This window comes from Pontibacter saemangeumensis (assembly GCF_039541895.1).
Lineage (GTDB): Bacteria > Bacteroidota > Bacteroidia > Cytophagales > Hymenobacteraceae > Pontibacter > Pontibacter saemangeumensis.
Genome location: NZ_BAABHC010000029.1, coordinates 864,557 through 922,227, shown reverse-complemented (window position 1 = coordinate 922,227; position 57,671 = coordinate 864,557). Strand labels below are relative to the sequence as shown.

At 53.7% G+C, this 57,671-nt stretch carries 33 protein-coding genes (2 of these 33 running past the window's edge); 30 read left to right on the top strand and 3 right to left on the bottom strand.

Annotated features, from left to right (window positions below; all coding sequences use genetic code 11):
• The 17 genes from ABD920_RS22005 to ABD920_RS21925 all read left to right on the top strand — a co-directional run.
• A protein-coding gene (locus ABD920_RS22005; RefSeq protein ID WP_345162355.1) for a SusC/RagA family TonB-linked outer membrane protein crosses the window boundary here: on the top strand, window positions 1-621 show its final stretch. 2,634 nt of this gene lie to the left of the window's left edge; 621 of the gene's 3,255 nt are visible here — the last part of the coding sequence; its start codon lies beyond the left edge, outside the window; its stop codon occupies window positions 619-621.
• Between the two features lie 33 nt (window positions 622-654).
• On the top strand, window positions 655-2,490 hold the full coding sequence (locus tag ABD920_RS22000) for a RagB/SusD family nutrient uptake outer membrane protein (protein WP_345162353.1): 1,836 nt from the start codon (window positions 655-657) through the stop codon (window positions 2,488-2,490).
• A gap of 100 nt (window positions 2,491-2,590) precedes the next feature.
• Entirely contained in the window at window positions 2,591-4,183 is a 1,593-nt protein-coding gene (locus ABD920_RS21995; protein ID WP_345162351.1) for a DUF5123 domain-containing protein, read from the top strand.
• Between the two features lie 173 nt (window positions 4,184-4,356).
• Window positions 4,357-4,482, top strand: coding sequence for a hypothetical protein (locus ABD920_RS21990; RefSeq protein ID WP_345162349.1), 126 nt, complete (start codon window positions 4,357-4,359; stop codon window positions 4,480-4,482).
• Between the two features lie 147 nt (window positions 4,483-4,629).
• Entirely contained in the window at window positions 4,630-5,919 is a 1,290-nt protein-coding gene (locus ABD920_RS21985; protein ID WP_345162347.1) for a DUF4861 domain-containing protein, read from the top strand.
• 41 nt (window positions 5,920-5,960) lie between these two features.
• Window positions 5,961-7,361 carry a pectate lyase family protein gene (locus tag ABD920_RS21980; RefSeq protein WP_345162345.1) on the top strand — a complete coding sequence of 467 codons (1,401 nt, stop codon included), beginning with the start codon at window positions 5,961-5,963 and terminating at the stop codon, window positions 7,359-7,361.
• Between the two features lie 770 nt (window positions 7,362-8,131).
• Window positions 8,132-11,215: a SusC/RagA family TonB-linked outer membrane protein gene (locus ABD920_RS21975; RefSeq protein WP_345162343.1), complete on the top strand. Its 3,084-nt coding sequence runs from the start codon at window positions 8,132-8,134 to the stop codon at window positions 11,213-11,215.
• A gap of 9 nt (window positions 11,216-11,224) precedes the next feature.
• A complete protein-coding gene (locus tag ABD920_RS21970) occupies window positions 11,225-12,883 on the top strand; it encodes a RagB/SusD family nutrient uptake outer membrane protein (protein WP_345162341.1) in 1,659 nt (552 codons plus the stop codon).
• Window positions 12,884-13,088: 205 nt separating this feature from the next.
• The gene (locus ABD920_RS21965; RefSeq protein WP_425568671.1) at window positions 13,089-14,321 is read left to right on the top strand and encodes a glycoside hydrolase family 88/105 protein; all 1,233 of its coding nucleotides are present in this window, start codon (window positions 13,089-13,091) and stop codon (window positions 14,319-14,321) included.
• A gap of 12 nt (window positions 14,322-14,333) precedes the next feature.
• A complete protein-coding gene (locus ABD920_RS21960; RefSeq protein ID WP_345162337.1) occupies window positions 14,334-15,320 on the top strand; it encodes a pectinesterase family protein in 987 nt (328 codons plus the stop codon).
• 44 nt (window positions 15,321-15,364) lie between these two features.
• The gene (locus ABD920_RS21955; RefSeq protein ID WP_345162335.1) at window positions 15,365-17,110 is read left to right on the top strand and encodes a glycoside hydrolase family 43 protein; all 1,746 of its coding nucleotides are present in this window, start codon (window positions 15,365-15,367) and stop codon (window positions 17,108-17,110) included.
• Window positions 17,111-17,122: 12 nt separating this feature from the next.
• Window positions 17,123-18,901 (top strand): glycoside hydrolase family 28 protein, encoded by a 1,779-nt coding sequence (locus ABD920_RS21950; RefSeq protein WP_345162333.1) that lies wholly within the window; start codon window positions 17,123-17,125, stop codon window positions 18,899-18,901.
• A gap of 123 nt (window positions 18,902-19,024) precedes the next feature.
• Window positions 19,025-20,257 carry a pectate lyase gene (gene pelA, locus ABD920_RS21945; RefSeq protein WP_345162330.1) on the top strand — a complete coding sequence of 411 codons (1,233 nt, stop codon included), beginning with the start codon at window positions 19,025-19,027 and terminating at the stop codon, window positions 20,255-20,257.
• A 171-nt stretch (window positions 20,258-20,428) separates the two neighbouring features.
• The gene (locus tag ABD920_RS21940) at window positions 20,429-21,178 is read left to right on the top strand and encodes a rhamnogalacturonan acetylesterase (RefSeq protein WP_345162328.1); all 750 of its coding nucleotides are present in this window, start codon (window positions 20,429-20,431) and stop codon (window positions 21,176-21,178) included.
• Between the two features lie 104 nt (window positions 21,179-21,282).
• The gene (locus tag ABD920_RS21935; RefSeq protein ID WP_345162326.1) at window positions 21,283-22,113 is read left to right on the top strand and encodes a rhamnogalacturonan acetylesterase; all 831 of its coding nucleotides are present in this window, start codon (window positions 21,283-21,285) and stop codon (window positions 22,111-22,113) included.
• A 58-nt stretch (window positions 22,114-22,171) separates the two neighbouring features.
• Complete coding sequence (locus ABD920_RS21930) at window positions 22,172-23,401, top strand: dienelactone hydrolase family protein (RefSeq protein WP_345162324.1); 1,230 nt, start codon at window positions 22,172-22,174, stop codon at window positions 23,399-23,401.
• A 239-nt stretch (window positions 23,402-23,640) separates the two neighbouring features.
• Window positions 23,641-25,008, top strand: a complete 1,368-nt coding sequence (locus ABD920_RS21925; protein ID WP_345162322.1) for a glycoside hydrolase family 28 protein — start codon at window positions 23,641-23,643, stop codon at window positions 25,006-25,008.
• Between the two features lie 210 nt (window positions 25,009-25,218).
• On the opposite strand, the gene fbp is transcribed toward ABD920_RS21925, so the two are convergent.
• Both fbp and ABD920_RS21915 read right to left on the bottom strand, forming a co-directional pair.
• The gene (gene fbp / locus ABD920_RS21920) at window positions 25,219-26,229 is read right to left on the bottom strand and encodes a class 1 fructose-bisphosphatase (RefSeq protein ID WP_345162320.1); all 1,011 of its coding nucleotides are present in this window, start codon (window positions 26,227-26,229) and stop codon (window positions 25,219-25,221) included.
• A gap of 305 nt (window positions 26,230-26,534) precedes the next feature.
• The gene (locus ABD920_RS21915; protein WP_345162318.1) at window positions 26,535-28,181 is read right to left on the bottom strand and encodes a UxaA family hydrolase; all 1,647 of its coding nucleotides are present in this window, start codon (window positions 28,179-28,181) and stop codon (window positions 26,535-26,537) included.
• Window positions 28,182-29,371: 1,190 nt separating this feature from the next.
• Between ABD920_RS21915 and ABD920_RS21910 the strand changes: the two genes are divergently transcribed.
• The 12 genes from ABD920_RS21910 (at window position 29,372) to ABD920_RS21855 (ending at window position 54,372) form a co-directional block, all read left to right on the top strand.
• Entirely contained in the window at window positions 29,372-30,052 is a 681-nt protein-coding gene (locus tag ABD920_RS21910; RefSeq protein ID WP_345162316.1) for an RNA polymerase sigma-70 factor, read from the top strand.
• 260 nt (window positions 30,053-30,312) lie between these two features.
• Window positions 30,313-31,341, top strand: coding sequence for a FecR family protein (locus ABD920_RS21905; protein WP_345162314.1), 1,029 nt, complete (start codon window positions 30,313-30,315; stop codon window positions 31,339-31,341).
• A 295-nt stretch (window positions 31,342-31,636) separates the two neighbouring features.
• Window positions 31,637-34,960, top strand: coding sequence for a SusC/RagA family TonB-linked outer membrane protein (locus tag ABD920_RS21900; RefSeq protein ID WP_345162312.1), 3,324 nt, complete (start codon window positions 31,637-31,639; stop codon window positions 34,958-34,960).
• A gap of 26 nt (window positions 34,961-34,986) precedes the next feature.
• Window positions 34,987-36,504 carry a RagB/SusD family nutrient uptake outer membrane protein gene (locus ABD920_RS21895; RefSeq protein WP_345162311.1) on the top strand — a complete coding sequence of 506 codons (1,518 nt, stop codon included), beginning with the start codon at window positions 34,987-34,989 and terminating at the stop codon, window positions 36,502-36,504.
• A 429-nt stretch (window positions 36,505-36,933) separates the two neighbouring features.
• A complete protein-coding gene (locus ABD920_RS21890; RefSeq protein WP_345162310.1) occupies window positions 36,934-37,986 on the top strand; it encodes a pectinesterase family protein in 1,053 nt (350 codons plus the stop codon).
• A gap of 59 nt (window positions 37,987-38,045) precedes the next feature.
• Complete coding sequence (locus ABD920_RS21885) at window positions 38,046-39,356, top strand: acetylxylan esterase (RefSeq protein WP_345162309.1); 1,311 nt, start codon at window positions 38,046-38,048, stop codon at window positions 39,354-39,356.
• Window positions 39,357-40,514: 1,158 nt separating this feature from the next.
• Window positions 40,515-44,093 (top strand): PVC-type heme-binding CxxCH protein, encoded by a 3,579-nt coding sequence (locus ABD920_RS21880; RefSeq protein ID WP_425568674.1) that lies wholly within the window; start codon window positions 40,515-40,517, stop codon window positions 44,091-44,093.
• Between the two features lie 23 nt (window positions 44,094-44,116).
• Entirely contained in the window at window positions 44,117-45,055 is a 939-nt protein-coding gene (locus tag ABD920_RS21875; protein WP_345162307.1) for a sugar phosphate isomerase/epimerase family protein, read from the top strand.
• Between the two features lie 52 nt (window positions 45,056-45,107).
• Entirely contained in the window at window positions 45,108-46,244 is a 1,137-nt protein-coding gene (locus ABD920_RS21870) for a Gfo/Idh/MocA family protein (RefSeq protein ID WP_345162387.1), read from the top strand.
• Window positions 46,245-47,211: 967 nt separating this feature from the next.
• A complete protein-coding gene (locus ABD920_RS21865) occupies window positions 47,212-50,214 on the top strand; it encodes a SusC/RagA family TonB-linked outer membrane protein (protein ID WP_345162305.1) in 3,003 nt (1,000 codons plus the stop codon).
• 19 nt (window positions 50,215-50,233) lie between these two features.
• Window positions 50,234-51,826 (top strand): RagB/SusD family nutrient uptake outer membrane protein, encoded by a 1,593-nt coding sequence (locus ABD920_RS21860; RefSeq protein WP_345162302.1) that lies wholly within the window; start codon window positions 50,234-50,236, stop codon window positions 51,824-51,826.
• A 290-nt stretch (window positions 51,827-52,116) separates the two neighbouring features.
• Window positions 52,117-54,372: a S9 family peptidase gene (locus ABD920_RS21855; protein WP_345162300.1), complete on the top strand. Its 2,256-nt coding sequence runs from the start codon at window positions 52,117-52,119 to the stop codon at window positions 54,370-54,372.
• 401 nt (window positions 54,373-54,773) lie between these two features.
• Here the strand turns inward: ABD920_RS21855 and ABD920_RS21850 are convergent, their stop codons facing one another.
• Complete coding sequence (locus ABD920_RS21850; protein ID WP_345162298.1) at window positions 54,774-55,667, bottom strand: AraC family transcriptional regulator; 894 nt, start codon at window positions 55,665-55,667, stop codon at window positions 54,774-54,776.
• A gap of 293 nt (window positions 55,668-55,960) precedes the next feature.
• On the opposite strand from ABD920_RS21850, the gene ABD920_RS21845 reads away from it, so the two are divergent.
• Window positions 55,961-57,671, top strand: the 5' portion of a protein-coding gene (locus ABD920_RS21845; RefSeq protein ID WP_345162296.1) for a glycoside hydrolase family 127 protein. Its footprint extends 254 nt past the window's final position; only the first 1,711 of its 1,965 coding nucleotides appear in the window; it begins with the start codon at window positions 55,961-55,963; the stop codon falls past the right edge of the window.

Sequence of the window (57,671 nt, the reverse complement as noted above, 5' to 3'; positions counted from 1 at the left end):
GGCGATGGCACTATCACTGCGGACAATGACCGCCAGATCATCGGGAACGCCACCTCCAAGCATAGCGGCGGCTTTGGCCTGAACGCTACTTTCAAAGGGTTTGACTTCTCTACCTTCTTGAACTGGGTATATGGCAACGACGTGTACAACACCGGCAAGATATCCTTCAACATGCTGCACAGGACAACCTATGGCAACATGCTGAACACGATGAACTCCGACAACAGGTTTACCTATATAGATGAGGCAGGCCAGCTGGTGACAGACCTGGAGGAACTGCGCGCCCTGAATGCGGATGCAACCATATGGTCGCCATTCTCCATGGGCAATGCCTCGCCGGTGATGAACTCGTGGGCGGTAGAGGATGGTTCGTTCCTGCGCCTGAGCAATGTCACGCTGGGGTACTCTTTGCCCAACGCCCTGACGTCTAAAGTTGGCATGAAGCAGCTGCGGGTGTATGGCACTGTTTACAACGCATGGCTGTGGACCAACTACTCAGGGTATGACCCGGAGGTGAGCGCCACCAGAAGCAGCTCCTATGCAGCCCTGACGCCCGGTGTGGATTATTCAGCCTACCCAAAGAGCCGCACCTTCACCGTTGGTGTCAATGTCAACTTCTAATTCCAATCATCAGGTATATAAATTGTTCATGCGATGAAAAAGATAATCTTATATAGTGCTGCAGTGGTTGCGCTGCTCTTTACCTCTTGCGATGACTACCTGGAAACAGATTCCCCGTCGTCTTTCACCCAGGATTACATTTTTAGCAACGAGGCAGACGCGGCCAAAGCTGTTTACGGAATCTATGCGCTCTTCAACCAGGATGCCTATACCTCCAGGCTTTCCAGCAACTTCATGGGGAACACCGACACCGAGATGGGGGGCGTAAGCGCCTCCCCCGACAACAACCGCCGGGATATATGGTCTTTTGAGGCGACAGCGGGAAACCCAGATGTGCGGGTTGTCTGGAACAATGCCTTCAACGCCATCAACAGGGCAAACGAAGCCATCGAAGGGATTGAGAACAGTGAGCTCTACAAGCAGGGAAATCCCATGATGAAGCATCTGCGGGGGGAGGCGCTTGCCTTGCGGGCCCACTGGTATTATTACCTTGTGAACCTGTGGGGAGATGTGCCGCTTAAACTCACACCAACCAAGGCAGGGGATGAGTTCTACCTGCCCAAAACAGACAGGAACGAGATTCTGACGCAGCTTATAACAGATTTGAGAGAGGCGGAGCCTGATATGATGTGGGCCGACCAGCTGGATTATGGCATAGAGCGCGTGAACAGGGAGTTTGTGATGGGTTTGATCGCCCGCCTGTCGCTAACCCGTGGAGGCTATGCGCTTTACCCGGATATGTCTGCGAAGAGAAGCGCCGATTACCTGGAGTACTACGGGATTGCCAATGAATATGCGAAGAAGCTCATCAGCCTGAAACCGCATACGCTGACGCCTGATTTTGGAAAGGTGTTCCGCAACCAGGTCGAGTATATATCACCTGAGAACGAGGATGTGCTCTTCGAAGTCGCTTTTCACCCGGGTTTTGGCGATGTCGCCTGGAACAACGGCGTCAGAGTGGATGCCGGAACCCACCCCTATGGTTCAGGCTCTAACTATGTGAGCATCCCGGCCAGCTATTACTATTCCTTCGACACGCTGGATACACGGCAGGCTGTAACTGGCTCTTTGGTTGCCTATGATAAAGAACTGTTAGAGCAGCCGGTAAACGTGGCCTCGATAGCCCCGGGCAAATGGAACCGCCTGTGGCTGCAAACGCCTCCGGGGGCGGCAAGTGCCAAAGGCACAGGGGTAAACTGGCCGGTGATGCGGTACGCGGACGTGCTGCTGATGCTTGCCGAAACGGAGAACGAGCTGAACGGGCCAGCAGGCGTGGCGGCGGATGCCCTGAAGCAAGTGCGGCAACGCGCTTTCAGGCAGGAGAACTGGACAGAGAAAGTGGATGAGTATATAAGCCGGGTGTCTGGCAGCAAAGAGGCATTTTTCCAGGCTATCGTAGACGAGCGAGCCTGGGAGTTCGGCGCAGAGGGGATCCGCAAGTATGACCTGATCCGCTGGAACCTGTACGGGCAGAAGGTAGCTGAGACAAGACAAACCCTTACCGAAATGGGGCTCGACACCTACAACAACGCAGGTGAGTATGCCAACCTGCCGGGCGTACTGTACTACAAGCGCAACGCCGACGGCTCCATCACCTACCTGAATAAGTTCAGAAGCGTTGACCCTGCCACCATTCCGGTGGTGGACTCGCCCAACAAGGGAGACAACCCGAACGGCTACTACAGCCACACCTGGCTGCGAGGAAACATCAATACGACCACCATGGAGCCTGCAGACTATATAAGCAGGAACTGGAGAGGCTACCGTGACGAGACAGGGGCATCGGCAGTACGGTATATCCTGCCTATCCCGAGTGAGACTGTTACCGGGAGCCTGGGCGTATTGGCAAACGACGGGTATGGCTTCTAATCAGGCACCGCGTGATGTAACTGTCGAGTGCGTTAAAGCCAAGGCTCCGGGGCGTCGGAGGCGTAATCAAAATTTTCCCAGCTACTTAAAGATATTGTTGATGAACTATACATACAGTACGATGAAAAATGTGTTTTTCGGGTTGTTTGCAGCACTGCTGTTGCTTACCGCCTGTGAGAAAGACGAAGAATTAGTAGGCCCTGACCGGCTTTTCAGGCCGGTGCAGAAAGGGCTGATGGAGTCGCAGGGAAACTGGATAATGGCCTCCTGGCAAAAGGATAAAGAAGCCATTGCCTACAAGGTGGAGCTGAGCCGTGATACCTTTAAAACAATTGCCCTTACGCTGGAGGTTGATACAAACCAGGTCTTGTTGGAGGACCTGGAGTGGGATCAGCTGTACCAGATACAGGTGCAGGCACTGGCCCAGGATCCGGCTAAGAGCTCCGGCATGGCTTTTCTCGGCGAAATGAAAACCGCCAAGTTCCCGACCATCCTCATCTCCCCTACGGCGAACGATGTGACAGATGTCGCCGCCCTGGTGCGTTGGACGAACAGCGGGGAAGCGGCCACTGCCCTTAAAGTGCTAAGAGCGGATGACCAGTCGCTGGTAAAGGAAGTGGAGCTGACAGCGGAGGATCTGGAGAAACAGAGCAAAGTAGTGAACGGACTGGCAGGCGCTACAGAGTATGTTATATATGCATATAGCGGCGAGACAGTGAGAGGATGGGAGAAATATACGACAAAAGCGGCCCAGGAATACCCGGGGAGTAACATCATTGACCTGCGGGGCATTGAAGACAACCCCAGTATACTGCAGGAGACGCTGCAGGGCGATGTGCCGGCCGGGAGTGTCGTCATCCTGCAGAGAGGGCTGACCTATACCATCTCTTCTACCACGTTATTGAAAGGTGCCCTTACCATCGTGAGCGGGCTTGGCTTTGACCCTGTCGCAAAAATCAAGTTCAGCGGCAATTTTGATTTTGAGGCTGGCAGTACGATCGACTCTATCAGGTTCAGTTCTCTCTCCATGAGCGGCGACTTCGGAGGTGGCTACGTGATGAATGTCGACAAGCAAGCCACTGTAGGCAAGGTGATATTCAATGCCTGTGAGATCAAAAGCTTCCGGGGCGTCGTTAGGATCAAGTCCTCCTCTCCGGTGCTTATCTCCGACTTCACCATCAACAACAGTGTGATCGATAGCATCAACGGCTATGGTGTCCTGAACGTGGACAACACAGCGGCCAGAGTGGAGAACGTGAAAATACTGAACAGCACCATCTATAAGGCGCAGCAGGTGTTGGTGAGCAAGTCTGGCTCCAACTCAGTCCTGATCCAGAATGTCACCTTTAACGAAGCCCCCCTGAGCGGCAACTACCTGGTTAACTACAACAGCAACGATGTGGCGGGCAACATCAAAATCCATAATAGCCTGCTAGGCATCGGCTGGGCTAAAATCGGAGAAACAGCTACAGCCGTAAGAGGCGTGAAAGCGGGTGCTGGCACCAGTGTCGATGTGATGGGGACATATAGCACGTCAGACTACACCGCGACTTCAAACGAGCTGCCCAACATCATCTCGTACAGCAGGGAGCACAGCTACCTGTTTAAAGATCCGGCAAACGGGGACTTTACGCTTATGGACAGAACGTTTAGCGGGTACAACAGCGCAGGGGACCCCCGCTGGAGGCCATAGTTTAAATCATGACACGGTGCCGCCTGAACTGCTGCACCGTGTTATTTTACTCCTGATACAACATGCGATCTCCTTCCTAAAGTACAGCCTCCCTGTGATAGGAACAGCGCTGTCTTTTACTTTGATGAGTTGAGCGCGCTGCCCCTGCACCGCTGGATACAGACAGCGATGGCATGCCCGACGCTTGGGAGAAAGCACATCAACTGGACCCGGCCAAGGCCAACGCCAATGGCAAAAGCCTGATCGAAGTATATATAAACAGCCTGGTGAAGGACATTGTGGAGGCGCAGGTAAAATAAAGGTGCTTCCAGAGGAAGAGACTGGGGCTTTACCAAGCACCAGCATAAACAGAAACACGGCCTCGTAGCGTGCGCAGCCCCTGCAAGCGTCTGAGTCAGGAACTAACGGTTCCAGCAGAATTAATATGTAGAAAAAACATAGATATAATGATGCACAAAATGAAAGTATCGCTCTTAAGCCTGGCGCTGGTCCTGCTAAGCGAAGGTAGCCTCTTGGCACAGAACCTGAAAAAGGAGTTTCCAAAATCCTTCACCGTTACCGTCACCAACCCACTGAATCAGCAGCGGGAGGACGTGATGGTGCTGGTGGAGGGAGAGGAAATAAAAAAGCGCATCGCTTCTTTCAACCCAAAGGCGTTTGTGGTGCTGGACGGTAAAAATGAAATCGCCAGCCAGTATAACCTGAGGGACAGCGAAAACAGGGGAATCGTGGTGGTGCTCGACCAGCTCGCCCCTAAAGCCACCCGCAACCTGACCATCCGCTATAACGAAAAGGGCTCCTCTGTCCGCACTTACCCCAGGCGCACACAGGCAGAAGTCTCGCACAAAGTGGGCGGTGAATTTCAGAACCGGAAATACATTGGCGGGCAGTTTGTAAATGTTGATTCGTTGCGGGTGCCCTCCGAGCATACCGACCACTCGAACTATATCCGATACGAAGGGCCCGGCTGGGAATCAGACAAAGTAGGTTACAGGTTTTACCTTGACTGGCGCAACGGCACAGATGTCTTCGGCAAGAAGACGAAAGAGATGGTGTTGCAGCAGGTGGGGCAGGACGGCTTCGACTCTTACCACGAAACACAGCCCTGGGGGATGGATGTGCTGAAGGTAGGCAAAACGCTGGGGGTTGGCACGCTGGCGATGTTCCACGAGGGGAAGGCGAACCGCCTAGCCGAAACAGACAGCATGATCAGCGTGATCGCTGAAAACGGAGCCGTGTACTCCTCCATCAGAACGAACTACTACGGCTGGAAGGTGGCAGGCCATCTACTGGATGTGACTTCCCTTCTGAGCATACCGGCAGGCAGCCGCCTGACGCACCACCAGGTGAAAGTATCGGGAGGCGACCCGCAGAACCTGAGTACGGGTATCATCAAGGATCAACGGGCAAAACTGCATACCAGCCGCGGAACAGAAAACGCCTGGGGATATATAGCCAGCTACGGGAAGCAAAGCCTGAACGGGGAAGGAGACAACCTGGGCATCGCGGTGCTTTTCCGGCCAACGGATTTGCTGGAGATCACGGAGGACGAGCACAGCCATGTGGTGGTGTTGAACCCTTCCGAAAATGAAGTGGAATATTACTTTCTGGCAGCCTGGGAACTGGAGCCGGAGGGAATTAAGACAGAAGAGCAGTTTTTGAAGTACCTGAAGCAAACCGCACAGGAGCTCGCGAACCCGGTACAGGTACAGTTTGGCTCCAAGCCCAAGCTGTAACACACAGTTTTCCACTGTTTAAAACGATTTGGAAAGACACCATGCATAAAAAGAATATCATTACAGGGATTGGCACGGTTTGCCTGGCGCTGCAGCTGGCAGGTATATCCGCCTGCTCACAACAGCCGGGGCGTACAGCTGTTTCCGCCGTGGAGCCGCCTGAAACAACACAGGAACTGGCATTTCCGGGAGCCGAAGGCTTCGGGAAGCATGCCACAGGCGGGCGCGGTGGCGCGGTGGTGGTCGTAACCAACCTGCATGATGAGGGCCCTGGGAGTCTACGAGAAGCTATCCGCAGAAAGGGACCGCGCACGGTGGTGTTTGCCGTGTCAGGCTATATCGATTTAGAGTCGCCGCTGGACATCAACAACGGAGATCTTACCATTGCCGGCCAGTCAGCACCCGGCGACGGAGTAACGCTGCGCTACCACCCCATGCACATCAAGGCGGATAACGTGATCGTGCGGTATATGCGTTTTCGACTAGGTGATGCGAAGAATGTGCAGGCAGACGCAGTAGGGGCAAACAAAGGGAAGAGCGACATCATCGTAGACCATTGCTCCATGAGTTGGGCCACGGATGAGAGCGCTTCTTTTTACCGGAACAAGAACTTTACCCTACAGTGGTGCATCATTTCAGAAAGCCTGAACCAGTCTGTGCACGCCAAAGGAGACCATGGCTATGGTGGCATATGGGGAGGCGAAGGAGCATCCTTTCACCACAACCTCATCGCCAGCCACATGAGCCGCATGCCGCGCTTCAGCGGTTCTAAGACCACAGCAAATTCCGTGGATGAATTAGTAGACTTCCGGAACAACGTGATCTACAACTGGGGCGGGAATAATGTATATGGCGGAGAAAAGGGGCGCTACAACATGGTCAATAACTACTATAAGCCAGGCCCTGCCACACCAAAATCAAAGAAAGACAGACTGCTGGAGCCATATGCGCCTTACGGCCAGTTTTACATAGCAGGAAACGTGATGGAGGGAAACCCGGAGGTGACACAGTATAATGCCCTGGGGGTAAGTATGGAGCATCCTGACTCTGCTCTTGTCGCAGAAGATTTCGAGGTAGACGCTGTGGGAGAGCAGTCAGCTAAAGAGGCGTACGAGTCGGTGCTTCTGCACGCCGGCGCAAGCTATATGCGCGACCAGGTGGATGAGCGCACTGTGCAGGAGGTGCGGAGGAACAATCCGGCAAACGGGAAGAACAGGAACGGGATCATTGACTCGCAGCAGGATGTGGGGGGATGGCCGGCGTTACAGCCTGCATCCGCCCCGGCCGATACAGACCAGGATGGCATGCCGGATACCTGGGAAAGAGGGCACAAGCTCAATCCCGGAAAGCCAGCGGATGCCGCCGCCTATACCTTAGACAAGCAGTACACCAACATCGAGGTATACCTGAACAGCCTGGTGAACAGGAAAGCAAAAATATAAGGCTGATTCCCATGCTGCTTTTCTTCCTGGCCGTTTGTTGCGGCTCAGGCACAGCACCCCCGCTGGTAGTGGCGCAGGATGGCAGCGGTGATTATGCTTCTATATAGGCCGCCGTGGATGCCGTCCGGGCTTTCCCGTTCGAATGCGTCCAAGTTTTCATCAGGGACGGCGTGTGTAGGGGGCAGGATGCAGTGTCTTCCTGGAAAATGAGTTTCACTGTCGGGAACGCTCAGATAGTTGCGTTGCATGTTGAGGCCATCGCTGGGTGTTTAAGGATGGTTGTATCATCGGCCAGCAGGACACGCTAGCTACCACCCTTGGTAGGTGCATTAAGCCTGAAGGCTGGCATAACCGGGATAAACCGGAGACAGAGCATCGGCTTTTTTGCCGGATATCCATTGAAAGGCTTATTAGGGACATCTCCTGCTACCAGGGGCGGTTGGTCGAAGCGGCTAAAGCTTAAGGAAGTTCGAATATGTAAGGCTGAGCAGCTACTATGGGGTGGTAACAGGGGGCAGATAAATGGTGAGTGAGTAGTGAATTAAAATTTTATTGCCTATATTGTGCAATCGATTGCCCAGTATACGGCTATGGAATAAAGGACATAAATGCCTGTACAGCAATGGCAGCGCGAATGATTTAAACAAGACAATCCGGCACGTGACTTAAGGGTGGTGAAGCAGTAGGCGGCATCTTTTAGGTAGAGTTCAGAACAGGTTACATAGGAAAACTCAACTTTCATTAATTCGCACACTATTATGAATCAGTTTATGGATCGAGCATTACTTAGAAGAGGGAGGTATTTGCTAAGCCTCCTGCTTATCGTTCTTTCTGCTGCCGCAGCCCTCGCGCAGAATGTCTCCGTGAGCGGAAAGGTTACGGATGAGAAAGGCGAGGGCCTCCCGGGCGTAACCGTACTAGTCAAAGGCACCTCTAACGGTACGGCCACCGGGGTGGACGGCAACTATACCTTGCCGGTTACCACGCCGAATGCCACGCTCGTGTTTTCCTTTATAGGTTACCAGACACAGGAGGTGGCGATCAATAACCGGGCGACGGTCAATGTGACGATGGCGCCCGACGCAAAAGCCCTGGAGGAGGTGGTGGTGACCGGGTACGGCACGCAGAACAAAGCCGACGTGTCGGTGGCGGTGGGTAGCGTAACCGGGGAGGCCATCGCGGAGCGCGGCACCGTGAACCCCCTGCAGGGGGTGCAGGGGCAGGTCGCTGGCGTGGACATCTCCACCGGCACGGGCCGGGCAGGCTCCAACTTCAACATCCAGATACGCGGGCAAAACTCCCTGGCGAACGCGCAGCCACTCTTCGTGGTGGACGGTGTGATCGTGCCAGACATTAACTTCCTCAACCCGCAGGATATAGCCAAGATGGACGTGCTGAAGGACGCGGCCTCAACCGCTATCTACGGTTCGCGCGGCTCAAACGGCGTTGTGATCGTCACCACCAAGCAGGGCAGCGGTGTGAAAGGCGGCACCACCGTGTCGTACGACGGCTACACCGGTGTCCGCAAGGTGGCCCGCATGCCCGATTTTATGGACGGTGACCAGTGGTGGCAATTCCGGCAGAACGCCTATATCGTGCCGGAGCTCATAGCAGGAAACGATGATTACACAAGCACGATCGCCGGGGCGGACAACCCGGAGGTGGCCAGGCGCATCGCAGAGAAGGACTTCACCAACTGGCGCGACCAGGTGCTTCAGACGGGCACGCAGAACAACCACTGGTTAACGATTTCGGGCCTGAGCGGCGATAACATGCAGTATGTGATCGGGGCCGGGTATCAGAACGAGAAGGGCAACTTTACCAACGACTACTTCGAGCGCTATAACTTTAAAGCCAGTGTGGACCACAAGATCAGCGAAAAATGGTCGGCGGGTGCCAACTTCAACTTCTCGCTTTCTGAGAGCGAGCGCGGCAGCGACCTTGCTGTCATCAACGCTTTCCGGATGGCCCCCATCTTCAAGCCCTACGATGAGAACGGGGAGCTGATCTTCAGGCCGGGCCAGATACCGGTGCCGGGCACGAACAGCGTAACCAGTATGACCAGCTCCGTGAACCCGCTGCTGGATAACGCCAACTCCGAGAACAACACGAGGCGCTACTTCGGCGTGGGCAACCTGTACCTGCAGTTCTCCCCGGTTAGCTGGCTGGACCTGCGTTCCACGTTCTCGCCGCGCGTTACCTTCCAGCGGAACGGCCGCTACTGGGGCTCCCAGACCGAGTCAAGGGGAGGGTCGCAGCCTGCCGCCGAAATGATGAAGCAGGAGTCCTTCTCCTATATCCTCGACAACGTGGTGACCGCCAGGAAAGAGATCGGCGAGCACAGCTTTACCTTCACCGGGTTGCACAGCATGCAGCAGGACCGGGACGAATCCTTGTTCAGCCGTGTTACCAACCTGCCGTTCAACTCGTCTTTCTACAACTTAGAGACCGCCTCTACACGGGAGCGCACCGCCAGCAGTTATTCTGAGTTTTCTATCCTGTCTTTCATGACGAGGTTGAACTACTCTTTCAAAGACAGGTATCTGCTCACGCTGGCTTCCAGGTGGGACGGTTCCTCCAAGCTTTCCCCCGGAAACAAGTGGGCCTCTTTCCCTTCAATTGCCTTGGGCTGGAGAATGTCTGAGGAAGCCTTCATGCGGGATTTAAGCTTCGTGTCTGAGTTGAAAGCCAGGGTAAGTTTGGGCTATTCGGGCAACAACAACAACGTAACCCCTTACGGTACCCAAATGAACCTCAGCAGCCCTTCCTTCTATGATTGGAACGGTGCGCTGGCCCTGGGCTATAGCCCCAACAGGCTGCCTAACGCAAACCTTACCTGGGAGGAAACCCGCGAGTACAATGCCGGCCTGGATTATGGGCTGTGGGGCAACAGGGTTTCCGGTACGATCGATGTCTACAACAAGCTGTCGGAGGGGCTGATACTCGCTCGTGAGGTGCCTATTGAGAATGGCTGGCAGTCTGTGGTCGATAACGTTGCCTCGGTACGGAACAGGGGCGTGGAGCTTTCGCTGCGCACCGTGAACGTCGCCACCAACAACCTCACCTGGAGCACCACCTTCAACTTCTCCAGAAACAAAAACGAGATCGTGGAGCTCATCAACGGCAAGGAGGATATGCCCGGCAACGCGTGGTTTATCGGGCAGCCCATCAACGTGAACTACACCTATGTGTTTGACGGCATCTGGCAGGAGGATGAAGTGGACCGTGCGCAGGTATACAAGCAGCTCCCCGGCCAGGCAAAAGTGAAGGACCTGGATGGCAATGACCTGATCAACAACAACGACCGGGCGATCATCGGCCAGAAAGACCCGAAATGGATCGGCGGCTTCTCCACGCAGCTCAACTTCCTGAACTTCGATTTGTCTGCCGCGCTGTTTGCAAGGCAGGGCCAGCAGGTGTATAGCCCTTTCCACGCTGAGTTCACCAACATGGGCGACCGGGGCAGGTCCAAGCTGGATGTAAACTATTATATGCCGCCCAACAACGTGACGCCCACGCGCGTGTCAAACGAATACCCCATGCCGGGTCGCCCCGGGGACTACTGGTCGCAGGTGGGCTATTATAAGGATGCCTCTTTCGTGAAAGTGCAGAACATATCGTTGGGGTACAGCTTTGCACCAGGGCTGGTAGAGCGGGTAAAGCTGAAGAGCCTCCGCATATATGCCAACGTGCTGAACCCCTTTGTATTCACGGATTACAGTGGTTTTGACCCTGAGACAGCCAACGGGCTTGACCTGACGACGACGCAGGTAACGAACAGCACAAACGGTTCGCTCAACAATTCAGGCGTGAGTTCTATTGTGTATCAGTTTGGTGTAAATGTTAAATTCTAATAGCGCGAGATGAAAAATTTAAATATACTGAGTTTGCTCCTGGTGCTTGTTGTCTTTGCGGGATGTGAAGATTACCTGGAGGAGGAGAACAAGTCGAACATAGAGTCGGATGCCTACTACGCCACCACGGAGGGCTACGAGAAACTGGTGAACGCCTCTTACGCCTCCTTGCGCAGCGTGTACAGCGAGCCGTGGGTGTTTACAGCCGGCACGGATCTGTTTGTGGAGGGCCGCGATGCTCAACCCAAAGGGATCAGCGAGTACCGGGAGCTGACGCCGGAAGAAGCCTCAGTCGAAAACTTCTACCGCAATACGTATGCGGCCATCCAGCTGTGTAACACCGCCCTTTACTTCAACGACAAGACAGCCTCGGCGGCTGCGCTGCCGGAGCGAAAAGGAGAGGTGCAGTTCCTGCGGGCTTACTACTACTTTCTGCTGGTGCAGCAGTTTGGCGGGGTAAGCATTGTGACTGACCGCTTCACCGCACCGGAGGAGCAGTTTACGCGCAACTCGGCAGAGGAGGTTTATACCTTCATCATCAACGAGATGAACGAGGCTCTCGCGGCGGTGCCTGAGACTTCCTCGGATTTCGGGCGGGTAACCAAGCGGGCGGTTCAGCATTACCTGGCAAAAGTGCATCTCACGCGGGGCTACGAGTCGTTTGCCGCCGCGGATGATTTCGAGAAAGCGGCCATGCTGGCTGACGAGGCCATCGCCGGGCAGCCGCTGACCACCTCTTTCGAGGACCTGTTTTTCCCGGGTAACGAGCGAAACCCCGAGATACTGTTCTCCATCCAGTACGACCCCGGTTCCATCGCCAACCCCCAGTCCGGGGGCAATAACCAGAACTACTGGTTCGGGCCCTATATGGGCGGGCAGGGAGCCGCGCAGGGGTATCCGCAGCGCGCCTACAGGTTGGTGCCCACCTTGTACCTGTTCGACGTGTTCAATGAGAACGATGCCCGGTTCGAGGCCACGTTCATGATCGAGTATTACCAGCGCTACTACGACTATTATGACAAGCGCTCAGAAAGAGAGAACCTGAACGTGCGCTACTATTATGCGCCGAAGTGGGCGAACTCTCCCGAAGCCATTGCCGCCTGGCGGGCAGCCAACCCGGCACGGCGCGACAATGCACAGGTGATTCCTTATTCTGAAGCCTGGGAAGCATCCACTAGCACGGTGCTGGATAACGCCACACCGGCCATCAAAAAGTTCGACGACCCGCAATCGGCCTTTGGCAGCTCCACCAGTACCCGCGACATATACCTGGCACGCCTGGGCGAAACGTACCTGATCGCAGCGGAAGCCTATTTTCAGCTGGGTGACGCCGGTACCGCGGCCGAACGGATAAACGAGGTGAGGGTAAGAGCGGCCAAGCCTGGAAAGGAAAACGAAATGAGGATCACGGCCGCAGATGTGGACATCGACTTTATCCTGGACGAGAGAGCCAGGGAGTTGGCCGGCGAATACAAGCGTTGGTTCGACCTCAAGCGCACCGGCACGCTCATGGAAAGAACCAGGCTATATAACCGGGACATCAGGAACTGGTATAGCCGGGGCATAGACCCCTTTGAAGGGACAAGCGGATTCAAGATACTACGACCGATTCCTTCGCGGGCCCTGCTGTTGAATGAAGGGGAGTTTGACCAGAACCCTGGCTACTAAGGTTGCTTGCGGGGTAGCATTTGAATAGAATGCTTCCCCGCCTCGCCGGGTACACCACAGGCGCAGCTCTGACTGGCTTCAACCGCGGGAGAGTTTACGCAGAACAAAGGATAAAAAGGTGGATGCCTGAAAGGGAACAGAATGTTCCCTTTCAGGCCTGTTCCTAACTAAATTAAAGAGAGCATCAACACGCTAAACCTATATCATGACCATTACGAAATACGTCCTGCCGCTATGCATTGCCTTGCTTGCTGCCTGCACCTCCGGGAGTTCCACGACAGCGGAAACTGCGGAAGCTCAAGCTCGGATTGCACAAAAACCATATTCTGTCTGGATGGCAGACTCAGATATCAAACGGAATCCGGAGGGGTGGATGATCGATTTCAAGGAAGAGCCGAAGTGGGACTATACGCAGGGACTGTTTGCGAGCGCCATTGAGCGGGTGTGGGAGAAAACCGGGGATGAAAAGTACCTGAATTACATCCAGGCCTTCGCCGACACGATGATCAGCGAGGACGGCACGATCATGACCTACAAGCAAACAGATTATAACATCGACCGCGTGAACCCGGGCAAGTTCCTGATAGAGCTGTACAAGGAAACGGGCGACAACAAGTATAAGCTGGCAGTGGAGAACCTCCGCGACCAGATGCGCACGCACCCGCGCACCTCCGAGGGCGGCTTCTGGCACAAGAAGATTTACCCGCACCAGATGTGGCTCGACGGGCTATATATGGCTTCCCCTTTTCTGGCGCAGTATGCCGCGGAGTTTGACGAACCCGCCTTGTTTGACGAGGTAGCGAAGCAAATCACGCTGGTAGACAAATATACCTGGGACGCTGAAAAAGGCCTCTGGCGCCACGGCTGGGACGAGAGCCGGGAACAGAAATGGGCCGACCCGGAAACGGGGCAGGCGCCGAACGTGTGGGGCCGCGCCATGGGCTGGTACGCGATGGCGCTGGTAGACGTGCTGGACTACCTGCCCCAGGATCACCCGAAGCGGGAAGAGGTATTGCAGATTACGCGGAAAATGGCAAAGGCCATCGCGCAGTACCAGGACGGGAAAACAGGGCTGTGGTGGCAGGTGGTCGACCAGGGCGGGCGCGAAGGCAATTACTTAGAGGCTTCTGCATCAAGTATGTTCACTTATTTCCTGGTGAAAGCTGCCAGGGAAGGCCATATAGACGCAAAGTATATGGAAACGGCGCAGAAAGGATACGACGGTATTGTGAAGAACCTCATCCGGAAACACGACGACGGAACCATCAGCATCACGCAGGTGTGTGCGGTGGCAGGCCTGGGCGGTGATCCTTACCGGGACGGTACCTATGAATACTACATCAACGAAGAGCGCCGGGACAACGACCCGAAAGCGGTAGCGCCCTTTATTATGGCCTCGCTGGAGTTTGAGGAACTGAACAAAACGGCATCAAACTAAGAAACCTATACGATGACAATAAAGAAACACGCTGCTGTGCTTGCCTTCCTGCTCTGCCTGGTGCTAACGCATGTGCGGGCGCAAACCCATGATTTTGTAGTGGCCAAAGACGGAAGCGGCGACTTTAAAACGGTACAGGAGGCGATCAACGCCGTGCCTGATTTCAGGAAGAACCCTACGACGATTTATATCAAAAACGGGGTGTACAAAGAGAAGCTGACGCTGCCCGCTTCTAAAACCGCCGTGAAGTTTGTGGGCGAGGATGTCCGGAAGACCATCCTGACCAACGACGACTACGCCTCTAAAAAGAACAGGTTCGGTGAGGAGATGGGCACCACCGGCTCCACCGGTTTTTATGTTTTCGGGGATGAGTTCGCTGCCGAGAACATCACCTTCGAGAACTCCGCCGGGCCGGTAGGGCAGGCCGTGGCCGTGCGCGTGGACGGCGACAAGGTGATGTTCACGAACTGCAGGTTCCTCGGCAACCAGGACACGCTGTACCCACACGGCGAAAAGAGCAGGCAGTACTATAAAAACTGCTATATAGAGGGCACCACTGATTTTATCTTTGGCTGGTCCACCGCCGTGTTCGAGAACTGCGAGATCTACTGCAAAGAGGGCGGGAATTATATCACGGCTGCTTCTACGCTGGAGGAAACGCCCTATGGCTTTGTGTTCCTGAACTGCCGGATCACAGGCAATGCACCGGCCAACTCTTACTACCTGGGCAGGCCCTGGAGGCCTTATGCCAAAACTGTTTTCATCAACACATATATGGGGAAGCAGATCAAGCCGGAAGGCTGGCACAACTGGAGCAAACCGGACGCTGAAAAGACTTCTTTCTACGCAGAGTACAACTCCACAGGTCCGGGAGCCAACCCTGCCAAACGGGTGAAGTGGGCGCATCAGCTCACGAAAGAGGCGGCCCAGGAGTATACCTTAGCCAACATTTTTAAAGGCTGGGAACCAGGTAAGCCACAGACCTCGGCCAGTAAATAGCACCGATCCTGCTTCCAATGCTGGAGCCATGATCATCGGAATGAATGAACACCGCACAGATACTTTTTATCATGACGCACCACCGCCTGTTTCTATATGCCTGTTTATCGCTCTCCTGTTGGAACTACTCCTGCTCGTCGGGCTTGACGCAAAGCAAAACCGCAGGTAATACGTCAGTAGCTTCCCCCACACAGGCTGCCGCAGCGGTTTCACAAGTATGGGTGGCAGATCAGGGCGACGGGACGTATCAAAACCCTGTTATACACGCCGATTACTCCGACCCGGATGTGTGCCGCGTAGGGGACGACTACTATATGACCTCGTCCAGCTTCAACGCCGCTCCAGGCTTGCAGATTCTGCACTCCAGGGATATGGTGAACTGGAGGATCATCGGCTATGCCCTGAACCGCAACACGCCCGTCGATCATTTTGCGAAGCCGCAGCATGGCAACGGTGTCTGGGCACCCGCCATCCGGCACCATAACGGGGAGTTCTACATTTATTGGGGCGACCCGGACTACGGGATCTATATGGTGAAGACCAAGGACCCGGCTGGCCGGTGGGAAGAACCCGTGCTGGTGCAGGCAGGAAAGGGGCTGATCGACTCGTGCCCGCTGTGGGATGAGGATGGCAAGGCTTACCTCGTGCATGCCTACGCCGGCAGCCGCGCAGGCATCAAGAGCATACTGGTGGTGAACAGCATGAGCCCCGACGGCACGAAGCTGCTGGACGAGGGCGTGATGGTATTTGACGGGCACGAGAACCACCCGACAGTGGAAGGCCCCAAGTTCTACAAACACAACGGCTATTACTACATTTTTGCCCCGGCCGGCGGGGTATCCACCGGATGGCAACTGGTGCTGCGCTCTAAAAACGTATATGGACCCTATGACGAGAAGATCGTGCTGGATCAGGGAGGCACCAGCATCAACGGCCCGCACCAAGGGGCCTGGGTGGACACACCCACAGGGGAGGATTGGTTCTTCCACTTCCAGGACATAGAGGCGTACGGCCGGGTGGTGCACCTGCAGCCGATGAAATGGGTGAACGACTGGCCGGTGATCGGCGTGGACAAAGACGGCGACGGCACAGGGGAACCGGTGCTGACTTACAAAAAGCCGAACGTAGGCAAGACTTACCCGGTCACCACACCTGCCGAATCAGACGAATTTGACGGGAACAGGCTTGGCTTGCAGTGGCAGTGGCATGCGAACCCGAAGGCTACCTGGGCTTTCGCCACAGGAGGCAAAGGCGCCCTGCGGCTGTTCACAGACCAGCTCCCGGAAAACTACAGGAACTTCTGGGACGTGCCGAACCTGCTGCTGCAGAAGTTCCCCGCCGAGGCCTTCACGGCGACGACAAAACTCAAGTTCACCCCGAATCCAAAGCTGCAGAACGAGCGGACGGGCCTGATCGTGATGGGCGAAGACTACGCTTACCTTTCACTTGTCAGCAAGGAAGACGGCCTTTACCTGGCCTACACCACTGTGGACGATGCACACAAAGGCACCCCCGGAAAAGAGGAGTTGCTGGGCAAGCTGAAGGGAAGCGAGGTATACCTGCGGGTAAGCGTGGACCAAGGCGCCAAATGCCAGTTTAGCTACAGCGAGAATGGGAGTGATTTCAAAAAAGCAGGCAGCGCCTTCACCGCTGTACCGGGGCGCTGGATCGGGGCCAAGGTCGGCATCTTCGCCACCCGGGAAGAAAAGACAAACGATTCCGGCTATGCCGATTATGACTGGTTCAGGATCACGCCAAACACAACATCCACTTTTCAAAGCAAGAAATAAATACCATAGCATATGAATACCAGAAAGATAGCCGTAAACCGATTGCTACTGCTGATCGGGTTAACCGGCGCCCTCCAGTTCTCCTGCCAGCGCCAGCCTGTTGCACAGGCGACTACGGCACCGACTGCCACAGCCACAGCAGGCCCGGCAACAACTACAGCAAGCGCTACCTCAGATATGACTTCTATATACGAGGGCATTGAATTTGACATGCCGCGGGTGCAGGAGCCAACCATTCCCAACTACAGTGTCAGCATCGTAGACTTCGGCGCGGTGGGGGATGGCCTCACAAAGAATACACAGGCTTTTGAAAAAGCCATTGCGGCAGCAGCGGCCAAGGGCGGCGGCAAAGTGATCATTCCGCGGGGAATGTGGCTGACAGGGCCAATTGTATTAAAGAGCAACATCAACCTGCATACCGAGAAAGGTGCCATGGTTATCTTCAGTGAGAACTTTGATGACTACCCACTCGTGCAAACCAGCTTCGAAGGGCTGGAGACATACCGGGCGCAGTCTCCGATCTCGGGCAGGAACCTGGAGAATATTGCGATCACAGGCCCGGGTACCTTCGATGGTTCCGGTGATGCCTGGCGGCCTGTGAAGAAAAGTAAGCTGACCGATGCGCAATGGAAGATCCTGGTGAAATCAGGAGGTGTGCTGAGCGACGACGGCAAGATGTGGTACCCATCCGAGAATGCGAAGCAGGGCGACACACCGGGCAGTAACTTCAACGTGCCTACGCACCTCAAGACAAAGGAGCAGTATGAGTCTGTGAAGGACTTTCTGCGCCCCGTGATGGTGAGCCTGATCGAGTGCAACAAAGTGCTGCTGGACGGGCCTACTTTCCAGAACTCCCCGGCCTGGAACCTGCACCCGCTCATGAGCCAGAACGTGATCCTGCGTAACCTGAACGTACGAAACCCCTGGTATTCACAAAATGGTGACGGCCTGGATCTGGAGTCCTGTAAAAACGCCCTTATATATAACAATACTTTCGATGTGGGGGATGATGCGATCTGTATCAAATCCGGGAAGGATGTAGACGGCCGCAAGAGAGGCATGCCGACCGAGAACGTGATCGTGAAAAACAACACCGTGTACCACGGCCACGGCGGCTTTGTGGTAGGGAGCGAGATGTCTGGTGGCGTAAAGAACATCCACGTTTCGAACTGTATTTTTATGGGTACGGATATCGGCCTTCGCTTTAAAAGCACGCGCGGCAGGGGCGGTGTGGTAGAGAACATCTACATCTCCAACATTGATATGATCGATATACCGACACAGGCTATCAGCTTTAACCTGTTCTACGGCGGCAACTCTCCTGTGCTGGAAGAAGACCAGCGGGCGGGCGACGAGGCAAGAGACGAGAAGCCCGTGCCTGTAACAGATGAAACGCCTTCTTTCAAAGATATTTACATGAAGAACATCCGGGTGGCTGGTGCCGGACAGGCGCTGGTGCTGCAGGGCCTGCCCGAGATGAACCTGAAAAACGTGGTGCTGCAGGATGCGGTGTTGAAGGCCAAGCAGGGCATAACGGCGGTCGATGCGGATGGCATCAAGCTGATAAACGTGAAAGTCATTACAGAAAAAGGCCCGGCCCTGACCATTTACAACAGCCAGAACGTCGAGGTATCGGGCTTGTCTTTTGATGAGACGCAGGGGCCGGTCGTAAAGGTGCTGGGCCCGCTCACTAAGAATGTGAAGCTGGAGCGCAAAGACTTTAAGAACGCTTCGCAGCAAGTGTCCAAAGGTAAAGAACTGAGCAACACGGCGCTCACCATGGAGCAATAAGACGGAAAGTAGCATACCCGGGTGTGCTGCTTTCTTTTTGTTAAATAACAGCGGCGGCAGCGCCGTTTCGGAGGTAAAGTATAGGCGTATATGAGCAGGTATGGGAGCACTATGAGGAGGTATATGGCAGCTGGCCTGGAACAACGGGCTTTCTGTTTCAAAGCATCTGATTATTTCAAGTCTTCCCTGCACGCACTGGTGCAGGCAGGTATGGCGGCAGCGTTTTACCTGGTGTGCTGCATCTCCGCCACAGGTTGTGCCGGGCCAGGACAAACAGCCACTACTGGTAGCGCAGTCGCTGTGCCGCAAGCCGCTAACACCGCCACTGCTGCTGAACCTGTCAGGTGGGGCCGGGCGCTGCTACAGCAAGAGCAGGACTGGTATTCAAGCGCGGAGGCTATCCGCATCGCCGACAATCTCCTGTTGTATCAGCGGGCTAATGGCGGCTGGCATAAGAACACGGATATGGCCACAGTCCTGAGCGATGAAAAGAAAGAGGCGCTTGCATCAGCGGCAGAGAAGCGAGGTGCATCCACCATCGATAACAGTGCCACTTTCACGCAGATGGAATACCTCGCCAGGGTTTACCAGGGCACCGGGCAGGAAAAATACAAAGAAAGCTTTTTACGGGGGATGGACTATCTTTTAGAGGCGCAGTACGCCAATGGGGGCTGGCCGCAATTCTACCCTGTCCGGAAAGGTTACTATGAGCACATCACCTTTAACGATGGCGCCATGATCGGTGTCATGCGGTTGCTGCGCGATGTGGCCCACCAGAAGAACCCTTACACTTTCGTGGACGATGCGCGCAGGAGCCGGGCGGCAGAGGCCATAGAAAAAGGGCTGGACGTTATTTTACAGGCGCAGATAAAAGCAGGCGGCAGGTTAACCGCCTGGTGTGCCCAGCACGACCGGGTGGACCTGACTCCCCAGAAAGCCCGTGCCTATGAGTTGCCCTCCATCAGCGGTGGGGAAAGCGCAGCCATTGTCAAGTACCTGATGGAAATTGAGAACCCCGGTCCGGAGATAATACGCGCCGTGGAGAGCGCAGTCTCCTGGTTTGAACGTGTCAAGATCATGGGTATCCGGCTTGAGCGGGTGAAGGAGCCCGTCCTGCACAAAGGTTATGATGTGGTGGTGGTAGAAGATCCCGCTGCTCCACCCTTGTGGGCACGTTTTTACGAGATAGGGACCAACCGCCCTATGTTTGTGGGGCGTGATGGAATTGTGCGGGAAGCGCTTTCCGGGATAGAGCAGGAGCGAAGGGCAGGCTATAGTTGGTATGTAAATTCCCCGCAAGAGCTGTTGGAAAAAGACTTTCCCGCCTGGAAACAGAAATGGGTGGCCACAAAGTGATAGACTGCTGGAGGCGCTGTCGCTTTCGGTATTATTCTGTCAACCTGGCCTGCGTGCCGCCGCAGCGGGTGTTTTATATATCGTTTGAGCCGCTGCAGGACCGGTTCCTGTCGCTGTCCGCTTGCGCTGAATAAAGAGAATGTTTTGTTTGAAACTAATAATGCCTTAGCTATGAAAAACGCCATGCGTTGGGGACTGCTCGTCCTCCTGGTACTGCCCCTGTTAAGCTATATCCAGCAGGAAAAACCAACCATCTTTTTGATCGGGGATTCTACTTTAGCCGACAAGCCATATGGCAAGGGCAACCCTGAGAAGGGGTGGGGGCAGGTGTTTCCGCTGTACCTGCAGGAAGGCGTAAAGGTGGAGAACCACGCGGTAAACGGGCGGAGCACCAAGAGCTTCCGGGACGAAGGCCGCTGGGATAAAGTGCTTCAAAAGCTAAAGAAGGGCGATTATGTTTTCATTGAATTTGGCCACAACGACGAGAAGAGCGAAGACCCCAAGCGTTACGCAGCCCCGGAAACGGACTACCGCAAAAACCTGGAGCGCTACGTGGCAGAGACACGCGCAAAAGGGGCCATACCAGTGCTGGCCACTCCCATTGTGAGAAGAAAGTTTGAGGGCGGCGAACTGGTGGATACACACGGCAAGTACCCCGACGTGGTGAGAGAAGTGGCCGCAAAACGCAAGGTGCCTTTACTGGATCTGGAGAGGAAAACGAAAGAGCTTGTTTCCCGCTATGGCGAAGAGCGTTCGAAGGCACTCTTTCTGCACATCGCCCCTTCTGAATACGAATCCCTGCCTGAGGGCAGAGAGGATAACACCCACTTGTCGGCATACGGTGCTTTCCGGGTGAGCGACCTGGTGGTAGAGGAGATGCGGGAGGCCCTTCCTGAAGTGGCAAAACTGCTGAAAGAGTAAGCGGTTGAAGAGGATTTCAGGAGGCGCTTTTAAGAAGTACCCTATATAGAGCTGCCATATATGGCACAAAGAAAATCATGCAAGCTTCACATAAACTTTCTCCTATGAAGAAGTATATAGCAGTGGTACTCCTGCTGGCAAGTATTGCCTTTGCTGCTTTCGCACCGCTGAAGAAGCAGCCGGTGAAGGTATACCTGATCGGCGACTCCACAGTGGCCGACTATACCGGAGACTATGACGAAAAAGACTACATGACAGAGCGGTACCCGGTAGCAGGATGGGGGCAGGTGTTCCAGCCTTTTTTGCATTCAGATAGCCTGCACAAGATCAGAAACATCTTTAAAGGAGACAGCGCCGTGGTGGTGAACAAGGCAAGAGGCGGGCGCAGCACCCGCACTTTCTTTGAAGAAGGGCGCTGGGCGGAAGTACACGAGGCGCTACAGAAGGGTGATGTGGTCATGATGCAGTTTGGTCACAACGACGCCGCCGAAAACAAACCGGAGCGCTATACCAGTATTCAGGGATATAAGGAGTACCTGCGGCTATATATAAAACAGACGCGGGAGAAAGGGGCACTGCCGATCCTTCTGACACCCGTTAACCGCAATTACCCCTGGAAAGACGGGAAACTAAGCAATGTGCATGGTGACTATCCGCAGGCAGTGAAGGAGGTAGCAGCAGAACTCAAGGTACCTCTTATTGACCTGACACAGCACTCCATCGACTATTTTACCTCCAGGGGCGAAGCATACGTGTCTTCTCATTATTTCATGAACCTGCCTGCCGGGAAATACAAAGCGTATCCTGAAGGACAGAAAGACAATACCCATTTCCAACCGGAAGGCGCAAGGGCCGTGGCGCAACTGGTGTTTGATGGGCTGAAGGCATTGGCTTTGCCGGCATCTTCAGCTGGAGAAAAAGGGCGCATCCGATAAAGATTTTAAAACCCGGCTCCTGACCGAGTGGGCCAACGCAAACCAAGCATATATACCAGTGGATAAATTTCAAAGCTACCTGCCCTACTGCCTGAAAAAGATCAGTCTCTTTCTCCTGTTGTTTGTCTCTGTGGCGGCCTCGGCCCAACAGGTATCCTCCGATGTAGGTAACTTCTACCCGCTGCTGGATGCCTATGCCGGGCAGCACGAGGCCCGCTTGTCGTACCTGGCAGATGAAGGCTGGAAGAACACGGAGAAGTGGAGAAAAACGGCCAAAGCACAGCTACACGAGCTGCTCGCCTTTAACCCGCAGCCAGCCCCGCTGAATTCGGAAGTACTCAGCACCACCAGGAGAGCCGGCTATACGCAGTACCTGGTGCGGTATAACCTGAACGCACTACAGAAAACAGAAGCTTTCCTGCTCGTTCCGGATAACCTGAAGAAACCCGCGCCTGCCGTTATTGCCCTGCACGACCATGGCGGCTTTTACTTTTTCGGCAAGGAGAAGCACACGCTGACAGACAACCAGCCGCCCATTCTGGTTGATTATGTCCAGAACCTATATGAGGGGCGGTACTATGCCGATGAGCTTGCCAAAAGAGGCTTTGTGGTGCTTTGCCCGGATGTCCTCTATTTCGGTTCTCAGAAGCTAGACCCGGCGCTGCTCTTAGATTCAAATGGATATGAAGAGAAAGCGCAGGATGCCAGCGAAAGTGAGCGCATCCAGCTATATAACAGGCAGGTGGCAGGGCCAAACGAGACAGCCATGAACAAGACCATCCTCACTGCCGGTACCACCTGGCTGGGCATCATCGCTCAGAACGACAGGGTGGCGGTCGACTATCTTCTTTCCAGGCCAGAGGTAGACCCGGACCGTATTGGCTGCATCGGGCTATCCCTGGGGGGCTTGCGTAGCACCTACTTGTTTGGCCTCGACCCGAGAATTAAAACAGGCGTGGTGGCGGCCTTCTCCACCACGTATGAACACATGCTGCGGCAGTACGCCCACCATACCTGGATGATGTATGTGCCGCGGCAGGCCCAGTTTCTGGACCTGCCGGATGTGGCCTCTCTGAATGCGCCGCGTCCCTTGCTGGTGATGAACTGCAGGCAGGACAAGCTTTTTAGCATCGCAGGCATGCAGGCGGCAGAGCAAAAGCTGTCTGCCGTCTACACCAAAATGAAAGCCCCGGAAAAGTTCAGGGCGGTTTATTATGATGTGCCGCATTCTATGACAATACAGATGCAGGAGGATGCTTTTTCCTGGCTCGAAAAATGGCTGAAGTAAAGCCACGCTGCCGCGCAATAGAACTTTATCGAAGGGTGGCTCGCACCTGCTCATGATGCGGTACTCTTACTGACCTGCAGCTTCGCAAATGAGAGGCACCGCTGCTGGCTGAAACCGAAATCACAGACATATAGGCAAGAAAAACTTACGTTCACACCATGCGCCACAACCGCTTTTATTATCTTTTCTTAACATGTGCCTGTTTTGTTGCCCTACTGGCATGCAGCCGGGGCGGTAAGGTGGCAGAGCAGCCCGTAGCCCAAGCTGATGCCTGGGAAAACATAGACGGAATCCTGCAGCAGATAAATCCGCCGTCCTTTCCCGACAAAGACTTTCCGGTGACAGACTATGGAGCAGCAGGGGATGGCACCGCCGATAGTTCAGATGCGATCCGGAAAGCCATTGAGGCCTGCAGCAGAGCGGGTGGGGGACGTGTGGTGGTGCCAGCCGGCAAGTACCTGTCCGGGCCCATTTACCTGGAGAGCAACGTGAACCTGCACCTGCAGAAAGGCGCAACCATCCTGTTTTCCACGAACCCCGCTGATTACCTGCCTGTGGTGTTTACCCGCTGGGAGGGGGTGGAGGTGATGAATTATTCTCCCCTGGTTTACGCCTTCGAGGAAAAGAACATCGCCGTCACTGGCGAGGGCACGTTAGACGGGCAGGCCAATACGACTAACTGGTGGCCCTGGAAAGGGCAGGAGAAGTATGGCTGGCAGCCGGGCACTCCTAACCAGACCGACGATGACAAACGAGCGGCCCTGTTTGCGATGGCAGAAAACAATGTGCCGGTGAGCGAGCGCGTGTTCGGCGATGGATTTTACCTGCGGCCACAGTTCGTGCAGCCTTACCGGTGTGAGAATGTGTTGATAGAGGGCGTTACGATCATCAACTCACCTATGTGGATACTCAACCCGGTGCTTTGCACGAATGTAACCATACAGAAGGTAACCGTTGAGAGCCAGGGGCCGAATTCTGATGGCTGTGATCCTGAGTCCTGCAAAAACGTGCTTATTAAAGACTGCTATTTTAACACGGGAGACGATTGCATTGCCATCAAATCAGGTAGGAACGCAGATGGCCGCAGGATTAATGTGCCCAGTGAAAACATTGTGATACAAGGTTGTACCATGGCAAACGGCCATGGCGGCGTGGTGATCGGAAGTGAGATATCAGGAGGTGTCAGGAACGTGTTTGCGGAGGACTGCACCATGAACAGCCCGTTGCTGGACAGAGCCCTGCGAATCAAGACAAGCTCTATGCGTGGCGGAGTGGTAGAAAACGTTTACCTGCGCAACATACAGGTGGGGCAGGTGGCGGAGCAGGTGATCAGGGTAAACATGTTCTATGAGGATGAAGGCCCCTATATGCCTACTGTCCGGAACATTGAAGTAAAGGACATGACGGTGGAAAACGGCGGTGAAACAGGCGTTTTGCTGGAGGGTTACGAGGAGTCGCCTGTGCAGAACCTGCGCCTGATTAACGTGAAGATCAAGAATGTGAAGGTGCCCTACGAGTTCTCGAATGTAAATCAAATTGAGTTTGAGAACGTCACCATCAACGGAAAGCAGGTAATGCTTCCGGACAGCATTTCACCGGAAAGCTAAAAATGGGCCTGCGGCTTAGCTGGTACAAAGTATATATAAGGGAGACCGTTGCTGTTTTTTTTAAAAGCGTAATCAAAGAGCCTGAGAGAATCTTATATCACAGGAGCCGGGGCTACAGCAGCAGAGTAAATGCTCGAAATCCTTTCATATATACCGAAGCCGGAACGACACAGGATGCTGTTCCGGCTTCGGTATATATGAAAGGAGCTTTTACAAAGCAGTCACCATTTCAGCAGTCAGAAACTCCTCTACTTTATCGACCATGTCCGGAGACCCGATCACCAAGGGGCAGCGCTGGTGCAGCTCGGTCGGGGTTTTATCCAGAATGCGCTCCGAACCGTCTGTTGCCTTGCCGCCCGCCTGCTCTATGATCATTGCCAGGGCATTGCACTCATACACAAGCCGCAGCTTGCCGTTCGGGGATTTGGCTGTGGGCGGGTATAGGTAGACACCGCCCTTCAGCAGGTTGCGGTGAAAATCCGCCACGAGCGACCCGATGTAGCGGGCCGAGTAGCGCTGCTCCTTGCAGTAGCTCAGGTAGGCGTTGATGCCATCCGGAAAGCTGTTCACGTTACCCTCATTGCAGGAGTATATCTTACCGTCCTTTGGTGTTTTTATGTTCGGGTGAGACAGGAAAAACTCGCCAAGCGACGGCTCGTAGGTAAAGCCATTCACGCCGCAGCCCGTGGTGTACACCAGCATCGTGGAGGAACCATAGATAATGTAGCCGGCCGCCACCTGCTTTGTCCCGTCCTGCAGGCAGTCCTCCAGCGTGCCTTCCACACCGTTGTCTGACAGCCTCCTGTATATGGAGAAGATAGTCCCGATGGCGACATTCACATCGATGTTAGACGAGCCGTCCAGGGGATCCATCGCGACAATATATTTGCCCTTGGTATTGCCGGTCTGTATGATGCCCTCTTCTTCCTCGGAGATGATCGTGCATACTTCTCCGCCGTTGCGCAGGGCCCGGATGAAGCGGATATTAGCGATCACGTCCAGCTTCTGCTGTTCTTCGCCCTGGACGTTCTGCTGCCCAAAAGTGCCTGTTACCCCCAGCAAGCCTGCACGGTTAATTTCGCGGTTCACGATCTTGGTTGCCAAGGCAATATCCCGCAGCAGCTGCGAGAGCTCGCCAGAAGCATAAGGGAACTCCTCTTGTTTGCGCATGATAAACCTGTCGAGGGTTGTTCCTACTGGTAATGCCAGTTGATCATCCATAAGTTGTAGTTTTGAGCTGTGCCTTTGATTCGTTATTACTAAAGCGTTGTGCCGGAAATATCACCGGGTTCCCGGTTTGGCTGTCTTGTGTTCTCGCACAAGCAGGGGCCCTGAGATTCACTCCTACCCTTCCTGCCGGGAAGTTTAGATAGGATGTAATACCAAATCATATATACATCCTTCCAGAGTAACCTTAATGGCAGTACCTTTCATTCAAAGAGATGAAGCCATATATGAAAGAAGGTTTAGGCGACGTGGTATAAATTCCATGCTTTGGCCGGGCAGGAAAGATTCTTGAAGATATTTTATAGCGAGATGCCTCTCTTCCAGGGAATAAAGTCGTCTTGTCCGAGCTGCATGGCTTTTGTTTTGACATTGCCGCTTGCCACTTCTATGATCAGGTCCAGCATCTCGGCTCCCATCTCCTCGATGCCCTTCTCTCCTGCAATCACCGGCCCCGTGTCTATATCAATAATATCGGGCATGCGCTGCGCTAATTTAGTGTTGGAGGATACTTTGATAACCGGTGTTACAGGGTTACCCGTGGGCGTGCCCAGGCCAGTGGTGAACAGGATAATGTTGGCCCCTGAGCCCGCCATGGCTGTGGTGCTCTCCACGTCGTTTCCGGGGGTACAGAGCAGTGTCAGCCCGGGTTTGGTGGCATATTCGCCGTAATCCAGCACATCTGCTACAGGAGAAGTGCCTCCTTTCTTCGCTGCCCCAGCTGACTTGATAGCGTCTGTGATCAGGCCGTCTTTGATGTTTCCCGGGCTCGGGTTCATGTCAAAGCCAGAACCAACGGCTTCTGCAGCGTAAGCGTAGGCCCGCATGAGCTGTACAAAGCGGTCGGCAGTTTTCTCGTCCACACAGCGGTTGATGAGTTCCTGCTCCACACCACATAACTCCGGGAATTCGGAAAGCATCGATTTGCCCCCCAGCGCCACCACCAGATCGGCGGCATGGCCGACCGCAGGGTTTGCAGATATGCCAGAGAAGCCATCGGAGCCACCGCACTCCAGGCCAACCACCAGCTTACTTAGCGGCGCGGGCTGGCGTTCCTGCTTGTCGGCTTCTATCAGCCCGAGAAAGGTCTGCCTTAGGGCATTGGCCAGCAGTTCATGCTCAGTGCCTTCTTTTTGCTGCTCAAGTACAATAAGCGGTTTGGTGAAATTCGGATCGAGTGCCCTAAGCTTCTCCTCCAGTATGCTTACCTGCGCGTTCTGGCAACCAAGGCTCAGTACCGTGGCTCCCGCCACGTTCGGGTTATGGATGTAACCGGCCAGCAGGGCACAGAGCGCTTCAGAATCCTGGCGTATACCACCGCAGCCTCCTTCGTGGGTCAAAAATTTAATGCCATCGATATTTTTGAAGACGCGTTTCTGGCTGTTGTATTCCTGGCTTTGGAGCGGTAGCTGAGCAATACCCGCTGTGTTGCCGGCCTGGTACATGGCCACCATCTGCTGCACATAGGACTTATAGCTGTCCTGCTGGCCAAAGCCCAGTTCTTCCAGGAAAGCCTGCTTGATGATATTCACGTTCCGGTTCTCGCAGAACACCAGCGGGATCACCAGCCAATAGTTGGCGGTGCCTACCTGCCCGTCGGCGCGTCGGTAGCCCTGAAAGGTTTTACCCGCCCATTTGGAAACATCTGGCGCATTCCAGCCGGTAAATTTTGTTTTCCCGGCGAAAGTGGAGGCCTGGTGCTTTACATTTTCGGTAGATATTCTGCCTCCTGCCGGAATAACCGTTACGGCTTTACCCACCAGCACGCCATACATGATAACCTCCTGCTCCGGCAGCAGCTGGTGCAAGGTAAATTTGTGCTTGGCCGGCACGTCCTCCACCAGCGTAATGGTAGAGCCCATGTAGGTTATTGTTTCGCCGGCTGGTAAATCCGTTAGGGCAACCAGCACATTATCATCGGGATGGATTTTCAGAATCTTTGGAGGCATATCCTTACAATTAACATGCGCAATCGATTGCGCATGAGCAATTAACAAAATATTTTCCATAAAATAAAAAAATTTCTAAAGAAATTAAAAGGAAAGGGGCTACTCACTTGCAAGGTCGGGGAGCAACAGCAGCAGCATGCAGCCGGAGGCATATATGGCAACAGGTGCTATCTCCAAAATACTGATATCCTGACAGATGCTTTGCTGAGTGTATCGGCTTGAATTGAGCCCCAGTAGAAGGAAAAGCTAACAATGGACGGCTACCGGCCGACTGCCTCCTTAACTGCAGCACCCACAGTAGCAGCAACCATGCCTTCTCTGGTATAAATAACCGGCATCAGGAGTCGGAAGGGTGCTTCGTGCTGAAACGGGCTGTTACTAACTGGATTATAATGAGATGCAGGGAAGAAAAGCAAGCGCGGGTAGCTGTGTTGTATAAGGGCTTTGATTTTCAACTCATAGCGGAGTGATCTGATGCATCAGCAAGTCCGGAAGAGGCAGGCATGGCTAAGAAATAAAAGACGCAACACCTATGGACGCCAACCCCACCTAATGCATAAACGCCTTACGGCACAATCGGGTAGGCAAGAGAAGGGGCAGGAGTGCTTTCAGAGATATAAAAACCTGTGTTACTTGATAAATTTCCTGCAGAGTGCCACATGGATATGACTGCCCTTTCTATACAGCCTTCAACTAACTTTTGCAAATAGACTATATATTCTCGAAGATTCACTCATAAATTCTTGACAAATTAATTCCTTATTTGTATAATGCAAACGATTGCGCATCGTCTTTAGCTTGTTCGGTAAGTGATTGGTCAGTTATGAGTAGCAAGAGATAGGATAGTAGTGTTTCGACCTAGGCAGACTGTGTAGGTTTGCTTTTTTGCTGGTTGCCTTGATCACTATCAAAAGTAACAGGGTTAACCTGCCGGATGGGGCAATGCTTACTTTGCTTAGGGCATATTACATCACCATAAAAGTCAAGTCCCTTAAACTTCACTTTTGTTTAAGTCATCCCTGATGAAGTATAGTTGTGAAGGGGATTTGCAGGAAAAGTGATGCATTACGAGGGTGGCAATAAAGCTGAACGATGAGGAAGAATAGCTTTAGGCTTTGATGCGCCCGCGGTTTTACCCCTTGGGAAGAGTTGAAGGAGAGCAGCCGTTTAATAACTTAATAAGAGCAAGTATGGGAAAGGGTAGCACGTTTTTGGTTGCAGATGAGAAGGAGTTCCTCCAGGTTGCACCTGATGCAGGTGCCCTGGAAATCCCTTTGGTTGGAAAAGAAGCCGGATTCGCAGATAGTGAACTGTTGATCAGGAAGGCATTTGAATCCGACCCCAGGTTTGGGTGTGAGTTGCTTTACCGCCATTACTACCAGGCCTTATGCAACCACGCCATTCGTTTTGTGCATTCCAAATCCATCGCAGAGGACATCGTATCAGAGATCATATTAAAGTTTTATGTAAAGCGCACCTTCACGGGAGTGCTTTCCTCCTATAGGGCCTTTCTCTATAAGAGCGTCAGGAACAAAGCCTACAACTATATCAGGTTAGAGGCCGGCCGGTCGGTGGAGCTAGACAAAACTTATGATCGTAATTCAGATGCTGTCAGTCAGCAACCTGATTCAATCATTCAATATGAGGAGCTGTGCCAGGAAGTAGAGTCTGCGCTTAATTCCCTCCCTGCCAGGTGCAGAAAGATTTACCTGATGCACCGCTTCGAAGACATGAAGTATTCCGAAATAGCCGAATTGCTCCACCTTTCCCCCCGAACAGTGGAGGTGCAGATCAGGAAAGCAAGTCAATTCGTAAAGAAAGTATTATCCCGGAGCTCCATTTTCCTGCTGCTGCTCCATAGCCTCGGGTAAACCCTGCATTTCATATTCTTGGATCAGGCACATCTGCTTCGAGTCATACCCTTTTGCGGCCTCGATACCCTTCACGATGCCGGCGCTTCCTGGGCCTTCTATATATAGCCTTGGTTGCAGCGCTTCCGCCGCACCTCGCGCTGCGGGCAAAGACGGTGATTCGCGCTATGGCAAGCCATTTCGAAAAAAAAGAAAATTATTTTCCATTTCGGATAAGGGTTTTTCCGGGTGTAGTTGTCTATATGATATAACGGGATCAGATGTCATTACAATCATTGGTAACAAGGGAGCTTCTATTCGCATATTTTGCCGGGCAGGCCACTGTGTTGCAGAAGCAGATGATAGAGAAATGGGTAGAGGAGAAGCCTGGTAATGAAGAATTCTTCTACGCTTGTTTGCATGAGTGGGAAACGCTGCATCCCCAGTATAGGGTAAACACCGATGCGGCTATTGATAAGTTCAATGAAGGCATCCTGAGTCAATCCCGTTACTCCCTGCAGCCTGAAGTGGGGCAGAGGGGGCAGCTGAAGTCCGAAAAGGCGGGAGGCTGGAGGAAATGGTTGGTTGCCGCGTCTGTTTTGTGTGTGCTCCAATTTGGAGCGTGGCTTCTGCGCGATGCCGTCCTATATAAGAGCTATGCCACCGGATATGGCGAAACCAATCTGGTGTCACTCCCGGATGGGAGCAGCGTACTGCTGAACGCGAATTCTGTGCTACAGGTGCCTCGTTTTAACCTTGGGGAGTTTAGCCGCCATGTGCACCTAAGGGGGGAGGCACGGTTTTCAGTTGTCCATACCCCTGATGATAAAAAATTTGTTGTCCAGACAGACTCTGCCTTTGAGGTAGAGGTCCTTGGGACAGAGTTTAATCTTTCTGCCCGCAAGAGCGGCACAAGGGTGGTGCTGCAAAAGGGCCAGGTCAGGGTGCTGTATAAAAAGGAGGAAGAACTGGCAGCTACCGCCTTGGTCATGGCTCCGGGCGACTTGGTGACAGTTGATAATAAGCAAAAGAGGCTACAGGTAACACAGGTCTCGTCTCCTGAAAACTTTTCTGCGTGGCAGCACGGGCGGTTTGTGTTTGATAACACCTCCCTCTACGAAATCAAGGAGATGCTCCATGACAATTACGGGCTGACTGTTGAACTGGGAGGAATTGACGTGTCCGAGATGAAGGTTTCCGGATCATTCAAAGCCAATAACGCGGATGAGCTGCTGCAAGCCCTTTCGGAAGTGCTTGGTGTCAATGTAATGCGACAGGATAAGCATGTGCTGTTTACAGGCAACAAATGACACCTTAGGCGGAGAGAGACAAAATTGCCGAAGAGTATATATGTGAAAGCATCAAAGCTATATATCCTTCTCATTGCTTTCCGGCCAAAAGCTAATAGATGCGCTTTAAAACTATATTGATGACACCAGGACGAGTTGTTCCTGCTGATCGCTATTAAATAAATAATTAAGCTATATATAGAATAAATTATATCTGCTTTCAGCGGACAGGAACCCTATTGCCTTTTGCAAAAAGGGTTCCGAGGCCAGGAGAGAAGCCTACAACAGTTCATCCACCATTTTATTCACTTTCCATATGAAGAAAAGAGTTTACAGGTTAAGTATATGCGGTACGCTGATGGCGCTCCTTTCCATCTGGCAACCCCAGAGCCAGGCCCAAGGCCTGGCATATGAAACACACTCCCAGGGCTCTTCTGGAAAATCATCTAAGATCGCCACTGTTAAATTAAAAGACGCCCTGAATGGCTTAAGGGCGCAATACAAGGCAGATATCCTGTTTTCTGATCAGGTTGTGGAAGATCACGCTGTTCCTAACGATCTCATCAATCCAAGCCACACGCTGGACCAGAACCTGGAGGCTGTGTTAAAACCACTGGGCTTAAGGTACAAGCGTTCAAAAGACGGCTCCTACCTGATAACGCCCGTTGTTAAAATGGAGAAGCAGGCGAAGCCGCAGGCTGCTGTTGATCCTGTTGATGCTGTGGAGGAGAAGGGGCAGACAACTAAAACCGTTACCGGCAAGGTAACGGATGAAAAGGGGGAGGGCCTGCCGGGCGTAACTGTTCTCGTGAAAGGCACCGCTAACGGTACGGCCACCGGTATGGACGGTGATTTTTCATTGAGCTTGCCAGATGGTGAAGCGACTTTGGTTTTCTCCTTTATCGGATACCAGGCGCAGGAAGTGCCGGTTAACAACCAGTCTACTGTTAATGTCACGCTCTCTGCTGACACCAAAGCATTAGAGGAAGTCGTGGTGATAGGATATGGAACCGTGAAAAAAAGCGACCTGACCGGTTCCGTGTCTTCTGTAAGCAGTGAGGATTTTAATCAGGGGCCCCAGCTCGCCGCACAGCAGCTTATCCAGGGCAAAGTCGCTGGCGTGAACATCAGCAAAAACAGTGGCAAACCAGGCGGGTCGAATACCGTGAGAATCCGGGGAGGTACCTCGATCTCAGCTTCCAATGATCCGCTTTATGTCATAGATGGGGTGCCAATTTCGACCACAAGCGGAGTAAATCAGGCCAATATCAGCACAAGCAACACCAATTTCTTCGATCAGGAGCCGGTGAATCCCCTGATGACACTTAACCCGAACGATATTGAGTCGATCGTTGTGCTGAAGGATGCGTCAGCTACCGCCATATATGGTTCCAGGGGGGCGAATGGGGTGATCATGATCACGACAAAAAAAGGAAGACAAGGCACGGCACAAGTCACGTACGATGTGAGTGGAGGCGTTTCCGAAGTAGCCAACACGCTAAATGTCCTTTCCGCCGACCAGTACCGGGAAGTGATCGGAGACCTGGGGTTGCCGATTGACGACAAAGGGGCCAACACTGACTGGCAGGATGAGATTTTCAGGACCGCCTATCAGCACAACCATTATCTGTCGTTGAGCGGGGGAACCGATAAAACCACTTATCGGGCATCCGTAGGCTATGGAAAGCAGCAAGGGGTTATGTTAGGATCGGATCTGAGGCAAGCCAATGCGCGCATCAATATCAGTCACTCCGAGCTGGATGACAAACTGCTCTTTGACCTGCGGGTGAACTATGGGGAAAATCAATCCAGCCAGTCGCCTGTATCCAACACGGTAGGAAGTGAGTTAGGGTCAAGTCTGAACTACGAATCCTATGTTTTCAACCCGACCTATCCGGTAAGGGACGAGCAGGGCAATTTTTACCACGTCCCTCCCTTCAGGATCAACCCGGTTTCCTTTTCCAATGACCTGGCTGATGAGCGTGAGAACCGACGTTTTATTTCCAGCTTTTCAACCACTTACAAAATTGTAGAGCCACTAAGCATCAAGGTGAACCTTGGCTACACCCGGCAGAACACGGACAGGAATTCCTTCATTAGCAAAAACAACCCGCTCGGTGAGGGCCTGGGAGGATATGCCAGTGTGCAAAAGCTGGTAGATTTCTCAAGGCTGCTGGAAACTACCTTCAATTACAACAAGTTATTCGGTTCGCATGCCGTAGATGCGGTAGCAGGGTATTCCTATCAGTATTTTAAAGACGAGGGCTTGCATAACACAGCCAACGGTTTTCTCTCAGATGAGTTCAAGTGGTACAGTCTTCAGGCAGCCAGCACCATTTCCCAGGTATCCAGTTTCTACGGGAGTAATAAACTGATTTCATTTTACGGAAGGGTAAACTATAATTACGACAACCGTTACTTCCTGACAGGCACCATCCGAAGAGATGGGTCCAGCCGGTTCGGATCAGGCAATAAGTGGGGGTTGTTTCCTTCAGCCGCGGCTGCATGGAGAATATCCGAGGAGGATTTCTTCGAGGTGAGCCAGATCTCGGATCTGAAACTGAGAGCCAGCTACGGGGTCACCGGTAACCAGGAAATCGGGAACCTTAACTCGATCACTACTTTAGGGGCAAGCACCACCGGCTATCTGGTGGGCGGGCAGCGCATTACCATTGTGCTGCCGCAGCAGTATGCCAATCCTGATCTGCAGTGGGAACAGACGGCTCAATTCGATGCGGGTTTAAGTTTTGGCCTGTTTGACCACAGGCTATATGGAGATATAGACTATTACTATAAGAAAACCTCTGATCTCCTCCTCCAGTTAGCGGTGCCTTCCCCATCCGTTATCAGCACGCAACTGGCCAACGTCGGAAGCATTGAAAACAAGGGAGTGGAAATAGAATTGGGGGCTGAGCTGGTCAGGAGAGAGGATTTCATCTGGAATGCTAATTTTAACTTCAGCCGAAACCGAAACAAAGTGCTCAGCCTATCCAATGACCAATGGCAAGGCGAGGACATCAAAACAGCGCCGGTGCAGGGGCAGGGCCTGTCAGGCATATATTCCCAACTCATCACACCCGGTCAGCCAATCGGCACCTTCTATGGAAAGAAATTTATTGGGATTGAGAATGGGGTTGAGCAGTTTGAGGAGGAACAGCAAATAATCGGCAGTGCGCAGCCTGACTTTACGTATGGGTTCAGCAATACCTTCGGATACAAAAACTGGGACCTTGGCATTAACCTGAGAGGTTCTGTGGGCAACGACGTGTATAACATGACGGCCAACAACCTCGGCTACATGAGCAACCTGCCGGGCAGGAATGTATTCGACATTGCCGTAGAAAGTGGCGTGGGGAGAGACCAGCCGAAGCAATTCTCATCCCGTTGGATTGAAGACGGTTCTTTTCTCCGGCTCGACAACCTCTCTCTGTCCTATACCTTCAACACCTCCAACACCTTTCTCTCCAATGCAAAAGTGTACCTTTTGGGGCAAAACCTGTTCGTGCTGACGGGCTACTCAGGCCTGGATCCTGAAGTTAATTCAGATGTGTCCGGTGGCGGCGTTGCCCCTCTGGGGATTGACTACCTAAGCTTCCCGAGGGCAAAAACGGTAAGCATAGGCGCTACCATTTCTTTTTAATGTTAACTCACCAACTAAGGATACTCATGAAAAATATTTTAATAAAAGTTAAGATAATAGTCCTGCTTTCGCTGGTGGCGGGAAGCTGTACTGATCTGGACGAAGAGGTGTTTGGCCGGCTATCGCCGGATAATTATTACCAGACAGAGGAAGAAGCGCTTTCGTCAGTCGTAGGTGTTTACCAGAGTCTTTCAAGGGTGGTGGATGTGGGAGACGCCTGGCGTATTGCAGAGTTCGGAACAGACGAGTTTTTCGTGCCTGGCAGGACCAGCGGCGGTTGGTTCGACGAGCACAATATGGAGATCATGCGCCATCAGGTTACGCCACAGAATTCGGCCGTAAGCAGGGCCTGGGGGTGGTACATATTCCCAACCATCGGCAGAGCAAATGCGGTGATGCAAAGCCTGTCAGATTCTCCTAATGCGGAAAATCTGGGGAGCTTGATTGCCGAGACAAGGGCTCTGAGAGCGTACGCTTATTTTTATGCCATGGACTTCTGGGGTAATGTACCCATTTTTACCGAGGCCAGAGTGGATCCAAACAACCTGCCGACAACCAACTCAAGGGCAGAGGTGTTTGACTTTGTCGTATCGGAAATGCTGGCGGCAGCCGAAGAACTGCCCTCTGTAAACGAAGTAAACAGTGCGGAGTACTATCCACGGTTTACGAAGGAAGCCATTTACGCTGCCTTAGCCACCATATACCTCAATGCCGAAGTATACACCGGCACCCCCCGTTGGAGCGAGGCTGTGGATATGGCCGACAAAGTGATTAATTCCGGGGCTTATGCGCTTGAGGGAAAAGTAGGGGACGTGTTTCTTGCCACCAACGAGGAGAATTCCCAAGAGATTATATCTTCCTTTTCGATAGACCCCACCGTGAACGCCGGAAACAATCAGTTCATTCTCTATACGCAGCACGCACTGGACAAAGAAAAGTACGGCTTGCCCTTTACGCCGGCAAATGGATATAGCACAGGGCCTATAGCTCTGAACAGGTATGAAGAGCAGGATGAACGCAGAGAACTGATTGCGTATGGTCCGCAGTATTATTTGAACGGAGCGCCTTTGAAGGATGCAAGTGGCGAGCAGCTTGTGTTAGTACCTATCCAGGATATGACGGCTGCGGAAGATAACGAAGGATACAAAGTATTGAAATATTCGCCGGTGGGAGTATCGTGGGCTGGGTTTAATGCTGATAATGATTTTGTGCTGATGCGATATGCTGACGTGCTGCTTATAAAAGCCGAAGCACTCTTCAGAACGGGTGATGTGGGAACTGCTTTGACCCTGGTAAACCAGGTAAGGGAACGAAGCAATGCCTCGCCTTTGTCAACGCTTACGATCGCGGATATAGAAGATGAAAGAGCCCGGGAACTTCTCTGGGAAGGCCACAGGAGAAGAGACATGATTCGCTTCGGATCCTATTATACCGATACGTTTGGTATCAAAACAGGGATCACTGAGGAATGGAGAAACATATACCCTATTCCTACCGAACAAATCGTGTCCAATCCAAATCTTAAGCAAAATCCGAATTATTAAAGCCTGTGTCAATATATAACCCGGGCTGCAATTGATGTGCGTGGAATTGTGAATACAACCGGATTCCTCTTGAGGGAATCCGGCTTTTCATGTCTCAGCCCCAGTGCTGGAGCTATTCACTCACTCCCATCAGGAGCCACTATTTTTCATAAAGGAATAGAACAAACCTTCAAAGCTTAGCGGGCTAACTGTTAGTAGCAAAGATGCGGGGATAACGTTCGTGATTTGTATGGCCTGCTCCATAATGCAATGCTTCGCCCAGGGTTTCATTCCGCATGGCCTTTGGCTTATCTTAGAGGCAAACTTCTTATACAAAGGGCAGGCTACGGTGCTTCTATATAGACAGGAATCTCCGCAAATGGGCTCACTCCCCTGCAATCTGGATTGTCAGGTTATATAGGCTGACAATGAACTGTAAAAAGTAACATCATGAACCAGGATTACCATACCCATTTAAAAAACACTTCTGTAAATAACCCGGAGCTAAAGCTGTTGCTGGTTTTCCTCTTAATGTTAGGAAGCTTGTTTCCCGCAAAAGCGCAGAAACCTTCTTATCCTTCCGCGATAACGGTTGCCCAGGATGGAAGCGGGGATTATACCACTATTCAGGAAGCGGTTAATTCTGTTCGGGACCTGGGCCACAAAAGAGTGACGATTTCGATCAAAAGGGGCACCTACCATGAGAAACTGGTGGTTCCTTCCTGGAAAACCAACCTTACCTTAATTGGGGAAAGCCTGGAGAACACCATTATTACCGGGAAAGATTTTTCAGGGAAAACAATACCTGGGGGCGCAGACGCTGTTGGCCAGGAGAAATTCAGCACCTATACTTCCCATACGGTTTTGATTCAGGGGAATGACATTATCCTGGAGAACTTAACCATAGAAAACACAGCCGGCCGGGTAGGGCAGGCGGTAGCCTTACACGTGGAGGGAGATCGCGTTGTGGTAAGGCACTGTCGGTTGTTGGGAAATCAGGACACCCTCTATACGGCCAGTGAAAACAGCCGTCAGTATTATGAAGACTGCTACATCGAAGGAACGGTAGACTTTATTTTTGGAGAGGCAACCGCCGTGTTTCAGAACTGTACGATCAAGAGCCTGACGGATGCCTATATCACCGCTGCCGCTACCAGACCCGGCCACGACTTCGGGTATGTGTTTATTGACTGCACCTTGATTGCAGCCCCTTCAGTGGAAAAAGTATACCTGGGGAGGCCCTGGAGGCCCTATGCAAAAACGGTTTTTATCAGAACCCAGATGGAGAAGCACATACTGCCGCAGGGCTGGGATCCGTGGAAAGGGGATGAAATGTTCCCGGATAAAGAAAAAACAACCTTTTATGCGGAGTATGATTCTAAAGGACCCGGAGCAAATCCGAAGGCCAGAACCGATTGGTCGCAACAGCTGAGTGCGAAGGAGGTAAAGTCATATACCTTAAATAACATCTTTGGCAACTGGGATCCCATGGCTGTGCGCTGATCAGATGTTCCGATATATAACTGAAAACCAAAAGCCGTACTGCCTGACACACATACTTGATGATGAAAAAACTCCTCTTGCTCGTATTCTGCTTCCTGATCATATACGCTACGGATGCCCAGAATTACCCTCACCAAAGTAATGTATTGTGGGTGACGACTCCCAGCAGTACCAACTGGCTTTATAAGTTGAATGAAGAGGCAAAAATCACCGTTTCGCTTTATGAATATGGCATCCTGCAAGACAATGCTAAAATTAGCTATAGCATCGGGCCCGAGTTAATGCCAAGCGATAAAACCGGGACAGCTACCCTGAGGAATGGCAAAGCGGTGATTTCCCTGGGTACAATGTCCAAGCCGGGGTTTAAGGATTGCCAGCTAAAGGTGGAACTCAACGGGGAGGAGTACCAGCACCACATAAAAGTCGGATTCGAGCCGGAGAAACTTACGCCCTACACGCAATTCCCGGAGGATTTTGTCAGCTTCTGGCAGAAAGCGAAGGAAGAGGCATCCGAGTGCCCCATGCAAGTGAGCAGAGTTTTTGTCCCTGAATATTCGAATGACAAAGTGGACTGCTACCTTGTGAAGCTGCAGGCATACCAGAAAGGCAGCTTTGTGTACGGCTACCTCACCATTCCCAAAAAGCAGGGAAAGTACCCTGTCGTGTTTTCGCCTCCTGGCGCAGGCATCAAGCCGATGAACCCCTTAAAAGATATTTTCTATGCCGAGAACGGGGTGATCCGCTTTGATATGGAAATACACGGCATCCGGCCCAACTTGGATGCCGAAACTTACCAGGAGGTGAGTCGGGCCTTCGGCAGCGGCAATAACAGCTACTTAGTCAACGGCCTGGACAACAGGGACTCCTACTACATGAAAAAAGTGTACTTGACCTGTGTACGCGCCCTGGACTATTTAACCACCCTCCCGGAATGGGACGGGGTAAACCTCATCGCCCAGGGAGGGAGTCAGGGAGGAGCCCTGGCATTGGTCACCACAGCCCTCGACACCAGGGTAACCGCCTGCGCAGCCAGCCATCCCGCCTTAAGCGACATGGCAGGGTACAAAGCCAACAGGGCCGGAGGCTATCCGCACCTTTTCACCAAGTTCGAGGGCATGGACACCCCGGAAAAGCTGAAGATACTGCAATACTATGATGTGGTTAACTTCGCCAGGTTAATCAAGGTGCCTGTGTTTATGACCTGGGGTTTTAATGACGATGTCTGCCCGCCCACCACCAGCTATATCGTCTTTAATACCTTGAAAAGTGAAAAAGAGGCGTTGATTACACCTGTAAATGAACATTGGATTTCACTGACAACGCGTCATCAGATTCTGGATTGGATAATGGAAAACCTCCGACAGAACTAGCTCACGGAGCACAGCTCTCACACCACCCCGCGTCTCCGGCTCATATAGCCGGGGCTTAAGCCTTTGGAACTGCACTTGCGGGACATTGCTATCAGCGAGGCGCAGAAGCGGAAGAAGCCGGTATAGGTGAGTGCTCTATATAGGGTCGTACTTCTGCCTCTCCACTTTCGCATGCTAAGCGTTAAAACAGACAAGCGCGTAAATCATTGATTTACGCGCTTGTCTGTTTTATACCCCTATCACCTGCATCCTGCGCACCAAGCTGTTCTACAGCACCCACCCCTACCCCTCCAGGGAGGAGAATCCGCAGTCAGGTCAAACGGAATGCCCATGACCCAACTGCTATTGTTATTAAAGGGAACGCCCGTTTGCCCAGTTTGCTGCATTCACTGATACGCGATCCTGCAAGGGAATTTGGGGTATACCTGCACCTGGGATTCGACTTAAAAGTTGATCGTCTGCATTTAAAAAACGTGTATGATTTGTCTTTGGCGGTATTTTGCACACGGGCTATATAGAAGCAGGTTTAGAACAGGCCATTAATAATCCTTCGTAAATCACGCGCTTCGGCGCATCTTAACACCTCTGCAGTTTGTTAATATAGTATCTATATTTGATAATAAGGAAGGTGCTTTTTAAAAGTGTATTTATTACATTTGCTATAGAGGGTGTGTTTTCTCGCAAGGCTGATCGTTTTGCCTCGCTATATGCACTGACTTCATGTAAAGGCGTAAGGCAGGTTGATTCGCTGTCTCATGTTCTTCTGAATCAACTCGATGGGCTTACAGCTCAGAGCCTGATCCGCATATGGGAGTTAGGGGCAGTAGTGCCTGGTGTTTAAGGTCTGAGCATTTACGGAGTGTTTTAACCTTTGTCCGGCCATCCCTTCGTGTAAGATACTGCGTTGACTTGTGCCTGGGCTTGGAGCAGGTAAATTCACTGGCAAAGGAGATATGGGTGGTGAAGAAACCCCTGTGAACAGCGCCGGTCACGAGGTTATATATAGCTTGAAGTGCAGGAGCCGGTAAGCTGAGAGGGGAGCCATAAAGAGGCTTCAGGAGATAGAGGCAATTGTTGTATGATGATGTAGCTATTGTAAATACCAGTTTTAAGAATGAAAAGATTACATAACTAATAAGTAAAGACGAGACCAAAATGATGAGGAAATTACTGTGCGTAATCACGTTTTTGAGTTTGATGCTGGGAGGCTGCTCGCAGAAGGCGCAGACGGGCAAAAGCCCGCTGGCCGAGTCCCCCGCCAAACGGATTGACATTCTTTTTCTGGGGCACGAGAGCAGGCACCATGACTCTGAGCGGTTCTTCCCGATGCTGGCCATGCCCCTTTTCCAGGAGGGCATCAGCCTGCACTACACGGCTGACCCGGCTGACCTGACGGCGGAGAACCTGGCCAAGTATGACGGCCTGATGATCTACGCCAACCATGAAAAAATCACACCGGAGCAGGAGCAGGCGGTGAAGGGATTCGTGGAGGGCGGCAAAGCCTTCATCCCGATTCACAGCGCCTCTTTCAGCTTCCAGAACTCCGACTGGTATATAAGCGCCGTGGGCGGCCAGTTCAAGTCGCATGGCGTGGGCACCTTTACCGCCCCCATCACCAAGCCGGAACATCCGGTCATGCAAGGGCTTTCTGAATTCGAAACTTGGGACGAGACTTACGTGCACCACAAGCTTAACCCCGATATGACGGTGCTGATGGAGCGCGTGGAAGGCGATCACCGCGAACCATGGACATGGGTGCGCACACAGGGGAAAGGAAAGGTTTTTTATACTGCCTACGGACATGACGAGCGGACCTGGGGTAACCCCGGCTTCCACGATTTAGTGGCCAACGGCGTGAAGTGGGCTGTGAGCGACGAAGCGAAAGACCGCCTGGCCCGGCTGAATATCCCCACGCCGACCTTTGAGGCGGCGGATATCCCCAATTACGAAAAGCGTGACCCGGCACCAAGGTTCCAGCACGCCCTTACGCCGGAGGAGTCGCAGAAACTGATACAAGTGCCTGTTGACTTCGAGCTACAGCTCTTCGCATCAGAGCCGGACATCATCAACCCCATCGCCATGGCCTGGGACGAGCGTGGGCGGCTGTGGGTGATCGAGACAGTGGATTACCCCAACGAGATACGCACCGAGGATGGCAAGGGCGACGACAGGATCAAGATACTCGAGGACACGGACGGCGACGGCAAGGCAGACAAGGTAACAGTGTTCGCCGAGGACCTGAACATCCCCACCAGTATGGTATTTGCCAACGGCGGCGTGATCATTTCCATGGCTCCGAACTTCGTTTTCCTGAAGGACACGGACGGCGATGACAAGGCTGACGTGCGGGAGAACATCATCACGGGCTGGGGCAAAAGCGACACGCACGCGGGCCCTTCTAACCTGAAATACGGGCTGGACAACAAGATATGGGGCGTAGTAGGCTACTCCGGTTACAACGGAACCGTGAACGACAAGGATATGGCCTTCAGCCAGGCACTCTATCGTTTCGACCCGGACGGAGGGAATCTGGAGCCGCTGGGAAGAACAACCAATAACACGTGGGGCCTGGGCTTTTCCGAGGAATTCGACGTGTTCGTGTCTACAGCCAACGGCTTGCACAGCGCGTATTTCGCCATGCCGAACCAGTACGCGAAGCGGGCTGTGGCCGGCGGTTCAGGAAACACCGTTTACCGCATCGATACCCACTACGACATGCCGCACATTACACCGTACCTGCGCCAGGTAGACTGGCACGGCGGCTACACCGCCGCGGCGGGCCACAACATCTATACCGCCCGGGACTACCCGAAATCCTTCTGGAACAGCGTGGGGCTTGTAACCGAGCCCACCGGGCGCGTGCTGCACAAGGCGGTGCTGGAGCGCAAGGGCGCAGGCTATACCGAGAAGAACGGCTTCAACCTGCTGGCCAGCTCGGATGAGTGGTTTGCCCCTGTGCACGCAGAAGTGGGACCGGACGGGGCTATATGGGTAGCTGACTGGTACAACTTCATCATTCAGCACAACCCGACGCCGCGCGGCTTTGAGAACGGGGAGGGCAATGCCTACGTGAACCCATGGCGCGACAAGCAGCACGGCCGCATTTATCGCCTTGTTTACAAAGGAGCGAAGTCACGCGAACCGATGCAGCTGAGCAAAGATGATACAGAGGGGCTGCTGGCAGCGCTGAAAAACGACAACATGTTCTGGCGCACCACGGCGCAACGCCTGATCGTGGAAAACCAGAAAAAAGAAGTGATCCCGGCGCTCTATGCGATGGTGAATGACCAGAGCGTGGATGAGATCGGGTTGAATAACCCTGCTGTGCACGCGCTGTGGACGCTGCATGGCTTAGGAGCCTTAGACGGTTCGAACGCGCAGGCAATGGAAGTGGCGGTGAAGGCCCTTTCACACCCGGCCGCCGGTGTGCGGAAGAACGCGGTGCAGGTGCTGCCGAGAAACGAGGCGACCCTGAAAGCCATCCAGCAGGCGAACCTGATGAACGACCCGGACCTGCGGGTAACCCTGGCCACTACCCTGGCCATTGCCGACATGCCCGCCTCCGCTGATTTAGGAAAATTGGTATATGAGGCGAGCCAGAAACCCGGGATTGCCGAAGACGAGTACATGCCGCAGGCACTTTTCGCAGCCGCGCTCGCGCACCAGCAGGGATTTATGGCGGCAGCTCCCAAGGATTTATCCCTGGAGAGGCCGGACTCTGTGCTGACCGTTTCGGAGCGCCTTGTCAAGAGCATGGGCCAGGAGCAGTACAGGCTCGACAGGTGGACCCCGATCATGTTCCCGCCGGATGTTACCGACAAAGAAATCACAGTGCGCGCCTCCATCGGCCCGTCTCAGGAAGGGTTTGAAGGGGTTATCATGTCGCATGGCGATGACAAGGCCGGGTACAGCCTGTATGTGCAGGATAACAAGCTGCACTGGCTGGTGAAGCAGAATGGCAAGCCTTACAAAGCGACTTCTACGACGGCCCTGCCGCAGGAGAGGTTCGATGCGGTAGCCAAACTGACTTCCGGTGGTGTCATGACCATACAGGTAAATGACCAGACAGTGGCTGAAGCCAAGGCGCCCGCTCTTTTCACAAAACCGCTGACGCTGGAAGAAGTTCGCGTGGGCCGTGATGTGCGCGAAGGCGATAATAAAGTAGGGGACTACCCGGACAGGTTCTTTTTCAAAGGAGAGTTGAGAAGGGACGCCAGCCTGGAATTAAAGAAGCCGGTTGCCAGTGCCCGGAAAACAGGAAACGCCTCCGTGGCTGCGGTAACCAGGGAGAAGAACGTACGGGCAGTTGCCCCGAACAGCAAGCCCGCCGCAAAAGCCACTGCCGCCAAAAAAGCACCCAGTGCAGCCACTATCAATATAAAGGTGGTGGAGCACGAGATGAAGTTCGACAAGCAGAGCTTTACCGTGAAGGCTGGCCAGAAGGTGACGCTTAACTTCTCCAACCCGGATTTTATGCAGCACAACTTCGTGCTCATTCAGCCAGGTACGCTGGAGGAAGTGGGCAAAGCCGCCGATGCGCTGGCCCGCGACCCGAAGGGAGCCGAGAAAAACTATGTGCCGAGTACGACACAGGTCATTATCGCGACCCCGCTGGTGGACCCACAGGGCCGGGAGACGCTGGTGTTCACCGCGCCGGACAAGCCGGGAGAGTACCCGTTCGTGTGCACCGTGCCTGGGCACTGGCGCCTGATGAACGGTATCATGAAGGTTGAATAGTAAAAGGCACAAGCAGGAAACACATGACTTCAAACGAATATAGCGGCGACACTGCTGCACCAGGTGCGAACGTGGGATTGAAAGACATCAAATTCGGCGTCAGCACCTGGCTCTGGACGTCGCCCTTCAGCACGGAGACGGTTTCCCTCTTCCCGAAGATAAAGGAGATGGGCTACGACGCGGTGGAGATCCCGGTGGAGGACCCTGCGCTGCTGGACGTAAAGAAAGTAAAGGAGGCGCTGGCGGAGAATGGGCTGGAGCCGATCGTGTGCGGGGCCTTCGGCACGAGCCGCGACCTGACAAACGACGACCCCACCTACCACCAGACAAGCTTTGACTATATAGAAGCCTGCCTGGACATCTGCGTCGGACTGGGAGCGGGCTTCCTGGCCGGGCCAATGTACTCGGCCGTGGGCAAGGCCCGCCTCGTTTCCCCGGAGCAGAAAAAGACAGAGTGGGACAGGGCGGTAACCAACCTGCGGAAGGTGTGCCAGATGGCTGCGTCGCGCGGGTTGGAGATCGCGCTCGAGCCCCTGAACCGCTTTGAGTCCGACCTGGTGAACACGGCGGAGGATGTGATGCGGCTGATCGCCGACATCAACCACCCGGCGGCCAAGGTGCTGCTCGACGGCTTCCATATGAATATCGAGGAACCCAGCATCGAGCGGGCCATCCGGCTGGCGGGCGACAAACTGATTCACCTGCAGGTTTCGGAGAACTACCGGGGCACGCCCGGCACGGGCCAGACACGCTGGGAAGACTACAGGCGCGGGCTGGAGGCAATCGGCTACAAGGGCGTTGTCTCCATCGAGAGCTTCACGCCCGAGGTGAAGGAGCTGGCGGGTGCGGTGTGCATCTGGCGGCCGCTGGTGCCCAGCCAGGACGGGTTCGCCCGGGAAGGCCTGCGGTTTCTGCGCCAGTGGGCGAGTGGCGCAGAGCCTGCGCACCGGGGGACGGTGTAAAATAAAATCCCATTACAGAGAAAACAATCTGATCATAGTAAAAAGACAAATGATGGACCAGAAAAAGATAAATGTAGCAATCGTTGGGCTCGGTTTCGGAGCCGAGTTCATTCCTATTTACCAAAAGCACCCGAACGCCAATATGTATGCCATCTGCCAGCGCTCCCAGAACAAGCTGGACGAGATCGGCGACGCCTTCGGCATCGAGGTGCGGTACACGGATTACGAGGACCTGTTGAAAGACCCGAATGTGGACGCAGTGCACATTAACACGCCCATCCAGAGCCACGCGGCACAGTCCATCGCGGCGCTGCGGGCAGGCAAGCACGTGGCCTGCACCGTGCCCATGGCCACCACGGTGGAGGAGTGCCGCCAGATCGTGGAGCTGGTCGCCGAGACGGGCCTTACCTATATGATGATGGAGACGGTGATCTACAGCCGGGAGTTCCTGTTTGTGAAGGAGCTGTACGAGAAGGGCGAGCTGGGCAGGATCCAGTTCCTGCGGGCCTCCCACCAGCAGGAGATGGCCGGCTGGCCGGGCTACTGGGAAGGGCTGCCGCCGATGCACTACGCCACCCATTGCGTGGGCCCGGTGCTGGCGCTGCCGCGTGCAGAGGCTGAGTACGTTTCGTGCCTGGGCTCAGGCAGGATCGACGAGGAGCTGATCCCGAAATACGGCTCCCCATTCGCCATCGAGACCTGCCACATCAAGTTCAGGAATTCAGACCTGTCGGCGGAGGTGACGCGCTCGCTGTTCAACACGGCGCGCCAGTACCGCGAGAGCTTCGACGTATATGGCTCCAAAAAATCCTTTGAGTGGACGCAGATCGAGCACGAGGACAGCGTGATCCATACGGGCGAGGTGCCTGAGCGGGTGAAGATCCCGGACTACGCGCACCTGCTTCCGGAGGAGATTCAGAACTTTACGCAGGCGGGGGTATATGACTCGGACGACAACCAGCACCTGTCCTTCATCCAGGGGGCCGGGCACGGCGGTTCGCACCCGCACCTGGTGCACGAGTTCGTGAGCGCACTGGTGGAGGGGCGCGAGCCGTACCCCAACGCACGGCAGTCGGCCAACATCACCTGCGTGGGCATCCTGGCGCACGAGTCAGCCATGAAAGGCGGAGAGATCATGCATATGCCGGTGTTTACCTTGTCAACAGCAGGTGCTGAAGCGCGCACCTAAAAAGTTTTCTGCTGAAAAGCAGTTCAATTCAAAAGCATAGCAGTTCAGTGCAGGGGCGGTTCAGATGATGTGGCCGTTCCTGCCTGAAGCTGTGCCATCCCCTGCCTCTAAACAGCACACTGCCGGAAGCGTCCGTAGCACCAAAGCGACGAACCGCGGAATTCCATATATACCCTTCCTCCATTTACCTGCTCATGTCCCGGAAAACACAGCCCTTGGACCGGCAGCACAACCCAGTTTCTTCTTGACTTAACAAATCTCATCTTCTCGGGATGGCGTTCAAAGAAGCGCTGTTATTTCATCCTTCCAGCAGCAAGTCCCCGGGATATAGCTGCACCTCCATCTGCTCAAATCACAACCATATAACCCGATGCGGCAAGCTGAATATTCTGCCCTGGTTATCTTCCTGCAGGGAGGGTTGAGCAAATTTTGAGCAGGATAGGCGCTTCTTACTCATCGGCTATATCATGTGCATTTCCACGTCTGACTATAATATAAATTTACCGAAAAGAACGGCGCTATGTTAATATAGTATCATAATTGGCTAATAGATACTCGCTTATCGATAATTTTTACTATAATTTAGTAACATTAGAAAATGATATGGCAGGGTTCAACACGCTGATCTTTAGGTAGTTTTAAAAGCTATATATAGATGTTGCCTGGAAAAGCCATGCCCGTGCAAGAGTGCTCTTTAACACTCAGGATGCAGAATAAACAACGTTGGATACAGGGGTTTTTTTCGAAGAAGCCCCGTCTTGCGGCGCGGATATTTAAAACTCGTGATCACGGTATATAAATATTCCATCATTATTAATAGCTGAAATTATCAGGTTAAGGGAAGAATGCGAGTGGTATAAGTAAGGCCTGTGCGCCTGTTTATAACACAGGATGTACTACGCCCGAATGCATCAGGCTTTGATGTCAATACACAACAGTTGTAAACACTTTCAATTTTAACAAGCACATGATGAAATGGAAATTTACTAATCGGATTCTTGCGATCTCGGGCACTGCGCTGCTGTCTGTCGTGGTTCCCTGTTTCCAGGGTGGAGACGCTTTTGCAGGAGTGATCAATCGCCCCGGGGCGGCGCTTCAGGAAACACAGGTAACGGGAGTTGTCACGTCAGCAGAAGACCGGACACCCCTCCCCGGCGTGTCGATTTCAGTGAAAGGCGGCACCACCGGAACCGTGTCAGACGCGGAGGGGAGATACCAGTTGGCCGCGCCCCTCAATGCTACGCTTGTCTTCAGCTATATCGGCTTCACGGCACAGGAAGTTCCCCTCAATAACAGGAGCCAGGTGAACGTGCAGTTGGCCGTGGACCAGAAGCAGCTGGAGGAGGTAGTAGTGATCGGCTACGGCACGCAGAAGAAGGGGGATGTGACAAGTGCGGTCTCCAGCGTCAGCAAAGAGGACTTCGTGCAGGGGGCCGTGCGGGATGCCGCGCAGCTGGTGCAGGGGAAAGTGGCCGGCTTGCGCATCTCCACCCCAAGCGGCGACCCGGCGGCGAACACGCAAATCAACCTGAGAGGCATCAGCTCCATCAATGGCAACTCCGAACCGCTCGTGTTGATTGACGGCGTGCCGGGTAACCTTAACACCGTGGCCCCGGAAGACATCGAGTCGGTGGACGTGCTGAAGGACGGATCGGCGGCGGCTATATATGGAACACGCGCCACAGGCGGCGTTATCCTGATCACGACCCGCAAAAACTCAGGGGAGCGCAGCACCATCGAATACAACGCATATGCGACGGTGCAGACCATTGCCAGAAGACCGGAGCTGCTGACCGGGGACGATTACCGCAGGCTGATCCAGGAGGAAGGGATAGATTATGACGACTATGGCGGCAACACCGACTGGCTGGATGAGATCATGCAGACGCCGGTTAGCCATAACCACAACCTGACCTTCTTCGGGGGCAACTCCACCACCAATTTCACCGGCTCGCTGAACTACCGGAACTGGGAGGGCATCTTCAAGCGGTCAGGGCAGGAGCGTTTTACAGTGCGGGCCGACCTGAACCATTCTATGTTCGAGGACAAACTCAGGGCCAATATACAGGTGATCAACCGCATTACTTCAGCTGCGCAGGGAGGCGCGGGTGGCTACGCCTACCGGCAGGCGATCATCCGGAACCCAACGGACCGTGTCAGAACAGAGACAGGCGAATGGCAGCAGCGGGACGGCTACTTTTATGAAAATCCGGTGGCCTTGATTGAAGAGACAAACTCCGAAAATACCTACAGGGAAATGCGGATGAGCGGTAGCCTGGATTATTCACCGATCAAGGACCTTGATATCCGGATGCTGGTGTCGCATATCCAGACAAATTCATTGTGGGGTTATGCCACGACTTTCGAGCACACCGACACCTGGTTGAACAACAGGAACAGTAACGCCAACCGCAGCACAGACGCCGAAAGGAGAAATCTGCTGGAGCTGACCTCCAATTATTCCAAAACCATCGACAAGCACCGCTTTACCGTGCTGGGTGGCTATAGCTGGCAGGATGAAACGGCCGAGGGTTTTAACGCCAGCAACTGGAATTTCCCGACCGATGCCTACGGCTGGAACAACTTAGGGGCCGGGCAGGCGCTACAGGCAGGCCAGGCGGGCATGGGCAGCTACAAGCAGAAATGGCAGCTGGCCGGTTTCTTCGGCCGCCTGACCTATAGCTGGGACGACAGGTACCTGTTAATGGCCAGCGTGCGCCGCGAGGGCTCGTCCCGGTTCGGGGTAAACAACCAATGGGGTACTTTCCCGGCGGTATCGGCAGGATGGCGCCTGAGCAAAGAGCCATTTATGGCAGGAATGTCTGCTGTTACGGACCTGAAGTTAAGAGCGGGCTATGGCGTGACGGGCACCATTGCCGGTTCACCATACCTGTCACAGATTAGCTACAACTTCAGCCAGGGCAACGGCGCGTTTATCGGAGGGAAGTGGGTGCCGGGTTTTGTGCCGGCGCGTAACTTCAACCCGGACCTCCGCTGGGAAAAGAAGGAAGAGTACAACGCGGGTATTGACTTCGCCTTCCTCAATAACCGGATCAGTGGCTCTATAGACGCTTACCGACGCAATATAAACGACCTGTTGTACAGTTTCCCGGTTCCTACGCCGCCCTACCTGGTAGGTTCCACCATGATCAATGCCGGTACATTACGAAACGAGGGAATCGAAGTATTAGTGAACTTCACCCCGGTGCAGAACGACGACTTTGAGTGGAATTCCAACCTGACCTTCTCCACGAACCGCAATGAACTCGTGTCCTTATCTAACGACCAGTTTGAAGCCACGAATGATTTCTTCAACGCAGGGTACACCGGAGAGCCCGTGCAGGACTATACCCACCGTGTGGTGGTAGGCGAGCCAGTGGGACGGTTCTTTGTCTGGAAAACGGTAGGGGTCGATGAAAGCGGCACCTGGCTCGTGGAAAATGCAAACGGGGAGACGATCTCCATTAACGATGCCACCCAGGAAGACCGCCAGTTCTATGGCAACGGGATTCCGAAGCAAATAGCAGGCTGGAACAACTCTTTCCGCTTTAAGAGCTTCGACCTGTCGGTGAACATGCGGGGCGCCTTCGGGCACGACATCCTTAACTTCCAGCGGATGTTCTATGAGAATCCGAAGAACAAGACATATAACATGTTGAAGCAGGCATATGATCCGGTATATGGCCAGCGGCTGAACAACGACCTGGTGTACGTGAGCCACTACATTGAGAAGGGCGACTATGTAAAGCTGGACAATGTGACGTTGGGCTATACGCTGCCGGCGAACCTGATCAGCTTTGTCCGGAATGCACGGGTATATGTGTCAGGGCTCAACCTGGTTACCATCACAGACTATGAAGGCATAGACCCCGAGGGTGTCAGCTACACAGGTTTTGATCCGGGTAACGACCAGCGCGATAAGTACCCGACTACCCGGACGTTCACAGCAGGTCTCAGCTTAACATTCTAAGGTTTTAAGAATCAGGATTATGAAAAAGAAAGTTACATTATATATGTTAGCCGCCACCATCGGGGCATCAGGATTTATCAGTTCTTGCACAGACCTGGACGAGGAAGTTTTCTCGGAGGTTCTTGCGACCAGCTTTCAGCCTACCGAGCGGGATATCCCCGCCATCATTGCCCCGGTCTATGCCTCGTTCAGGGGCCTGATGATGGGGTGGCAGGGCTACCTTGATCTGCAGGAGGAGCCGGCGGATGCGATTGTGACGCCCGCCCGCCCCAACGGGTGGTACGATGGCGGCACCTACCTGCGCATGCACACGCACACCTGGACACCATTGCAGTGGCAACCCACCAACACCTGGCAGAGCGCCTACCGGAGCATTACCACGGCAAACCGGATCCTGGCCCAGGTAGAGGACGGCGAGATCCCGATCGAGAGCGGCCGGGAGGCGCTGGAGGCGGAGTTGAAAGCAGCCCGTGCATTTGCCTATTATCTTTTGCTGGATAACCACGGGAATGTGCCGATCGTGACGGATTTCAGGGATGTGGAACTCCCGGTGCAGAAAACGCGGCAGGAGGTATATGACTTCGTTGTAACAGAACTGCTGGCCGTGATGCCCCTCCTGAGCGAAGACCCTTCCTCCACCTACGGGCAGCTAAACAAGTGGGGCGTGAAGGCGCTGCTGGCTAAAATCTACCTGAACGCCGAGGTATATACCGGGACGCCGCAATGGGAAAAAGCAATCGAGCAATGCAACGACATCATCAACAGCGGGTACTATAACCTGGACCCGAATTACGCAGATGTGTTTACCTACACCAACCACAACTCCCCGGAAATCATTTTTGCGGTGCCGTACGATGAGATATATGGCACAGGGAACACGACGCACATGAAGACCCTTGACCCCTTGAGCAGGTTTGTCTATAATATGCAGGCCGGACCTTGGGGCGGAAACGCCGCCGTGCCGCAGTTCATCGACACCTATGACGAGGATGACAGCCGTTTAGAGGATTCGTGGATCATGGGGCCGCAGGTGAGCGCCACAACCGGGGAAGTGGTGATCAACTACGTGAAACAGCTCCCCAGCATTGCCGCCACACAATCGAACCAGGGCTTCCGGATAGGGAAATACAAGATCAAGCCGGGCGCAACGGGTTCACTCGACAACGACTACCCGATGTTCCGGTATGCGGATGTGCTGCTGATGAAGGCAGAGAGCCTGCTCCGGACCGGCAGGGCAGATGAGGCTGCCGAGCTGGTGACACAGGTGCGCGAGCGGGCGTTCAGAAACACAGACCCGGCCAAAGCCGTGGTGACAGGCGCTGAACTGATGCAGGGCAGCACCTATGCATATGGTTTGCAGGATGAGAATGGTACTATCCTGAACGGGCCCGGAAGCGGTGGAGCGGATATCCAGTACGGCAGGATGCTGGATGAGCTTGGCTGGGAGTTTGCGGCGGAGGCGCATCGCCGCCAGGACCTGATCCGCTTCGGCGTGTTCACGACAAAGGCGTGGTTCAACCACCCGCCCAGCGATCCTTCTAAAACATTGTTCCCGATCCCGGAGGCGGAGTTAAATAAAAACCCGAACCTGAAACAGAACCCGGGATACTAAAACTTCATATTAGGTTTAAGTGAGATTACTCTGCTCACCGGTGCCCCAAATGGTGGGGTAAACTGGTGAGCGGTTTTTCTTTGGGCCATATAGTCTCAGGCGCAGGCATTGGAGAGGTTAATATAGTATCAGGATTGGTTAGTATGCAGAAGGCGTTTCTGCTGTTTAAAGTGTTAATTGCTAAAGCGATCATTCAAACCCGGAAATATATGATTTTTCCCCATACCCCTACGAGCACGTTCCCTTCAGCCCCACGCCCATTGCGCACCACGGTGCTTGCATGTTGTCTGATGACTGTGCTACTCCTGTGCTATATATCCCCGCTTCGGGCGCAGGGCACGCGCCAGGACTACCAGCGCGCGGAAGCCATGAAAGAGGCGATGGACGGGAAGATGTACCACGCCCCCGGCAGCTTCCACTGGCTGGAGGGGGAGGAGATGTTCTGGTACGTGAAACAGACGCCCAAAGGAAAAGAGTTTATGCTGGTGGATGCAGCGAAGCGATCTAAAAAAGCGGCTTTCGATCAGGAGCGGCTGGCCAAAGCCCTCTCCGCAGCCACAGGCCAGGAGGTGGCGCCTTACAAACTACCCTTCTCCAGGATCACCTTTGCAGACAAAGGCAGGGAACTGGGCTTCGAACATGGTGGCAAGGTCTGGAGCATGTCGCTGCGCTCCTACAAGCTGCAGGAAAAAGGCCCTGCCGAGCGGCGTGAGAACGGGTACTGGGGCGGCGGAAGAGACGAACTGGGCAACAAGCCTGTTCCCTCGCCCGACAGCCAGTGGGTAGCTTTCATCAAAAACTACAATGTTTATATACGCCCGGCCGGGGACGAGAAGCAAAAGGAAGAGCACCAGTTGAGTTTTGACGGATCGAAGGGAGAGTACTATTCCTCTTACATTTCCTGGTCACCGGACTCCGAAAAGCTGGCGACCAACAAGGTGCGCCAGGGCCAGGAACGCCTGATCTACCTGCTCGAGTCCTCGCCGGAAGACCAACTGCAGCCCAAACTGCACACCCGCAATTACCTGAAGCCGGGCGACGCCCTGCCCCAGAAGTCCCCGCAACTCTTCTTGGTAAATAAAAAGCAGCAGGTGCGTGTCGATCCCGCGCCTTTCAATCCCGGGGAACAGTACAGCCTCTCCAACCCGGCGTGGCGAAAGGATGGGCGCGCCTTCACGCTGGAGTACAATCAGCGGGGACACCAGGCCTACAAGGTGCTGGAGGTAGACGCGGTGACGGGCAAGGTAAAAGAGCTCATCAAAGAGGAGAGTAAGACGTTTATCGACTACAGCAGCAAGAAGTACCGCCACGATGTAGCGGACGGCAAGGAGATTATATGGGCCTCGGAGCGCGACGGCTGGAACCACCTCTACCTGTATGACGGGGAGACGGGGAAAGTAAAGCACCAGATCACGAAAGGGGAGTGGGTCGTGCGCGGGGTATTGCATGTGGATGAGGAGGCGCGGCGCATCGTGTTTGCGGGCAGCGGCCGGGAGAAGGGGCAGGACCCGTATCTGATCCAGTACTACAAAGTAAACTTCGACGGCAGCGGCCTGACACCACTCACCACAGAGCATGCAAACCACGCCGCGACGCTCTCCCCGGACCATAAGTACTTTGTGGACGCTTATTCCAGGATAGATGCGCCGCAGGTAGCGGTGCTGCGCAGGGCTTCGGACGGCAAGTCGCTGATGGAGGTGGAGCGGGCAGACGCCACGGACTTGTTCAAGGCAGGCTGGAAAGCACCGGAGGTTTTCACCGCCAAGGCAAGGGACGGCCAGACCGATATATGGGGCATCATCATCCGGCCCAGCAACTTCGACCCGGCCAAGAAATACCCTATCATCGAGTATATATACGCAGGCCCCCACAGTTCTTTTGTGCCTAAAACATTTGACTCTGACTTCCGCTACCGGTTCCTGCATGAGCTGGCGGAACTGGGCTTTATCGTGGTGCAACTGGACGGCATGGGCACTTCTAACCGCTCAAAGGCCTTCCACGACGTATGCTGGCAGAACCTGAAGGACGCGGGATTCCCGGACAGGATCGGCTGGATAAAGGCCGCCGCCCAGAAGTACCCCTATATGGACACGGCGCGGGTAGGCATTTTCGGTAACTCCGCCGGAGGGCAGAGCTCGGCGGGCGCGCTGCTGTTTCACCCGGAGTTCTACAAAGTGGCTGTTTCCTCCTCGGGCTGCCACGACAACCGCATGGATAAGATCTGGTGGAACGAGCAGTGGATGGGTAAAATCGGCCCGCACTACGCGGCTTCCTCCAACGTGGAGAACGCACACAAACTGCAGGGCAAACTGATGCTGATCCTCGGGGAGATGGATGATAACGTGGACCCGGCTTCCTCGCTGCAACTGGTCAACGCCCTGATAAAGGCGAACAAGAACTTCGATTTCCTGATGGTGCCGGGCATGGGCCACTCGCTGGGCGGCGATTACGGCGAGCACAAACGGCGCGACTTCTTCGTGCGGCACCTGCTGGGGGTGGAGCCGCCGGAGTGGCAAGGGCAGCAGCCTGCAGTGCCGGAATCATAGCGAAAAAGGTACAGGGTTCCGGGGCCTTCCCGGCCATAAGCGAAGAGGTAAGGCGATATAATTATAAATGTGAATTCGGGAGTTCAGCGGATCATAGATTACCGCACTTTAATTTGTTACAGAACTATAAAGCTGCTGTATGACCAATCGAAGCAAAGCCTCTTCCAGTTTTTCAAGGAGGCGCCTTGTAGCTGTTCCGGTGCCGAACGCAGTGAGGCAGGCCGCAGCGGAGCGAGGGCAGGTTCAGCTACACAGCGCCGGACGGGAAAACGCGGCCTCTCGGCCTAAGAGAGCACCAAAGTAAGCCATAGAACATGAATTGTAGTGAGGCCGGGGATGTACGGCAGCTATAAGCGGAGGCAAAAAACTTTATTGATGATTGAGTTAAAGTAAGTTTACAATTATACCAGTGGCAGGGGAGCGGAGTACTTTTCCCGGTGCAGCTTCACATACTCGGACGGAGTGTAGGAGGTGATGTTTTTAAACTGGCGGTTGAAGTAGGAGATGTTGTCAAAGCCACAATCGAAAGCTGTTTCGCGCACGTTCCACTTGTCTTCAATGAGCAAGCGGCAGGCATGGCCGATGCGGATCTCGTTCAGGAAGTTGGAGAAGGTTTTGCGGGTGTGCTGTTTGAAGTAGCGGCAGAAGGCATTCACGCTCATGTTGGCGATGCTTGCCGCCTCCTGCAGCTTCACCTCCTCCGAAAAGTTGTTCATGATATAGGTAAACACATCGTTGATCTTCTTGCTGTCCGACTCGTTCTGTGGCCCGTCGAAGCCGACAGACGAGAGCGGCTCCAGTTCCCTGGACAGGGAGAGCAGGTGCAGGATGGTGAAAAGCTGGATGATCCTTTCGAAGCCTTCCAGCCGGAGCATCTGCTGCGTGAGGGCGGTCATCCTGCTTTTCGTTTCCCCCTTGATGCGGATGCCGCGCTTGCTGTAGAGCAGCAGCTTGTGCACTGGATAGGCCTCCGGCAAGGACAGGAAATGCTCGCCGAACGACTCTACCTGGAAGAAGACGGAGATGTTCTCGGCTTTCAGCACGGAATCCTGCTCGTAATACCGCTTGTCGTTGCGAAACACGTGCGGCAGGTTGGGGCCAAGCAGCAGCAGGTCGCCGGAGGTGAAACTGCCAATGCTGTCACCGATAAACTGCGTGCCGGAGCCTTCGCAGATGAGCATGATCTGAACCTCGGGGTGGAAGTGCAGGTTATCGTAAAAATGCGGCTGAACCTCATGCTGAACGCGGATGGTTTCGCCTGATGTCTTGGGTATCTGGAAATAGACTGGTTTCATGGTGCTGGTTGGTGTGCATGCGGCAATATTACCTTTAAGTTAAGCAAAAAAAGCAATACAGAGGTAATATAGTGCCATGATTAGGGGAGACACAGAAAACGCAGCTGCCGAAGGGGCAGGGGTGGGTTTTCTGTCATCAAAAAAATTAACCAGTTATATATCGCAACCTGCAGCTATATATAAATGCAAGGTAGCTTCGTGGCAGCGCCCTATATAACTTCATATTATATATAGCTTTACCAGCAACCGATTAAATTCAGCTTATTGCAATTCATCATACAGAAACGAGCAGCATGAAAAAGACACTATGTAGCGCTTTCGCTTTAACCTTGCTCCTGCCAGGCGCCTTTGCACAAACACAGGGGCAGCGGGTGGAGCCAGTTAAGTTCTCAAAAGTCACCGTCACGGATTCGTTCTGGAAACCCCGCATCGACCAGGTGGCCACCGTGACCATCCCCGTTTGCATCGAGCAGACGGAGGTGAAAACCCCGCGGATCCGGAACTTTGAGATCACGGCTGGTCTGAAAGAAGGCAAGTTTGAAGGCATCTTCTATGATGATTCGGATGTGTACAAAGCACTGGAAGCGATTGCCTACTCCCTAAACAACAGGCCAGATGCCCAACTGGAGCAGAAGGCAGACCAGTGGATCGACATCATCGCCAAGGCCCAGCAGCCGGACGGGTATATCAATACCTACTACACGCTACAGTTTCCGGAAAAGCGCTGGACGGATATGAGCATGCACGAGGATTATAACGGCGGCCACCTCATCGAGGCTGCCGTTGCCTACTACGATGCGACCGGCAAAAAGAAGCTGCTGGAGGTAGCCACAAAGTTCGCGGATCATTTCGCCTCTTTGTTTGGCCCCGGAAAGGAACATTGGGTGACAGGCCACCAGGAACTGGAGCTGGCCCTGGTGAAGCTTTTCAAAACCACGAAAGACAAAAAGTACCTCGACATGGCAGACTGGCTGCTGGCAGAGCGCGGGCGTAAAGTTGCCAAGGGATATACCTGGACAGACTGGAAAGACACCGCCTATGCCCAGGATGTGCTGCCGGTAAAGCTGCAGAAGCAGATCACGGGCCATGCCGTGCGGGCCATGTACATGTACACCGGCGCGGCGGATGTGGCTACCCAGACAGGCGATAAAGGGTATATGAACGCCATGAAGGATGTGTGGGAAGACGTGGTGTACCGCAACATGTACATCACGGGCGGGATAGGTTCTTCGGGCAGGAACGAGGGCTTCTCCGAGGATTATGATTTGCCCAACGAGCGGGCGTACAGCGAGACCTGCGCATCGGTCGGGATGGTTTTCTGGAACCAGCGCATGAACTCCCTCACCGGCGACAGCAAGTACGCCGATGTGCTGGAACGCAGCCTCTACAACGGCGCCCTCGACGGCTTGTCGCTGAGCGGGGATCGGTTCTTTTACGGCAACCCGCTGGCCTCGCAGGGGCAGCACCAGCGCAGCGAGTGGTTCGGCACCGCCTGCTGCCCCGCCAACATCTCCCGCCTGATCGCCTCCCTCGGCAACTATATCTATGCGCAGTCAGGTGACGGGATATGGGTGAACCTTTACGTGGGCAGCAATACCACATTTGACATGGGCAATAAGCAGGTGCCGGTGGAGATGAAGACCAACTACCCCTGGGAGGGAAAAGTGGATATAACCCTCAACCCGAAGTCAGCGACAAAATCAGCCCTTCATCTGCGCATCCCCGGCTGGGTGCAGGGAGAGCCTGTTCCCGGAGACCTATACCGCTTCACCGACCAAGACCCTGCCAAGTTCACGGTGCTGCTGAACGGGAAAGCGGTTCCCTATAAAATGGACAAGGGGTACGCTGTGATAGACCGGAAGTGGAAGAAAGGCGACAAGGTAGAGCTGAATTTCCCGATGGAAGTGAAGAAGATTGTGTCGAAGGATAGCCTGGTGTACAACAACAACCGGATAGCCTTACAGAGAGGCCCGCTGGTGTATTGCGTGGAAGGCGTGGACAACG

Excerpts from the sequence above, each read along its gene's own strand:
- ABD920_RS22000 (WP_345162353.1), top strand. The coding sequence starts at position 655 with ATGAAAAAGATAATCTTATATAGTGCTGCAGTGGTTGCGCTGCTCTTT.
- ABD920_RS21995 (WP_345162351.1), top strand. The coding sequence starts at position 2,591 with ATGAACTATACATACAGTACGATGAAAAATGTGTTTTTCGGGTTGTTT.
- ABD920_RS21990 (WP_345162349.1), top strand. The coding sequence starts at position 4,357 with ATGCCCGACGCTTGGGAGAAAGCACATCAACTGGACCCGGCCAAGGCC.
- ABD920_RS21985 (WP_345162347.1), top strand. The coding sequence starts at position 4,630 with ATGATGCACAAAATGAAAGTATCGCTCTTAAGCCTGGCGCTGGTCCTG.
- ABD920_RS21980 (WP_345162345.1), top strand. The coding sequence starts at position 5,961 with ATGCATAAAAAGAATATCATTACAGGGATTGGCACGGTTTGCCTGGCG.
- ABD920_RS21975 (WP_345162343.1), top strand. The coding sequence starts at position 8,132 with ATGGATCGAGCATTACTTAGAAGAGGGAGGTATTTGCTAAGCCTCCTG.
- ABD920_RS21970 (WP_345162341.1), top strand. The coding sequence starts at position 11,225 with ATGAAAAATTTAAATATACTGAGTTTGCTCCTGGTGCTTGTTGTCTTT.
- ABD920_RS21965 (WP_425568671.1), top strand. The coding sequence starts at position 13,089 with ATGACCATTACGAAATACGTCCTGCCGCTATGCATTGCCTTGCTTGCT.
- ABD920_RS21960 (WP_345162337.1), top strand. The coding sequence starts at position 14,334 with ATGACAATAAAGAAACACGCTGCTGTGCTTGCCTTCCTGCTCTGCCTG.
- ABD920_RS21955 (WP_345162335.1), top strand. The coding sequence starts at position 15,365 with ATGAACACCGCACAGATACTTTTTATCATGACGCACCACCGCCTGTTT.
- ABD920_RS21950 (WP_345162333.1), top strand. The coding sequence starts at position 17,123 with ATGAATACCAGAAAGATAGCCGTAAACCGATTGCTACTGCTGATCGGG.
- pelA (WP_345162330.1), top strand. The coding sequence starts at position 19,025 with ATGGCAGCTGGCCTGGAACAACGGGCTTTCTGTTTCAAAGCATCTGAT.
- ABD920_RS21940 (WP_345162328.1), top strand. The coding sequence starts at position 20,429 with ATGAAAAACGCCATGCGTTGGGGACTGCTCGTCCTCCTGGTACTGCCC.
- ABD920_RS21935 (WP_345162326.1), top strand. The coding sequence starts at position 21,283 with ATGAAGAAGTATATAGCAGTGGTACTCCTGCTGGCAAGTATTGCCTTT.
- fbp (WP_345162320.1), bottom strand. The coding sequence starts at position 26,229 with ATGGATGATCAACTGGCATTACCAGTAGGAACAACCCTCGACAGGTTT.
- ABD920_RS21915 (WP_345162318.1), bottom strand. The coding sequence starts at position 28,181 with ATGCCTCCAAAGATTCTGAAAATCCATCCCGATGATAATGTGCTGGTT.
- ABD920_RS21910 (WP_345162316.1), top strand. The coding sequence starts at position 29,372 with ATGGGAAAGGGTAGCACGTTTTTGGTTGCAGATGAGAAGGAGTTCCTC.
- ABD920_RS21905 (WP_345162314.1), top strand. The coding sequence starts at position 30,313 with ATGTCATTACAATCATTGGTAACAAGGGAGCTTCTATTCGCATATTTT.
- ABD920_RS21900 (WP_345162312.1), top strand. The coding sequence starts at position 31,637 with ATGAAGAAAAGAGTTTACAGGTTAAGTATATGCGGTACGCTGATGGCG.
- ABD920_RS21895 (WP_345162311.1), top strand. The coding sequence starts at position 34,987 with ATGAAAAATATTTTAATAAAAGTTAAGATAATAGTCCTGCTTTCGCTG.
- ABD920_RS21890 (WP_345162310.1), top strand. The coding sequence starts at position 36,934 with ATGAACCAGGATTACCATACCCATTTAAAAAACACTTCTGTAAATAAC.
- ABD920_RS21885 (WP_345162309.1), top strand. The coding sequence starts at position 38,046 with ATGATGAAAAAACTCCTCTTGCTCGTATTCTGCTTCCTGATCATATAC.
- ABD920_RS21880 (WP_425568674.1), top strand. The coding sequence starts at position 40,515 with ATGAGGAAATTACTGTGCGTAATCACGTTTTTGAGTTTGATGCTGGGA.
- ABD920_RS21875 (WP_345162307.1), top strand. The coding sequence starts at position 44,117 with ATGACTTCAAACGAATATAGCGGCGACACTGCTGCACCAGGTGCGAAC.
- ABD920_RS21870 (WP_345162387.1), top strand. The coding sequence starts at position 45,108 with ATGGACCAGAAAAAGATAAATGTAGCAATCGTTGGGCTCGGTTTCGGA.
- ABD920_RS21865 (WP_345162305.1), top strand. The coding sequence starts at position 47,212 with ATGATGAAATGGAAATTTACTAATCGGATTCTTGCGATCTCGGGCACT.
- ABD920_RS21860 (WP_345162302.1), top strand. The coding sequence starts at position 50,234 with ATGAAAAAGAAAGTTACATTATATATGTTAGCCGCCACCATCGGGGCA.
- ABD920_RS21855 (WP_345162300.1), top strand. The coding sequence starts at position 52,117 with ATGACTGTGCTACTCCTGTGCTATATATCCCCGCTTCGGGCGCAGGGC.
- ABD920_RS21850 (WP_345162298.1), bottom strand. The coding sequence starts at position 55,667 with ATGAAACCAGTCTATTTCCAGATACCCAAGACATCAGGCGAAACCATC.